This is a genomic window from Dermatophilaceae bacterium Sec6.4 (assembly GCA_039636865.1).
Lineage (GTDB): Bacteria > Actinomycetota > Actinomycetes > Actinomycetales > Dermatophilaceae > Allobranchiibius.
Map to the genome: position 1 here is coordinate 801,614 of CP144172.1, position 56,796 is coordinate 858,409.

Genomic DNA, 56,796 nt, shown 5'->3' on the forward strand with positions numbered 1-56,796 from the left:
ACTGCAACGGCAGGACCGAGAGCAGGGTTTTGCCGCCGAGGATTGCCAGCAGGCCCACGGCCCACAGTCCCAGCGTGGCTCCGACTGCCACCGAGACCGGATCGTCGTATTTCGCGGCGAGGTTGGCCGTCAGGATCTGGGTCAGGTCACCCCACTCGGCCACGAAAATGACGCCGTATCCCAGCGAAGCGACCCGCCAGAACCCGGCTGTTTCGGTAACACCGGAGATTTCTTCCTCGTCCTCTTCTTCCTTGGTGTCGTGGCCCTCGCGCCAGACGAGGAAGGCGCCGAGCAGGAAGAGTGCGGCTACGACGAGTTCGACGGGACGGCGGGGTAGCAGAGTCAGTAGCGATCCTGCGGCAACAGCGATCAGCACGTGGGTCAGAAAGGCCGCGGCCATCCCGGCGTAGACCCACCAGATGGGAAAACGGGTACCCAGGACGAGACCGGCGACGGCGGTCTTGTCGGGTAGTTCGGCGATGAAGATCAGTCCGAACACGATCGCGATGATCGAGATACTGAACATGGGTCCCTCCGGCGTTGCGGCCGGGGCCCAACGCTTCGAGAGAGATTCGTGAGGCGTCGGACCGCCAACCAATGGTTGATGATCCGAACGTCTCGTCCAGCCGGTCAACGCCGGCCCTGGACACCGGGCCGCGCGAGCGGCCGGTATGTCGACATCCAGTCTGGGGACTACTCCCGTTCGGCGACGAAGGTAGCCGATCGGACCGGCCGCTTCCAATTCGTGCACGGCGACGTGGAGGATTCCCGCACTGGTAGTTCAGTAAAAGACCGTCGGGGAAAACAGCGTGCTGGGGTGCTGCGGTCAGATTGGTTCGGTGTCCGAGGCGCCGAGGCGTAGGTGCTCGACGTGGTAGACCGCTTCGTCGAGCAGTGCCGCGACGTGCTGGTCGAAGAGGGTGTAGGTGATGTTGCGGCCGTTACGGGTGGCGGTCACCAACCCCATGATGCGCAGCAGCCGCAGCTGATGAGAGATGGCCGACTGCTCCAGGTGCAATGCAGTGGTCAACTCGCCCACCGTCGCCGGGCCCTGTCGAAGCTGGGACAGAATCAGCAACCGGCTCGGTGCGACCAGCGCCTGCAGGGTCTCAGCAACCGCAGCGGCACTGTCGCTGTCCAGGCGCGCCGGTGGCGTGTCCCCGTCGCGCGCTCCGTGACTCACCTGCTGATCGTACCGACTGACATACATGAACATCTATTCATGTATGTCTAGGATGATCTGGTGGCAACTTCGACCCTGACCTCTCCCGACTCCCTCCTGAATTCCCGCGTGCCCGCGCCGTGGTGGGCCCGACTCATCCCCGAAGTGCGCTGGGCGGCGCTCGCGGTGGTCTTGTTTGCTGTCGGTGGGGTGCTGCAACTGGCGGGGGCGCCGGCGGCGACGTGGTGGACGGCGTACCTGTTGTGTTACGCGGCCGGCGGGTGGGAACCGGGGTTGGCCGGGCTTCAGGCGTTGCGGGAGAAGACGCTGGATGTGGACCTGCTGATGATTGTGGCCGCTATCGTCGCGGCGGGTATCGGACAGATCCTGGACGGCGCGCTGTTGATCATCATCTTCGCTACCTCCGGGGCGTTGGAAGCAGTCGCCACCAAACGCACCCGCGATTCCGTGGGCGCCCTACTTGACCTGGCACCGGAACAAGCAACCCGCCTGGAGTCCACCGGGTTAGAGGTGGTCGTCCCCGCAGCCTCATTGATCGTCGGCGATGTGATCCGGGTCCGCCCTGGTGAGCGCATCGGTGCCGACGGCAGCGTGGCCGATGGAAGTTCCGACGTCGATCAGGCACCGATCACCGGAGAGTCGATGCCGGTGGTGAAACATGCGGGGTCCCCGGTGTACGCCGGGACGATGAACGGCACCGGTTCCCTGCTGGTCACGGTGACCAGCACAGCTGGTGAATCGGTCGTCGCGCGGATCGTGGCAATGGTCGATGAGGCATCACAGACCAAGGCCGCGACCCAGCTGTTCATCGAGAAAATCGAACAGCGGTACTCCGTGGGAATGGTCACCGCCACGTTGGCGCTATTTTTCATCCCATTGGCATTCGGTGCCGAGCTGGACGCCACCCTGCTGCGGGCGATCACCTTCATGATCGTCGCGTCACCCTGCGCGGTCGTACTGGCCACGATGCCACCGCTGCTGTCGTCCATCGCCAACGCCGGACGACACGGGGTGCTGGTCAAGTCCGCAGTCGTGATGGAACAACTGGGCCACACCGACACGGTCGCGTTCGACAAGACCGGCACCCTGACCCTGGGAACCCCACGAGTCACCACAATCGACCACGCCAGTACCAGCACCCTGACAGAGCGCGAGGTGTTGCGGATAGCGGCCGCAGCAGAACGACCCAGCCAGCACCCCCTCGCCGCGGCCATCGTCGAGGCTGCGAGCCGCATCGGGATCGACTCCATTCCAGGCGCGAGCAACTTCACCTCGACACCAGGTCGCGGTGTCAGCGCCATCGTCGAAGGCCACACCATCGAAGTCAGCACACCCGGCAGTTTCACCCCGACCGATTTCCACCCCGACCTGGGCGAGAAGGTACGTCAGCGGGAAGAGGAGGGACACACTGCGGTCATCTTCAGCATCGACGGGGTGGCGCATGCGGTGATCAGCCTGTCCGACGAATTACGCCCCGAAGCACCCGAAGCCGTCCGCGCCCTGGGCCGCCTGCTGACCCACCCGCCGGTCCTACTCACCGGTGACAACGCGTCCACCGCCGCGCAACTCGCGTCGCAAGTCGGCATCCACGACGTGCGCGCGGGGCTGCTACCGCAGGACAAAGTCACCGCTGTCGCGGACCTGCAGGCGACCGGACGAAAGGTGCTCCTTATCGGAGACGGCATCAACGATGCCCCCGCGATGGCTACCGCCCACCTCGGTATCGCGATGGGAGCCCACGGCTCAGACCTGGCCCTACAAACCGCTGATGCGGTCATTGTGCGCGATGACCTGAACACCATCGCCAACGTCATCGCACTGGCCCGCCGGGCCCGCCGCGTCGTGATCGCCAACCTCATCATCGCGGCCACCGTCATCACCGCACTCGTGGCCTGGGACCTGATCGGCACCCTGCCACTACCACTGGGGGTCGCTGGCCACGAAGGATCCACCGTCATCGTCGGACTTAATGGCCTGCGCCTGCTACGCCGAGGCGCCTGGAAGGGAGCACCGCGACAGCTGGGATGAATGAGTCGCCGCTGCTTTTGCGACAACCGGGCCATACTCGTCCAATAATTGCCACGGAGCCTGGTGCGCCTTCGCCTCGGCCGCGCCACGACTGTTCCATCACCAGCTCACCACCTGGAAGGGCCACTGATGAACTTCTCCGTCAACTCCGAGGTGGGGACCTTGCGCCAGGCGATCGTGCATCGTCCCGGCATCGAGCTGGACCGGCTGACTCCCCACACCGTCGACGACCTGCTTTTCGACGACGTGATGTGGGCCGCGCGCGCACGTGAGGAGCACGACCTGTTCCGCGGGCAGCTGCAGGCGCATGGTGTGGTGGTCCACGAGTTCGCCCAGTTGCTGAGCGAGGCCCTTGACGTGCCGGGCGCGCGGGCGTTCCTATTGGAGCGGCTGACCACAGTGATCCGCTTCGGTCCGGCCCTGGACCAGGCACTGGATCTGCTGATCAGCGCTACCCCGGCTGTCGAGCTAGCCCAGAATCTGATCGGCGGGCTGCTCAAGCGCGAGATCCAGTCGCTGGTGCACACCCCGAGTCTGCTCATGGATCATCTCGGTGCCAACGACTTCGTCCTCGCGCCCCTGCCCAATCATCTTTTTCAGCGCGACAACTCGGCCTGGGTCTACGACGGGCTGTCGATCAACCCGATGATGAAGCAGGCTCGCAAGCGAGAGACGGTCAACTCCCAGGTCATCTACAACTTCCACCCGATGTTCACCGGCTCGGTCGCGACATTTCTGTACGGGAACGAGTGCGTCAACTACGAACCGGCCACCATCGAGGGCGGCGACGTGACCGTCATCGGTAATGGGGCGGTGATGATCGGTATGGGGGAGCGCACCACAGCGGAGGGTGTCGAGTTCCTCACGCGACGACTTTTTCAGACCGGCACCGCATCCAGGGTCATCGTCGTGGAACTACCGAAGACCCGCTCGTGCATGCACCTGGACACGGTCATGACGATGCTGGACCAGGAGTCCTTCAGCGTCTACCCGCTGCTTCCCGATGAGATGCGTTCGTTCCTCCTTCGCCCCCTCGGAGACGGGGGTGACTACACCGTGCAGGAGAACGCGACACTCTTTCCTGTCGTCGCCGACGCGCTCGGAGTGGACAAGGTTCGGGTGTTGCGGACGCCGATCGACGAGATGGGCGCGCAGCGCGAGCAATGGGATGACGGCAACAATTTTCTTGCCATCTCCCCCGGTGTGGTCATGGGCTACGAACGCAACACCACCACCAACGAGTACCTCACCGATCAGGGCATCACCGTGATCCCGGTCGTCGGATCTGAGCTGGGCCGCGGCCGTGGTGGACCGCGGTGCATGACATGTCCGATCGACCGCGACGCGTCCTGACGGCACCGTCTGAACAGCTCGCCGTCTGCAACGTTGGCGGAACTGTCGGGGTGTACCTTGAGTCCGCTGAGTAGATCAGCCAGTTCGAGAATGGCCCACCCACAGCGCCTCCTCCGACACCATGCTGGAAGATCGCGGGTATGACCGATATCAAGCCTGATCCCACCGCAGCCGGGGAGCGTTTTCCCAGCTTCCGGACCGAGCTCGACGCGCGCCACCACCATGCTGTCGGGCCCGACTGGGCCGGTGGTGTGCCGCCGCAGTACGGGGTGGCACCCCGCATCCGAATCGGCCGGTCCAAGTGGTTCAACCTGCTCTGGCTGGTACCGATCGGACTGCTGTTCTTGGTGATCGGTATCGCCGTCGCGAAGGGTTTGCGGCAGAACTCCGGGGTGGCCAGCTTTATCCGGCGATACCCCGGGTTGTCCGAGCAGCCCGCGGACACCCCGGTGGGTTTCCCAGCGTGGTTGGCGTGGCAGCACTTCCTGAACCTGTTCTTCATGCTGTTCATCATCCGAGCCGGTGTCACGATCCTGTGTGACCACCCGCGGCTGTACTGGACCCGCAACTCCACCCCCGGCAAAGAGTGGTTCCGCATCCAGAAACCGGTGCCGACCGATCCGCTCTACACCGCGAAGCAGGACTCGATCACGCTTCCCGACGGTGTCGGCCTGCCCGGCCAGCGGCACTCCATCGGGCTCGCGCGATGGTGGCACCTCGGCACCGACGTCCTGTGGCTGATCAACGGGATCGTCTTCTACGTCCTGCTGTTCGTGACGGGGCAATGGCTGCGCGTCGTTCCTCTGCACTGGGACGTCTTCCCCAATGCCATCTCGGTCGCGATCCAGTACCTCTCACTCGACTGGCCCACCGAGTCAGGGTGGACGCAGTACAACGGGCTGCAGCTGCTCGCGTACTTCACCACCGTCTTCATTGCCGCCCCGCTGGCGCTGATTGCCGGGCTCGGCATGTCGCCGGCGTTGTCGACGCGGTTCCGACGAGTCAGCTCGCTGCTCAGTATCCAGTTCGCCCGGTCGGTGCACTTCCTGGTCTTCTGCTGGTTCATCTTTTTCATCGTCGTCCACGTCACCCTTGTCATCACAACCGGCGCGCAACAGAACCTGAACCACATGTTCGCTACGCGTAACGACGGTTCGTGGTGGGGCGTGGGAATCTTCTCGCTGGCCCTCGTCGTCCTGATCGTCGCCTGGGTGGCGGCGACCCCGTTCACCTACCGGCACCCGCGCATCGTGCAACGCATCGGCTTTGCGTTGGTCGGCCCGGCTCAGCGGCTCTTCGAACACGTCGATGCCAAACCGGGTCAGTACACAGAGAAGGACATCTCGCCCTACTTCTGGCACAACGGTGCGTATCCGGAAGGTGCGGCCTACCTGGCGCTGCAGGAGGATGACTTCCGCGACTACACCTTGCGCGTCAACGGTCTGGTCGCCAACCCGGTCGAGCTGGACCTGGCCGAGCTACGCGCTCTGGAGCATCATGAACAGATCACCCAGCATTTCTGTATTCAAGGTTGGTCAGGAGTCGCGAAATGGGGCGGGGTGTCGATGCAGACCCTGATCGACCTGGTACAGCCCGCGCCGGAGGCCAAGTGGGTGATCTTCTATTCGCACGCGCTCGGCCCGGACGGTGGTCTGTACTACGACGCGCAGCCGATCGAACAGATGAGCCATCACCTGACGATGCTGGCCTACGACATGAATGATGCGCCGCTCGACTTCGGTCATGGAGCACCGTTGCGGTTGCGCAACGAGATCCAGCTCGGCTTCAAGATGGTCAAATGGCTCAAAGGAGTCGAATTCGTCGAGCACTTCTCCGACGTCGGCGCCGGCCTGGGCGGATACAACAACGACCACGAGTTCTTCGGCTATCGGCAATCGATCTAATTTGCGACGGGATCATCATGACCACACTTCAACCCGCTGACCCTGCACCAGAAAACCCCGATGGCCGGCGCGTCGTCGTCGGTGTCGACGGCTCCGAATCGAGCAGGCATGCGCTTCGATGGGCTGCATACCTGGCGGATGCCACCGCTGGCACCGTCGAAGCCGTCATCGCCTGGGCGCCACACACCCGATTTGGCGTAATGAGCACGGGGCCAGGCGGTGCACCACCGACCGGGAACCCTGCCGCAGACGCTCAGCAGGTACTGGCCGCGACCATCGAAGAGGTCTTCGGTACGCACCGACCAGCCGGGCTGCTGCTGTCCGTGCGCCAGGGCAATCCCGCGCAGCTCCTGATCGAGGCCAGCAGAAGTGCCCAACTGCTGGTGGTGGGTAGTCGGGGTCATGGCGGTTTCGCCGGGCTCCTGCTCGGCTCGGTCAGCGCCGCATGCTCCGCGCACGCCAGATGCCCGGTTGTCGTGTTGCACGGTGACACTCCGCCGCCCACCCCGTCAGGGGCGTCCGCACTAGCGCAGTGAATCAGTCGTCCCCAGCGTAGAGATTGCCGCTATGACTCCGGCGGCGTTGTGCTCGAGGGGTTTTCGGTCTCGTCGGGATTGAGGTTCCTGGCCTGTAGTACCCCGATAGGTGCCTCGAGATGGCTAGGATACTGGCGACCTCTCCTGGAATGCCGCTGCCGTGCGGTACTTGATCACCTCAGGGTTCCAGTCCGACCGACGCCGCCTGAGAGAACCAACGACATGTGTTTCTCAATCCAAGCCGACCTCGTCTCCGGTGCCGCACTGCTGCCCGTGGGTGTCCTGACGCTGCGCGAGGTCCGACACAAACGGGAGCTCCCGTTCGCAGCGCTGCCGTTGCTCTTCGCCTTCCATCAGCTCATCGAAGCGCTGGTATGGGCGGGGGAGCAGGGGCATGTCTCGCCGTGCGTCCAGCAGGCGGCCGCGTTCTCCTATGTGCTGTTCGCCTTACCCGTGTTACCTACTCTGGTGCCGATCGCGGTGCTGATGCTGGAGCCTCGAGGTTCGCGATTACGGGTTGCCCCGTTCGCTGCCATCGGGATCGTGGTGTCGGCGGACCTGCTGCACTCCTTGCTACAAGGCCCGCTGACGATCGACGTCCATCGGCACGCGCTGGTCTACAACCTGCCGTTGAGCCACGGCATCATCGTGGCGGTGTTCTACGTGGTGGCTGTGGTGGGGCCCTCGGTGCTGTCGGGCTACCGATCCATCATCGTTTTCGGCGTGGCCAACCTGGTGGGGTTGATCGCGGTCGCGCTCCTGTACACGCGCTCGTTCGCCTCGTTGTGGTGCGTATACGCCGCGCTCACATCAGTCCTGATCTTCATCCACATGAGGCTGCGCCGCCGGTTCACCGACGCTCATCGGCTGCGCGGTGAGCCACTGATCACGGCGCATCCACCTGGTTGATGAGCGCTCACGCTGCCAGGGCGGCACGTAGCCTGAGATCGTGAAGTCGAACCGGAGCGACGCGCAGGCGTCTGAGCAGAACACTCAAGAGATCGATGAGTACGACGTGATCGTCGTCGGGGGTGGAGCTGTCGGTGAGAACGCGGCTCAGTACGCCATCGCCGGCAGCGAGATGTCGGCTGTGATCATTGAGCGCGAACTTGTCGGCGGCGAATGCTCGTACTGGGCATGTATGCCCAGTAAGGCCCTACTGACACCGGGTGACGTGCTGCATCACGCGCAGAACGTGCCCGGCGTGGCGTCGCTGCTGGACGCTAACAGCGTCGATGTCGACGCGACCCTGGCGCGCCGCGAGACATTCACCAATGGGCTGGACGACTCGAGTCAGGTCGACTGGGCGCAGGGCATCGGCATCGACGTCCTGCGGGGCCATGCGCGACTCACCGCAGAGCGGGAGGTCGAGGTCGACGGCCGGATCGTACGCGCGCGCCGGGCCGTGGTGCTCGCGACGGGCTCGCATGCCTCGATCGCACCGATCGAGGGTCTCGACGCCGCTCTGCCGTGGACGTCGCGGGACGCCACGAATGTCCATGAAGTGCCGCAGCGCCTGGCAATCATCGGCGGCGGTGTCGTGGCATGCGAAGCGGCGACGTGGTTCGCCTCCTTCGGTACGCAGGTGACGCTCCTGGTCCGTGACGACCGCCTGCTGCAGAACGTCGCGAAGTTCGCGGCCGAAGCGGTCCTCGACGGTCTGCGCTCGGCCGGGGTCGACGTGCAGCTCGGTACGTCTCCGTCGCGAGTCACCCGAGAGGCTCCGGAAAGCACCGGATACGGCCGGATACATGGTGGACCCGTGACGATCACCAGCACCCGGGGCACAGACGGCGGGTACGTCGTGGAGGTCGACGAAGTCCTTGCCGCGACCGGTCGTGCCGCCTCGACCGACGACCTCGGGCTCGGCGTTGTGGGGCTGACCGATCTGTCCTCATCGCACGGGTTCATCCCCGTCGACGATGCGATGCGCGTCCTCGGCGTGCAGGGTGACTGGCTCTTCGCTGTCGGCGATGTCAACGGCCGGGCACTACTCACCCACCAGGGCAAATACCAGGCACGGGTCTGTGGCGACGTCATCGCGGCAAGCGCTCTCGGAGAGTCCCTGCAAGGCGCGCGATACGTTGCGGCCGCCGATCACGACGCAGTGCCACAGGTCATCTTCACCCGGCCGGAGGTCGCCTCGGTCGGACGCTCCGAGGCCGCGTTGCACGAAGCGGGATACGACGTCCGATGCGTTCGGCTGTCGATGGCGGTGGCGGGCACCGCGGTACAGCGCGACGACGACGCGGGCACCGCTGAGCTGTTGGTGGATGAGCGCACCCGGGTCGTGCTGGCTGCGACTTTTGTGGGACCCGGCGCTGGCAACCAGTTGTATCCGGCGACCATTGCCGTAACGGCCGGCCTGACGGTGGAGCAACTCTGGCAAGCGGTTCCGGCATACCCCACTCCGAGCGAGGTCTGGCTGCGCTTGTGCGAGAAGGCGCGTACCTGACGTGTGGGTGGTAGCCAATCTCACGGGCGCCAAGGCGCCCGTCTCGATCAGGCCGGTCAACTGTGATCGGAGCTGTTCGTAGACCGGAACAGGGGAGGCCAGGTCTAAACGCAGACTGGTCGCCGAGGGCACTTCATTCTGGTCCAGAGCTCGATCATCGCGGCCGGCATGCTAGTTCCACAACGCGCTACCGGGTGTGTGGAGGCACACCGAGGTCGGGGATCCTGCTCCGGTATTCGATCGGTCATTGGCCGGACGTGCAGCAGCTCCTGCGCGCGTGGTCGTCGGCCAGCTGCACAACGTCGACGATCTGCCGCTGTGCCAAGGGCACTCGTCGTATCGCATGATCCGGCACCCATCGTTGTACGGGTGAGAGCGGTGCGGGTCGTTTGGGGGACTCACCCTGCGCGTCGAACTCGACCGCGACGACTGCCTCGACGTGTCCGTTCCGCAGTCGGCGCAGCACGCCCTCGATATCCGCGCCCTCGGTATCGTCGAGGACGGGCTTGATGACCGTTCCTGGAAGCGTTTGCTGCAGAGTGGCGATCGCCGCGAGAAAGAGCGATTCCCGAGCGGTTTACGCGATGGAATTCGAGCGATCAGTACGCCATCCTGGAGACCAGGCGTTTTAGCTCGGTCCTACCTGGGATGTGCGAGTTCAATGACACCAAGGAGACGTGAATCATGACTGAAGGACGACAAGCTGTGAGCGCGGCCGACGCCCCCCGCGCGGTGGGGCCGTACTCACACGCGGTCTGGGCTGGAGGGTTGGTGTACCTGTCGGGTCAGACGCCACTGGACCCGACTACCGGCACCCTCGTCGAAGGCGACGTCGCGACGCAGACGAGGCAGGTATTCACCAACCTCGCCGCAGTACTCACCGCAGCGGGACTCACTCTCGAACACGTCGTAAAGACGACCGTCTACCTGACTGACCTGGTGGACTTCACCGTGATGAACGAGGTTTACGCCCAGATGTTCTCCGAGCCCTACCCGGCCCGCACCACGATCGGGGTAGCCGGCCTACCTCTGGGTGCTCAGGTCGAGATCGAGCTCATCGCCCAGCCGTAACGAGCCACGATCAGCACCCAGCGCGCGACCACCAGGAGAAGAACAATGACCCAAAACGTGCACGCCACACTGCTGACGGCGGCTGCTGGCGAGGGGCCCGGTCTGCGGGCAGGGTTGTGGACGACCTTCCTGGGCGCCTATGGCCTTGAGGTAGCCGCGTCGAGTGGCGCCGACTGGCTTGGGTTCGATCTGCAGCACGGTGACCTGGAAGTCGCCGACGTCCCTGAGTTGTTGCGCGTAGCTGAGTGCGTCGGCCTTCCCGTGCTGACCCGCATGCCGTCCCAAGACCCCGCACTGATCGGACGTGTCCTGGACGCTGGCGTCAGCGGCGTCATAGTGCCCATGGTGAACTCCGCAGAGGAGGCTGCGGCCCTTGTATCGGCGTGCCGGACGCCTCCGAACGGGTTGCGCAGCACCGGGGGGTGCCGGCAAAGTCTCGGCCTGGCGGGTGGGGCAGTCCCTCAACTTCTGCTACCGATGGTGGAGACCGCAGCGGGCTTGGAACACGCTGCGGACATTCTTGCGGTTGCTGGCGTGGATGGGGTCTTCATCGGACCGTACGACCTGTCGATATCGGCGGGCTTTCCCAGCCCGTCATCGCCCCAGACCATCGCTGCTGTCCGGGAGGTCATCCGCCAGGCGCGGCAGGCAGGCAAGATCGTCGGATTCATGGCGGGTACGCCGCAGCTACTCGCTCTAGCGCCTGAAGCCGACCTCGTCGCGGTCGATACCGACGTCACAGCACTACGCCAAGGACTCGCCGCACTCTTCTCCCAGCCTTGCCACAACAACGCCGAGCGGTGATCGGGACCGATCTGTTGTCGAGATTTGGTTGGTCAACCGGCAGCTGCCTCGACCAAGCGAAACCACTGCACGACGACGGGCTCGGCGTCACGGAGCTGCCACGCAGGGTCGCCAGCGTCCAACCGGACCAAGTCGGTAACCTCCTTCCAGAACGCGAGGTGCGCGTCGCGCCAGTGCTGCGCGCTAGCGAATCCTTCACCTTCATCTCGGGCGACGTCTTCCCCGACGAGGTGGAGCGGAATGATCCTCACTCGGGTCGTCTCGACGACACCGTGCGGCCGGCCGTCGTGGTCCACCAGCGTCAGGCGCTCTCCAACACGCGGGAGTGGTTCGCCTGACAAGTACTCCACCGCTAGCGAGGACGTCGCGGTCTTCTCGCCACGCAGCACGGCCGCCAAGAGCCGGTCACCCAGACCTCGATCGCCGTCATACCCGAAGTTCAATGTCTCGCTCATGCCTGCAACCCTGACAGCAGCGCCCGTAATGCCATCGGCCCGCAGAGCTGTGCGGCGTGGGCGTGGGCGTGGGCGTGATTACTGTCTCTCCTGGTGTCCAGGGTGTCTGATCGGAGGGTCTCGCAATGGAAATGAGGTGGCCGTTGTGCGTCAAACCACTGACCGAACCAGCAGGATCGCATCGCTGCTAGCACGCGACTGCGCGTGCTGGTCGATCAACCGCACACCGGTGTCGTGCGCAGCACTGGTCATTTCCCAGTCGCGATCCGCAGCCCAATCTGCTGATGCCCACGGGTCGAGATCCACGCGAACAAGTAACACCTCACGACTTCAGTTGTCCTCCACGTACGCCAGGTGCTTCACCAGCCCGGCCCACGTCAGTGTCGACGGCGGATGAGCGGCACGCAGCTGCTCATCACGCAGACGCCCGACTTTCCGTGACAAGGTCTCGCGCAGGTAATCCGGAAGCCGAGCAAGGTCCGGAGCTCCCCGTCGCCTGCGGGGGTTCAGGACGGTCGTCTGTCACGTCGGGGGTCATGGTCATGACGGCGACCATAGAAAAACACCAGGGCACGACCGTGCAGCTGCCGATAAGCCAGCCAAGCTCAGGCACGGCTAGCGGGTATCCGACCGCTGCCGTACACGGATCTCTGGGTGGCTCACCTTGCTGGCATTGCTATCAGGAGGTGAGAGGCGATGGCAGCAATTAGTGTGCGCGACCTTGATGAAGATGTGGCGGCGAGGCTGAAGGTCAGGGCCGCTCTGCACGGACGGTCGATGGAAGCTGAAGTCCGATTTATTTTTACCGGCGCGGTTCTCGACACGGAGGATGAGGGACCCAACTTCGCGCAGGCGCTCCGAACTCGATTTGCGGCAGTCGATGGTGTCGAGCTGCTGGTCCCCGTCCGCAAGGACATGCCCCGAGCGGCCACTCTGTTGCACCTGCAGTGATCACCATCGACACCACTGTCGTTTCAGAGATGATTCGCCCTGAACCGGACATGACAGTCCTGGCGTGGGCCGATGCGGTAGGAATGCTGCACACCACGGCGATCACTGTCGCTGAGGTCACTTACGGCATCGCTCGGTTGCCAGATGGCCGCCGCAGGGACCGCTCGACGATGTTGGCGGCCGCAATGTTCGCCGATTTTGGCGAGGTGATCCTGCCGTTCGACACTGACGCAGCCCATCAGTACGCGGAGGTTGTGGCTGGTCGCGAGAGGGGCGGGCGTCCTATCGCAATGGTTGACGCGCAGATCGCAGCGATCCGCGCGTCTCGAGAGGCAACACTGGCGACCCGAAACACGCGCAACTTCGACGGAACGGGCATCAGCGTCGTCGATCCATGGCAGTGAACCGGTAGACGACGCGTTCTGGTCACCGATCGGCATTCGGAGCAAGGCGGCTATCCGACCTGCCTTGGATGCGACCGTTGCCGCGCGGTGGTCATTTCAGATATCTGCGGCGGCGTGTTCGCGTAGGTACTCCCGTAGGTAGGGCAGCGCGAAGTCGACGTATCCGCGGCGGGTGGGATAAATCAGTTCGGCGGCGATCAGGCGTAGCCGGTACTGGCTGGCGTAGTTGACATCGACGTCGAGGCGTTGCTGGATGTCGGCCATCTTGGAGGGTCCCTCGTCGTGGGCCATCGCCAACAGGAACGACTTGTCGATATCGGAGGCGGCGCTGAGCGCGGGCTCATGGATGAGGGCTCCGAGGCGGCGGCGTGCTCGTAGGACCCCGAGCCTCGCGTCCTCGGCGGTGATCTCGGGTTCAGCAGGGTGCAGCCGCCACGTTTGTGCGCCTACGAGTTGTAGCAGGAAGGGGTAGCCGGCTGCCCCGTCGACCATGACCTGCAGTGCGGTCTGCCCGATGCTTCGCCCGGCCATCTCAATGGGCTCCCGGAAGGCGCGTTCTACCTCAGAGCGTGGCACTGAGCCCAGCGTGTGGCGCTCGGCGCGGCGAAGGAAGGTCAGGACGTTGTCGTTGGTGACGTTGCTGATGCTGGCGGCCAGACCAGCGCCGGCAAAAGCGAGTTCGCGACCTTCGCGGAATGCGTGCTGGACCGTAGTGGCAATCTCGCGCAGCTCTTCGACTTGGTTTTGGTGAATCTCATCCAGAGTGATCAGAACACCGGTGCCATGTTCGAGCAGCAGGTCGGTCAGCAGTTCGATCTGATTGCGCAGGCCAGCCTGAATGACATGGGTCTCGATGGTGTCCCAGGCAATGGACCCGACACTGAGGGGAGCTGTCACACCGCTCATGCGCCGATGAACGGCCCTCGGATCGAAATCGCGCAGGAGTCGGGGCAGGTGCTGCTGGGTGATTCGTGCGACGAACCCCGGCGTGGCTGTCTCGCTGATGACCAGCCATCCTCGCTCCCTCGCGCGGTCCTCGACCGCGTTGAGCATGACGGTCTTTCCAGCCCCGCGTGCCCCGGTGTACAGCGTCGCGCGTCCGGATGCCCCCGGGCCGTCTTCAAGCGCCTCGACGAAGTCGTCCAGGGCGCTATTACGACCGACCAGCAACGGTGGGCTGACTCCAAAACTTGCATGGAACGGGTTCGGCATGGGAAGCACCGTAGCACTTTGTCTTTAGAGTCCTTTAGAGTATTTAGAGCGAGCTAGAGTCGTTCACCGGGACGGGACGGGATCGGCGGACGGAACGGGCGGGGTGTCCGTCCCGTAGACGACACCCATGTGGAACGGTCGCGGAGATGTCAGCTCCGAGCCCCGGTTTGCCGCAGTCCATCGCCGCTTCCGTTCCTTGAGTGAGACAGCCGGAGATACCTGCTTGAGTTCATATTTTCATGAATACATGATTCTGTGTACTATCTGACCATGTTGTTAGCGACGCCGACTGAGGCCCTTGCCCGCTTCGGGCACGCACTGTCGGACTCCACGCGTACCGGGGTGTTGCTCTCGCTGCGTGATGGTCCTGCCTACCCGGCCGATCTCTCCGAGGCGCTGGGCGTATCGCGGCAAGCGTTGTCGAATCACCTTGCGTGCTTACGCGGCTGCGGACTGGTAGTCGCACGGCCCGAAGGCAGGCGGTCGCGATACGAACTGGCCGACCCGCGAATAGCACGCGTCCTGCAGGACCTAGTGGACTTAACCCTCGTGGTTGATCCCGAATGCTGCGGTGCCGGTGACCTCGCCAACCCCCAATTGAGCGGACCCGGCGCATGACTGCCGTGTCCACCCATCGGCTGACACCGCAACGGCGCGCGGTCCTTTCTCGACGCATCCAGATCTTCGTGATCCTCACCATCAGCTACAACGTGGTCGAGGCGGTCATCGCGCTGGCAGCTGGTGCTGCAGCCTCATCCTCAGCGCTGCTGGGCTTTGGCCTCGATTCGATCATCGAGGTCTCCTCAGCAGCCGCCGTCGCCTGGCAGTTCGCAGGTCCTGACCCAGAAGCACGCGAACAGCGCACGCTGCGCGTCATCGCGTTCTCATTCTTCGGGCTGGCAGCACTCGTCACGATCGATGCTGTACGAAGTCTGATCGGTGGCGGCGAGGCCCAACACTCACCAGTGGGCATCGTGCTGGCCGCGCTCAGCCTGCTGATCATGCCCGTACTGTCCTGGGCCCAGCGCCGCACCGGGAGAGAGCTCAATTCGGCGACCGCCGTAGCTGATTCCAAGCAAACCCTGCTGTGCACCTACCTGTCCGCTGTCCTGCTGGTCGGCCTCCTCGTCAACGCCTGGTTCGGCTGGTCGTGGGCAGACCCCCTCGCGGGACTAACCATCGCCGCTATCGCACTTCGAGAAGGCTGGAACGCCTGGCACGGCGACACCTGCTGCGCCACACACCCAACCCCCACGAGCGAGCCTTCAAACACCTCCTGCGACTGCTGCCCCTAACCAATCTCCATGTACCGATTGAGGATCCGCATACGGGCGCCCGAGTAGGGGGAGATCAGCGTATGGCGTCGGCGTTGAGGTGGAGCTCAACGCGGTCAGTGGTCCATGTGGGCACATCGGCATGAATAAGTCTTGGTCCTCGGTCCAGATGGGGCAGCTGAGTGTCAACGCTGCAGCCAGGATCGGCCAGTCGCGGGCATCGCGTTGTTCGATGCGAGCCATGGCCTCATCACGGGCGCCTACGTAGGCCGACTCCTCGAGCGGGCGGATCAGTTGCTCGAAGTGATCCAAGACCTCAAGGGCCGGCACCGGATTTATCCCTCTTCGCGACAAAAGACTACGAGCCCACGTCCGGTCGCCATTGTTCAGTAGGCTCGGCGTGCGGCCTTGAAGTCAGCGACGACCTCGTCGGGAGATTCTTCGATGTAGCGCGGTTCGTTACAGCCTCAGCGGCAGGCATCGAGACAGCCCAGGAAGTTGGAGTGCATCACCGCAACGGAGATACGACCTGAGAGCGTGCTCCGGTCGTTCGCTGGTCCGTCCGATAGGCGAACGACGACCGGCGACAGCGGGCCGCAATACGAGCATCGCGCCGATGAGTCCCGAACGGGTGCTCCATACGGGACGCCGGGTGCCGTGATCGCGTCCGTAACGGGATCGGCGACCGGGACGAGGTGTCCCGCTCAGGACGCGGCGCCTTCGTCGCTAGCGAGTCCAAGTTGCGCGGCGACTGCCGAGAGTCGCTTGTCACGCGTCCACAGCTGGGCGTTTGTCGTGAGCATCGTTGCGGCCAGCAGGTGCACGTCGATGTATCCGATGCCTAAACCGAACAGTTGGTGACCGTCGATCAACGTGAGCACCTCGATGTCTGTCGCAGACCTCGCCTGCGGGAGGTTGCGGAGCAGACCAAGAATCTCGGTGCGCCGCGAGAGATGCCCAAGCGCGAGTTCACCGGTCACCCAGGGATGGGCGAGAACCTGCCCGACCTGCAGTATCGACGCGAGTTGCGCATCGCCGCCTCGCAGGTGGTCGATCCAGATCGAGGTGTCGACAAGGATCACGCAGGCGTCGTCTGTCGACGCGGAGTTGCTGTCGCGTCCGGCTCACTGCCTGCAAGCTGCGCGAGCCGCTGAGCGCTCTCACGCTCGATCAGTGCACTCAGTGCTTGTCGGACCAGCGCGCCCTTCTCCTTAATTCCCGTCAGCCGCTGAGCTTCCAGGACAAGGTCGTCGTCCAGTGCAAGGGTGGTTCTCATATCGCCTCCAGGCACGCTTGGCATCATCAAATGATGATTATAGGCGTGCTTCCCCCGTTCCGGTCAGGGATCGCGTTACGGGCATCCTGTCGCCACCTTCTCGGAGCATGAGTCTGCTCCGGCGGCGTGTACAGGTCGGCCTCGCTCGGGCTGATGCGTTTCATCCGAGCTCGCAAAATCGGGCACGTACTCGCCCTCCGCTGAGTGATCGCGGGGCGCCCCTGACCAGCCTGCTCGTTGATTGCCGCGCTCGTATACTGAGGGATGTTCGGACGAGGCAAGCAGGGATCTGCTCATGTGACTGTCAGGGGTGAAGCCTCCCGCCGGGACACTAATGTCGAGAACCGGGATAGATTCGTAGACCGGCAGACCCGGAAAGCCATGCAGTCTGCACCCAGCGCGCTGCGACTGGACATCGCACGAGCGGCGTTTGAGGAGGTAGTCCGAGAACTACCGATGGACAGCCCAGTGGTTCGCCAGTACCTGAGGTACTTCACGTCTGGGGAACCGGTACCCCAAAACGATGAGTTGGAAGCAGAAGTGGGCGATGATCCACTAGAAATTGTCTCAGTGCAGTTCTGGACGCAGTGGGTACAGACCGGGTCGGATAAAGATTATCGTCGGTATCAGGCAGTAGACGCCCTCACATGGGCGGTCATGTTGGCTGACGGTGACCCCGAGGTGTCCTATCGGGCGGCTGACGAAACCGTGTATCGGACTCTGCTGACGTTCGCCGAAGATCCCGAGCGTCGAGAAGCTGTCCTATCCATTGTCCAGAAGCGACTCGGTGTCATTTGACCCCCCTCGCTCACCTCTGTTTCAGCGACCACCGACGGGATATCTTCGTCGCATGAGGATCGGCCTACCGGCTCGTTCACCCGACGTCAGTAGTGGTCCCGAGCCTGCAAGACGACGATGTGGTCTTCGGTGACGTAGTACACGAGGCGGTTTGCTTCGTCGATCCTGCGTGACCACGCGCCGGCCAGCACGTGCTTGAGCGGTTCTGGTTTGCCAATGCCGATGAATGGGTCGCGAAGTACGTGGGCGATGAGTTGATTGTTGCGTTTGAGTGTTTTGCGGTCTTGGGTCTGCCAGTAGACGTAGTCCTCCCACCCATTCGGATCAAAGGCAAGCGTTCGGGTCACGAGTCCAGAAGGTCGTGTTTCTCGAACTCGCCACGCCGCGCGCGTTCGATCGCCCCGAGCAGTCGTTCGGCGTTTGCAGGATTGCGCAGGAGATAGGCGGTCTCTGCCATCGCGTCGTAGTCGTCTTTGGACATGATCACTGCGTTGCCGTGCCGGGATACGACCTCGACCGGGGTGTGGTCGTCGTTGACTTGTTGAATAAGCCCGAACAGGCCCTTGCGCGCGTCAGTTGCTGTGATTGCAGTCATAACCCCTCCTACCAATGGTACTAAATAGCGTACCACTGGCAGTCCGTGACGCGTCTACGCCACATCGAGTACGGGCTACCCAACCCGATCGGTCGCCAAGCGTCTGGCGACCGGTGAACGATCCACTTGCGGACGCGGTCACCTCGACCGGGTTCCGTAGAGAGCACCCGAGTGGGACGGCTCCAGCGATCTGAGCGCCGAGCACCCATTCGTCGCTGGCCGTCGCCGGTGACCGTTCGTCCTACGAGACGACTATTCGCCGCATTGACGCAACAACTCAGCCAGTGATCTCGCTCCCCGTTCAGGGTGCCGATACTGCGTGGGTGGTCTGCGGTGTGTCCTGCGCTGACAAGTGTCCCAGCAGCTCAAGGCCAAGAGTGTGAGTGGCACCTACGAGGTCGACCACTTGCGTGTGCACACCTAGTACGACTATCTGAGATAGTAATTTGAGCAGTTGCTCAATACGATTTGGAGCTCGACATGGCCGTCATCAACACCGCTGGTACGAACCCGGCTCAACACTCATTTCGGTTGTTTATCCTCGTCGCCTTCGCTGGCGGGCTCTGGCTGATGGCGGTCCTGGGGATGTTGACGATTGGCGTGTTCATTGCGCCAGTAGCGGTCGCTGCTACGGCGTGGCTGATCTTCGACATAGTCAAGGGCCGCTGGCACCCGGCATGTGCGCTAGGTCTTATCGCTAGTCCTGCAGCTGTACCCACCTACTTTGCGTGGTTGTCCGCGGGGCATCCCGGAGTCTCCAGCGATGTCTTCAGCTCAGATGGCCTCCCAAATCCCCTGGTCTTCGCAGCTATCGCCGTAGCGCTGTGTCTTACCGCTGTCAGCGCGTTCACGCTGACAGAGGGTCGTCGACGACAGGCTGGCTTTGCAGCGAACTAATCCGCCCTGTGCCGGACACCGATCCCGTTGCGACACGCCTGCCATTCGGGCGGCGGCTTCCAGTTCGGCGACATCAGCGCACTGAAAGGCTGGGTGCGCTTTGAGTGCCGGTGGAAACTCATCTTCCACCTCTCCCTGAATCTTTCTCTGGACAATCCGTCGACCGCACGGCAGGGGTGGGGTCTCTCAAAATCCTCACAGAGGAACTCATCTGCTCGATCGGGGGAGCCCCGCCGTCACCGTTCGCCTCCCCTGTCGGCACCCAGCCCCGCATGGCGTAAAACCGAATCGCCCGCTCGTTCGCCTCGAACACCCTCATCCACGCGGTCCGATAGCCGAGATACCGAGGTGCTCAAGACCCTCATGGTGTGCTCGTCCAGACAGGCTGGTCCCCCTGGTGTGAACGGACGTCCCGAAGTGCGGGAACTCGCCGCGCCTCGTTGCTGGGAAGCCGGCAATTTGTCCAGCAGTGCATCGAGGTCCTGCTCGGCCAATGGTTGGGGCACGGCCGGCAGACTACGAGGCTACTTTCGATTTCCCCCAGAGGAGATCGTCCATCGGAATCTGACCGTTTTTTAACGAGCGCCCAGCGGTCGAAGCGCAGCTGACACGGGCGACCACGACGGCCAGATCAGCGCACCTGTCATCGTCGGCTAGACGATCCCGAGACGGCATGGTGACAACTTCGTAACAGTCATCTGGTGTGAAGCTAATGGGGTGGCTACACCGGGTACGGTCGCTGAAAGGGTAGGGATCGAGGGCAGGGGAGCCCATGGAAACAGTCATATTAGCCACGATGTCGGTGCGCGAACTCATCGCGGAGCTGTCTGAGGTGGAAGCGGATCTGCGCCGGTGGCGCCGTCCTGGTGGCGCCGATGATTCGAGCCTCGAGGTGGGCGACCTGGTGCATCGTGAGCAGATCGTGGTGCATGAACTGCGTCGCCGTACGCGATCGCACCAACCCCGATCGCACCGAACAATCTGAGGGTCCCAACCGCGCACCGACACCTGAAGGCCTGGGTTATCTCGCGCGATCTAGCCGGTCTGTTGCCATTGGGAGATCCACGGTCCTGCGAGCAGCGCAGCCAGCACGACGCTGGATGCTGCCATGACCAGCAGTACCCCAATGCGGGTCCCACGCCCGGGTACTGATGCACCCGGGATGACCCGCCCGGTGACGATTTTGGTGGCGCTGACGGTGCGTGCCAGCACGTGCACCGTCATAACCACCACCCATGCGAAGAACGAGGCCTGGTGCAGAAACATCGCGCTGACGGGTAGCCCGAGGACACCACTGTCACCACGCGAGGGGCCCTCGATGGTCAACAGGATCCCGGTGGCCAGCAGCAGCAGGGTGAAGAGCACCACCAAGGGCCCGAGGACACGCAGTAGGACTTGCGGTGGCCCGGCCTGCCGGTAGGCGGTATCACCGGTGTAATACCGCACGATCCGCCACCCGGTGGTGCCTACTTTGAGAATGGCCGGTGGGACAAGCAGTAGTCCCACGATGAGGTGCCAGCTGATCAACCCGCCCACATCCAGCAGGGTCGCTCCTTCGATCGCCAGCAGGATCAGCAGCACCAACCCCGTCCACGCCGTCAACCGGGCGTTACCGGCGGGCCCACCAGTCCGGGCAAGGACAGGGTCACGCCGGTCGGCGCGGCCGGTGATCTCCCGCAGCGCAACATCGAATGCGTCGCGTCGAGGGTCGGTGCCGCCCGTGTTCATCGAGGCCATGCCCTGCAGTGTCGAGGGATGCCCTTGAGAAAGCTCTCAGCATTGTGATCGCAAGCCCGCGCATCGTCGGCGCATCGCTCTGCAGCGCGGTTGCGGCTAGGCGTGCTCGACGTCCTGGACGACCTCGTTGCGGCGCAGGAACCACGGCTTGAACGGCGGGTCGAAACGGGCGAAACGTGGCACACCTGTCGGCGCGAGTCCGGATGCGAGCACGGCATCCAACAGTTCGCGCAGGTGACGGTCGTAGGACGACTGCGTCCAGCGACCCGAATAGCGGGCGGCGGCAGCGGTCCGCTCGGGCACCTCGCGCACTACGACATCTGGATCTGTCGGGATCGGTGCTGTGTCTGCGGTCATCGACGCCGGCAGCACGAACGCAACGACGTATCCGCCGTCCGCACCCTCGGCCTGAACGACCGGGGCCGTCATCGCTACTTTCTCGGCCTGGGCGGCCTGCTGCACCACCGGCGCGGTCATGGCCACTGAGCATTGGGACCGGTTGTTGCCCGTGATGTATCCGAACAGGGCCCGGAACGCCCGGTTGCCGGCGTCCTCGAAAGACCCGTCCAGCACGACCTCAGCAACGACGTGGGCCGGGTAGCGCCGCAATTCGAAACCGTCACTCTGTTGCAGGACTTCATAGGGCTGCTGTTCGGTCATGATCCCGACGTTACGCCGCTGCTGCCCAGCCGTCCGCTCGCCGTTTCCTGATCGACCGCAGCGAAGCCAACGCTGGTCATCGGTGCTCGATGACCGGTTGCGCGGACCGGACGAAGGTTCGGCACCACCTCGATGGCTGAGCCCAATAGCTGGCAACTGGTCTGACCTCAGCTACCACCTGCAGGGCCAGGGAAGAGTGAGGCCCGGTACGCGGTACCCGGTTGCTGTCAGTCGTTCGTCAGCGAAGCCCAGAGGTTGATTCCGGCCTCGACGGCATCTTTGTCGATCGCGGCAAGTTCCGAGTCCGTCAGCGGCGGACCCTGCAGAGCATCGAGGTTGGTGTCGAGTTGCTCCACCGAGGAGGCTCCGATGACCGCCGATGTCACGCGCTTGTCGCGTAGTACCCACTGCAGCGCCATCTGCGCCAGCTTCTGCCCGCGCCCTGCTGCGATTTCGTTCAGCCGGCGCACGTGGGCCAGCGTCTTCTCATCCAGGTGGTCCCCGGCGATCGTGCTGCTGTCCCGGGCCGCGCGCGAGTCCTTCGGGATGCCGTGCAGGTAGCGGTCGGTGAGCAACCCCTGCGCGAGCGCCGTGAACACGATGCACCCCATGCCCTGTTCTTCGAGTTCGTCGAGCAGGCCCCCCTCGACCCACCGGTTCAGCATCGAATAGGACGGCTGGTGGATCAGCAGCGGGGTGCCGAGCTCGCGGGCAATAGTTGCGGCTTCCCTGGTCTTCGCCGCGGAGTAGGACGAGATGCCGGCATACAGCGCACGCCCGGAGCGCACTGCTGTGTCCAGCGCCATCATGGTCTCCTCGATGGGGGTTTCCTCATCGAAGCGGTGGCTGTAGAAGATGTCGACGTAGTCCAGGCCGAGCCTGGCCAGGGACTGGTCCAGGGAGGACAACACATACTTGCGCGAACCGCCGCCCTGCCCGTAGGGGCCGGGCCACATGTCCCACCCCGCTTTGGTGGAGATCACCAGTTCGTCGCGCAGGCCTGCGAAGTCGTCGCGCAGGTACGTGCCCATGTTCTCCTCGGCCCGACCGTACGGCGGGCCGTAGTTGTTCGCCAGGTCGAAGTGGGTCACTCCACGGTCGAATGCGCGGCGCAGGATCGCCCGGTGGGTCTGCTCGGGACGGTCGTTACCGAAGTTCTGCCACAGCCCCAGGGACAGCGCCGGCAGCTTGAGCCCGCTCTTACCGCAGAACCGGTATTCCATCGTCTCGTAGCGGTCTTCGGCCGGCTGGTAATCACTCACGGTGTCATTGTGCAACTCTGCGAAGGCGGCGCACAAACCGCAGTTGTGCGTTCTTCCCACCGCGTCGTTCGGCGGACGCAGAGCACCACGGTCTATTACCGGATCGCGAGACACGTTGTCAGAAAAGTTGGTTGGTGGCGCCGCATGGTCGATGTCCGATCGCGCCCCGCACCCCAGGCAGGTTTCGCGCCGATCGGTATTCGATGGTCGAGCTCTCAGTGAGATCCCGACGTAGCAGGCGCACCTGGCTGCTGATAGGTCCGCAGCCACCGTCGATCGATGGAGCGCTTGAGCCGCAGAGAGGCAGCACCACACCACCACAGACGACCCCACACCGACAGGCCGACGCCGTCACCGACGTCGAGGATCGACAGTGCGCGACGCTGTGGTTCGTACACCGGGAGAGCTTCTCCCCGAATCCGCGCGAGGAGACTCTGCAGCAGCACGGGCCCCTGGCGCACGCCGTGCACACCGATGCGCGGCAGTGGTCTGGGCAGGAAGTACGCGCAGTCGCCCACCGCGTAGATTTCGTCCCGGTCGACGTGCTGCAGGGTGGCCCGCACCGGCACTCCGCGCCCGTCACCGGACGCGAGCCCCAGATCGGCAAGCAGTGGCGGCGTCGTCAACCCGACGGCGAGCAGGGCGACGTCGTGAGACAACTCTGTGCCGTCGACGCAGACCAGGTCGCGCCCGCCGAGGTCGCGCACCGCGCATCCGGTGCGAATCTGCACGCCGCGTGCGGTCAGCAACGCCATGATCCGCCGGCGCGCGCCTGAGGGCAGGTCTGCGCCGATCATCCTCCCGGATTCCACCAATTGGATCTGCGCGACGTCTGGCCGTATCGCGAGGTGGGCAGCCAGCTCCAGGCCCGAGGCGCCGGCCCCGACGACCGTAACGGTTGCACCCTGGTGGCCCGAAGCTCGCGACCACAGATCGCGCAGCCGGGCATCCAGGTCCGCGAGATCGCTCAACGGTTTTACCCGCAGCACGGCGGGATCGACCTGCATACCGGTCGGAGCGACGACGCTGCCGATATTGATCGACAGCACGTTGTAGGACAAGCGAACACCGCGGGAAGTAGTCGCGATCCGCGCCGTCAGATCGCACGCGGCCAGGGTGTCTTCGTGAAACTGCACCCCACGTGCCTCGCTCAGCGACCGTACGTCGATCCGGCCGGTATCGGTCGGCAGTGCGCCGGCCGCCGCCGCCGAAGCGACCCCGCTGTAGTCGAAGAATCGCGGAGCGAGCAGGTGCACCTGGTATCCGGCGGCAACCAGGTCTGCAGCGTGCTGCACGACATAGAGGTGGGCGTGGCCGGCTCCGACCAGGAGCAGGACCGGCATTGGGAAACCTCGAGAACTGGAGCGGCAAACGGGAACGCAGCGAGGGTAAAGCGCCTGCCACACATCTGAGACTAGCCAGCGCTGCCAGCGCTGCCAGCGCTGCCAGCGCTGCTGCGTCTGTCGAGCTCCTGGCCTTGATTGGCCCGGTACCGCCGTGGCGCAACAGGATGAGCGCCGCTGGCGTTTATCGTCGGCTGCGCGCGTGCTGGTTCGCGTCGCCGGGGAAGCCGGCGTTTGGGGTCGGAGGGGTTGGTTGTTGATGGGTGATGTGAGTAGTTCGTGGCGGCGGCAGCGCAACCGGTGGGCGGGTACCGGTGCCGCGGTGATGGCGGTGAGTCTGTGTGCTGGTTGCAGCGGTGGGAGTGCAGCCGCCGGCCACTCGGGTGCGTCCTCGGTGCGATTGGTAAATTCTGCGGCCGCGGCTGTCGTCGTCACCGGCGCCACCCCCGAGGCAGAGTCGATTTCTCTCAGCAGGGTGCTGTTCGTGTCGGCGCCGGTCGTGGTGGTCGCCGGGTCCGGTGATGCGGCCGGAATCCACCGAGGCGCGGCTGCGGCCGTGCGCCTGGGCGTTCCGTTGCTGGTGATGAAGGAGAAAGAGGCATCCCAGTCGGCTCAGGTCGCCGCAGAGATCTCCCGGCTGCATGCGGGGTCGGTACTGGCGATGAGTTCGGCGGTGGCCGATGACCTGAAAGGTCACACGAAGGCCCGGATCACCACTGACACGACGGCGTTGCCGGCGGTTTCGCGTGCCGATCCGACGTCCCCGGTGGCGGTGCTGATGGGCGAGGGCGCGAGCCCCGAGCTTGGCGAGGCTGTGTCTGCGTCGGCCCGGGCCGCTGGCGCGACAGTCATACCGGTCAAGGGCGCAGACCTTCGGGATGACCCGGGTGTCATCAAGGCACTGGCCACGTTGGGCAGTGCCCGGGTGGTCGCCGTGGGCAAAAACTTTGGGTCGACCGGGCGGCTCACGCAGCGTGTCGCGGTCGCGCGGACCGGGGTCCAGTTGCCCGGTGGTGGCCAGGCGCTCTTCCCTGGCCATCGGCTGGTCGCCCTCTACGGGTATCCCGGTACTCCGGTTCTGGGGGTGCTCGGTGCGCAGGGCCTGGACGCGAGCATCGCCCGTGTCAAGAAGATGGCCGCGCGGTACCAGCGGCTCAGCACGGTCCCGGTGGTGCCCACCTTCGAGATCATTGCCACGATCGCCGACAGCACCCCAGGCCCGGACGGTAACTACTCCGATGAGTCCTCGGTGGCGTCGTTGCGGCCCTGGGTGGAAAAGGCCGGAAAGGCTGGCCTGTACGTGGTGCTGGATCTGCAGCCGGGCCGGGCGAACCTGCTGGATCAGGCCAAGCTCTACGCTCCGTTGCTGAAGTTGCCGTATGTGGGTCTGGCGTTGGATCCGGAGTGGAAGCTGACCAGGACGCAGCGCCCATTGCAGCAGATCGGCAGTGTCGACGCCTCAGCGGTCGATGCCGTCAGCGCCTGGCTCTCGCAGTTGACCACCACCGAGAAATTGCCGCAGAAGCTGCTGGTGCTGCACCAGTTCCAGTTGCAGATGATCCGCCACGAGAAGGAGCTGAATCTGAGCCACGACAACGTGCAGGTTCTGATCCATATGGACGGCCAAGGCACCCAGCCGATGAAGAAGGCGACCTGGAAAGCGGTGACCAACGCGGCCCCGAAGGGCATCCCGTTCGGGTGGAAGAACTTCTACACCAAGGATCACCCGATGCTCAGCCCTGAGCAGACCATGGCCGCCAGGCCCGCCCCCTCGATGATCTCCTACCAGTAGGGCAGGGCGATGGATATCCGAGTGAACGCTGCACCACCCAGGGGGTCTGGTGCCACGGCCGGTTGACAGCCACACCACCTACCGCCCCGGCCTGGACGGCGTCCGTGCGTTGGCCGTGGGGTTGGTCATCGTGTTCCACCTTGGACTGACCGGGTTCAAGGGCGGGTTGCTGGGTGTCGGCATCTTCTTCACCCTCAGCGGTTATCTGATCACCGGCCTGCTCATCAGCGGTTGGCAGCGACGGGGTGGTTGGGGCCTGCGCACCTTCTGGTTGCGGCGCGCCCGGCGACTGTTGCCTGCCGTGATCGTGGTGTTGGCCACCAGCATGGCCGTCGTGGCGATCACCGATCCCGCCGATCTGGCCCGTCGCGCGGTGGAAGCTCTGGCCGCACTGGTCTACGTCGCGAACTGGCACACCATCGCCACCGGTGGCTCCTACTTCGTCCAGGTTCATGGTTCCGGGCCATATGAGCACCTGTGGTCCCTGTCGGTGGAAGAGCAGTTCTACCTGATCTGGCCGTTGCTGCTGGTGTTGCTGGTCGCCCTCACCCGGGCCCGGCTGAAGCTGGTCGCCGCCATTACCGCAGTGCTCGCGGCAATCTCTTTCGTCGCGCTGGGCCTGCTCGCGCATCCGGGAGTCGACAACACCCGCGCGTACGAGGGCACCGACACGCGCGCCGGCGGGTTACTGATCGGTGCCTTCCTGGCCATCGCCCTGATGAACGCGGGCGGATCGATACGCCGCGAACGCCGCTACCGATCCGCTCTGGAGGCGGCCGGACTTAGCGGACTGGTCGGTATCGGGTGGTTGGTCGCGCAGACCGATCAGGCCACGATCGCTACCTACCGCTGGGGGCTGTTGCTGCTCAGCGTCTGCACCGCCGCGGTACTGGCTGCGGTCGCCCACCCCAATACCCTGCTGGGCAGGGCCTTCGGGATTGCGCCGCTGCGGTGGGTGGGCGAGCGGTCCTACGGCCTGTACCTGTGGCACCTACCGGTGATCGTCTTCACCCCGCAGGATGTACTCGCAACCCAACCGGTCGTGCGCGGCCTGGGGCAGGTGCTGGTCATGGTGGGCCTCGCCGCGGCTTCCTGGCATTTCATCGAAGACCCGATCCGCACGCACGGGCTGCTCGGCGCGCTACGAGCGGGGGGCGCGTTTGTGCAGCGCCCGGGGAGTGCACCCGACAGTCGTCGATCGCCCGGGCTGGTGCTGGGTGCGTCGGTCTTCCTACCGCTTGCGGTGCTTGCCATGCTGCTGCCCCGGGCGTTACCGCGCGAGTCCGCCTCGCAGATTGCCGCACCGCTGCCCACCCCGGTGACCGCCCCCGATACCTCCAGTACCCCCGGCTCGCCCACCACACCCGGCACGTCGGCACCGACGTCACCATCGCCCAGCGGGCCGACGCGTACCAAGTGCACCAGCGTGTTCCTGGTGGGCGATTCGACCTCCGAGGGGCTTTACGGGAAGGCCTCGGTGCTCTCGCCTGCACAGAATCTGAAGGGTCAGCTGCAGGACGTAGGGGTCCGCAGCTTCACTGCGGACATTTCAGGCGCTCGCAGCATCATCGAGTCCTATGAGAATGAGCCCTCGGGTGAGCAGGTGGTCAAGAAGCGAGTTGCGGCTGGGTATCACGGCTGCTGGATCATCTCGCTGGGCAATGTCGACGCCGCCACCGTCGCCAAGTACGCGCCGGACACCACCACCATCCCCGCCCGGATCAATACGATCATGAACACCATCGGTAAGGATCAGCCCGTGATGTGGCTGACCACCCGGACCGGACTGCAACGCGGCACATTTCAAGAGAGCTCGTACCCGCCGTGGAACAAGGGTCTGGTCACCGCCTGCAGCAGTTACCCCGACATGCGGGTGTTCGACTGGGCCAGCGCGTACAAAAATGCATGGATCGGTCCCGACGGTATCCACTCCACAAAGACCGGGTACCAGCACAAGGCCCAACTCATGGCGCAGGCAATGGCCATCGGTTTCCCCGCCTCCGCGACCCCGCCGACGAACTGCCTCATCAGCAACCGATGACACAGATACGGGGGGAAATGGCACCGGACGTGGTGCCTGGGGCGGACCAGTGATCGCGTGCGTCCCTCCTCCTCGAGTCCACCAGGGGTACCCACGTTCACTGCATCAGCTGTGTCCGGCAGTCATCCTCCAGGGACGCAAAATCGACAGAGTGACACGAAACCTTCGTTCCTACGGGTTTTGTAGGTTCTCGCCCAATCTGTCACTCGCGCACAGCTCGGACCTGCGCGTGACAAAAGACGGGCCACGCAGATTCTCACTATCTTGCCCAAATCCTCGGATCTCGGTGTTTCGTAGGACGCCCGTGTCCAAGAATGTCCATGCGGACTGGTGTTACGGGACCGGCATCACCCCGCCAGAGCAGGATCACCTCCTGACCTGCAGGTTCACCGTTGGTCCTCTGGCTCGCGCGACCGTTGGGCTGCGCAGAAGCCGGGGGCAGGTAAAGCCTGGGTGAGGGGTTGTTGCTGGTCGCTGAGCAATCATGTCGAAGACGTGCCAGTGCTTGGGGCCGCTGAAGGCCAGCCCGTCTTCGTCTTCGACGTGGAATTGAAGAATGTCTGGCCCGTTCAGGAGCTTCCGTGCTTCGACCTCGGACATGTACGTCTCGCGCTCTCGATTGGCCCTGAGTCACGATCACCGAACAGGTTCACGGCGAGAATCGCCTCGGGCATCAACGCACGCGTCATCGTGCTCCACGTGGTTTGAAAACGGTCCGGCCGCGCAAAGGAACATCCGGAGGCCGCATAGATGAGGTTTGCCCCCGGAAGTTCTGGCAGATCATTGAGGTCGACAACACACGTATTCAAGCGAGAGCTGGCGACTGGCGCGATGGTGTTCCTGAGTCGGTGGAGTAAAGACTTATCAGCGTCCAGGGCATGGACCCTCCAGCCGACGGCAATGAGTAGCCGGGTCTCGATCCCAGCACCGCAGCCCAGGTCAACGGCGAACCGCTCAAGGCCGGGACCCGCGTAATTCAGCGCGTCGATCAGTAGCGGCGGGCTCGCCTCGCACCCTGCTTGTCGTTATATGGCGCCCAATGTGTGGCGTTGTGCTCAGGCATGCCGACATTTTGCCGTCGCGCGCGGACAGGACAGGCATCGAGGCTCGGCCTCGCCGCCTATCGTGGAGCCCGGTAAATCTCAGATGTGGCGAGAGGGGGGGATTGGTATGGAGCACGACGCGTTGAATGTGCCGCATGTGGAGTGCTGGTGGTGTGGCGCAGAGCCGGTCGCGTACGTGGCGTCGCTCGAGGGCTCGCGGGGAATTGACCACTTCGCCCTGGCCTCGCCGGCCATGGTCTGCAGCACATGTCATGACTTGTTACTTGAAGGGCGTGATGTTGAACTTGCTGGACGCCTCACCGATGAGTACGACGACTGGGGCAGGGTTCAGGTAGTGGAGCAGCTGCATGCACGACTCACAGGTTTCACTGTCGCGGGCCACTAAGAACGCACGCTGGCTATTCCCCCACCAGCAACGGCCGCCGAAGCCAAAACTCCCCGCGGGTGTTCGGCGAACACGCCCGCGAGGGATCCCGTCCCGATGGCCAATCGTTCACTGGAACGGGCGAACAAAGGGCGGCCAGAATGCGTTCTGTGCTCCACTTGGGGCCATGGCGGTTAAGAACGATCGACACGGCGAACTGGACCTGATCGTGACTGTTGACGACCATCAATTCCAGGTACACCGCCTACCCGAGCTCCGGCCAACGTATGACTACACCTAACCCAGCGGCCCGCACCAGGATTACGGCTTCAGCACGACTTTGGGCGATGATCAGCCATGGTCCTCAGACGTAGAAGGCCATTAATGACGAATTCGCACCTTCCTGTCGGTGATTGATGCTGATACCGGGTTCGCCAGGGAAATCACCACGTCGGACGAATGACCATTCCGTCGGCGGCAGACTGCGTGAATTGTGAATGGCGGGCCAGTCGTCACCGTTCACCGATCGGTGACCGGAACAGGTTGGCGGGCCGTGAGGGCTAGGCATTCTGCCGGGAGCGAAGCGGGGGTGACATCCAGACCTGAATGGGCGAACGTGAGCGGATGCCAACAAGCCGGCTCTTCACAAACGAGGGTGTAGGTAGGGTCTGAATCCGCCGGATTCAAGTAGAGATCTGGTGATGTAGTTGGTCAGGTTGCGGAACCCGAGGGCGGAACCGCGGAGGTGTTCCAGGCGGCCGTTGATGGCCTCACTGGGTCCGTTGCTGGTGCCAGGGCGGTCAAAGTAGGCCAGGACATCGGCTGCCCTCTTCTTGAGGGTCCGCCCGAACGTGGCGATCTCGGTGAGCGCGGCGGGCACACCCTGGCTGAGGGACTCGATGACCGCGATCATGGCTCGTTTCCCGCGGGCCTTGTCGGGGTCGCGGTAGGCCTCGATCACGCGTTGATAGATGCCCCAGGTCAGCTCGACATCAATGTGAACATCCTCAGCGAACAAGGTGTCCAGTCGTGCGGCTTGCTTATCGGTGAGCAGGTCCGCGCCGGTGTGCAACGTGCGCCGGGCGGCGTACGACGGGTCGCCTTTGTGGCCGCGGTGCCCGCAGGTGACCAGTTGGGTACGGCGCCGGCACAGGTCCAATGCATCGCCCACGAGGCGCACGACGTGGAACGGGTCCATGACCGCGACCGCGTCGGGGAGTTCCTCAACCGCAGCGGTCTTAAAACCGGTGAACCCGTCCATCGCCACGATTTCCACACCGTCGCGCCAGGCCTGCGGGCGGGCAGCGAGCCATGCCTTGAATGCCTGCTTGGACCGGCCAGGCACCATATCCAACAACCGCGACGGGCCGGTCCCGGCCCGCACCGGTGTCAGGTCGATGATCACCGTCACGTACTTCTCCCCGCGCCTGGTGTGGCGCCAGACGTGTTCATCGACACCGATCGCGCTTACGCCATCGAACCGGCACGGGTCCCCGATCAGCACCCGCTGCCCCTCGGCCAGGACCGCGTCGTTCGCGGTGTTCCACGACACGCCAAGGCTTTCCGCGACGCGTGCAACGGTCAGGTGTTGGCACACGATCGCTTCCAGCGCCCACCCCAACGCGCGCTGGGAGAGCTTCGCCCGCGGCTGCGCAGCGGGCGTCGTGTCCTGGCGCCACACGTGCCCGCACTCAGCGCATCGGTATCGGCGCACGCTCACCAGCAGCGTCGTCGGTCGCCACCCCAGCGGTTCGTGGGCCAGCGTCCGGATCACGGTGTCGCGAGCCAGACCCTGGCAGCCGCACCGGTGACACCAGTCATCTGGCTCGAGTACCCGGCACGCGAGCACCGCCCGCCCGGGTTCTAATCGTTGACCGAAGACGGTCAGACCGAGCTCATCCAGGCGAGCGAACGTGGTCAGATCAGGAGTCGCGAAGGTAGCGTCAGGCACGTCGAGGTCTTCCAGATGGGGCGTGTGAGAACTCCCATCATCGGGAGGCCTCGACCCTCACCCCGCCAACGACGCGCCAGACCTACCTACACCCTCGTTTGTGAAGAGCCAACAAACCTGTCCGTAGATGTCGGAGGCGTCACCCTTGCGGTCCGGCTGTGGGCCGCCGAAGAATCGTCTGACTGCGTGCCGTTGGTGTTGCTGCCCGCCACCGCCGAGACGGCCGAGGATTGGGACCTTGTGGCGTCGACGCTGTGCCGGTCGCGTGCCGTGTATGCGGTCAACTTGAGAGGTCATGGCCCCAGCGACTGGCCAGGGACGTACTCAATCGGGCTGATGGCAGACGATGTGACGCACCTACTGGACTGGGGGCTAACCGGTGGTGCTGTTGACCTTGTCGGCCATTCCTTGGGCGGGCTGGTTGCCTGCCAGGTCGCCGCCGCTCGTCCGGAGTTGGTGCGCCGCCTTGTGCTCGAAGACGTTGGCCTGCTGCATCCCCGCTCAGCCGATCCTCCGCCGAAGCCCGCTGGCGTTCTGCTGTTCGACTGGGGCGTTGTCGAGCAGGTACGCCCAGAGATCGATAACTTCGACCCTGGGTGGGCCGATGTGATCGCTGCGATCCCAACTCCATCCCTCGTTGTGGCCGGCGGTCATCGCAGCCCCATTCCGCAAGAGCGGATAGACGACCTCGTCCGCCTCCTTCCGAATGGTCAGATGGTGACTATCGACGCTGGTCACCTCGTGCACGCCACCCAGCCCGACGCGTTCATTCACCATCTGGTGACGTTCCTGGGCAAGTAGCTCGTGACGGCCGAGGAAACTCTGTTCCTACCCGCTGAGAGTCGGTCGGCCGTCCCGATCGTCGATCGTCTACCGAGACGACCTCACGCGCTGGGAAGTTGGATGGACGTCGCCGGAGGTCGGTGCTTGGGCGGTGGTAGCTGCGCGGTCTGTTCGGGGTCCGGGCGGTTAGCTCGAGGACTCGCGCAGACCCCGCGGTTTGGCACCGCCAACGATCAATCGGGTGGTGATGGTTTCCGCCACAGCCTGGAGCTCTTCACTTGTTTGTGGGGGATGCTGCAGGACATTTGCCTCTTGCAGGCCTTCGGTGACTAGCTCGTTCAGTAATCCCCATGCCTGTTCGATGCCGGGCAGGATGATGTCCACACCCTCGAGGTCTTCGGTGCCCACATCGACTCTGGTGACCGCCTGATGCTTGCCGTTGCTGCCCCGGTAGCCGGCTCGAAACTCGTACGCGGCGTTCGGAGGGACATCATCACCCCAGTGGCCGTCGCTGGTTGTTGCAATACCCCGATCCCACAAGCCGATGTCGGGGGTGAGGGCTATTGCTCCGATGGGGCAATGAGCCACGGGATGCCCGGCCGAGTCCAAGACCCGGCCAGTGACCCTGACGTCGCCGACGCCTTGCGTGCGCACGAGTGAACTTTCCCACGACGGTCCCTGAAGCCGCAGCTCGATCGATCCAACGTGCGGGCCGCACATGCGTCTACTTCACCGGAATGCCGGTTGGTGGGTCCGCAGTCGACCAGCTTTGAACCACCAGCGGTTCCCATCTGAGACCCGCGACTTCTGGTCATGCCTTTAACTGGATCTAAGGGTTGTCTTCGCAAGAATCCACCAGGTCAGGGGCAGCGAATCCCGCTAGTCGCGCAGTACTTCTGGCTCATCGACCCACGGCGACTCGAACGGGGATTCGTACAGCCCTTGTGGGCTGGCACCACCAACCATCAGTGAGGTGGTGACCGTTCCCGCGACGGCCTGGAGTTGCTCAGAGGTCTGCGGGGGATGGTGCAGAATATTGGCCTCCCGCAGGCCTTGTTTCACCAGTTCATGCAGCAGTGCCCATGCTTGGTCGGCACCAGGCAGGATGATGTCCACGCCGTCCACGTCGGTGGCCCCAACATCAACGCGGGTAGCCGCCTGATGTTTGTCGTTGCTTCCCCGGTAGCTGGCTTGGAACTCATACGATGCGTTCGAGGGCACGGGACGACTCCAGTAGCCGTCGCTGTTGCTGCTGGCATCGAGTTCCCAGAGACCAATATTGGGCGTCAAGGCTTCGATTCCCACCGGACAGTCGGCCACGGGGTGTCCCGCTGAGTCCAAGACGTGGCCGCTGACGGTGACGCCGTCAAAGCTCTGCATCCGCATATGAGCACCTTCCCATGCCAGTTTCGCAAACCGCAGCTCAACTAACCCACGTTGTATCTCCACGTTCATAGGCTCCCCAATGGGCCGCTGGGTGTGTCCGCATCCGACCGTTCCCCGGTCAGCGATCACTGACCGGGGACGCTATCTCGATGAGCTACTCCGTGTTCCGGCTCCTCACAACGAGCCACCAGACCCGATAGCGCCGCACTAGAGCGACGACGCAACGCGAACTCGTGACCCCTAGGCCACGCACCAATAAACGAGCTGCATGCGGCGACAGATCGGCGCCGACGTAAGCGCCTATCGCGTCCGTCAGGCCATCGCCGTAACGGAATCCCTCATCAGCGACGAGTTTTGGGCTGCTCCGTATGGCACACCCCCCCCACCGGACGGAGGACGTCATCCGCCGGTCGCCGCCGCGATCGTTCGTCTCGTCACCGCTTACGACATGCCTGTTCGAGTTGACCCGGGGGGCTCTTGATGACCTACCCCGAAATTGCCGAACCGGATGCGCTTTACCGACTCGCGTGTCATGCCGTTGACTAAAGCTGTGAACCGTAAGGATCTGGCGCAGCAGGTGCCAGCGCTCATGAGCGCTCACCCACTCTTGGAATGGCGCGTTCACGACCTCTTGACAACAACAAACTTGATCGTTGACCTGTGGTTGCACCAAGACCCGAAGCGTCGCGGCCAGGTCATCTTCAACCCCAATTGGGAATTGATCACGTCGAACGTGCTCGGCCACGAGGACATCCATCCGGAGGAAACCAGCTCAGACGGGGTCACGGCGCTCCGATCGGCTATCGACCGCACGGGCCTGGCACTAATCGGACCCACTCAATTCACCCTGACCTACGCAGCCGGTGCCGTGGTTAGCTCATCAATGTCGGTCAACTTCAGCGACGATTTTACCTCGTCGAGCTCCCACCACCTCGGTCGTCGCATGCGGGGACTGCTGCGCGGGGACGTGCTCACCAAGACCGTGAATGAGTACTGGCCCAGGGTCGAACCGCCTACTCCGACCTAGCCCCGCTAAAAGATCACCGGTCCAGCATTCACGCCAGAGCACGGCACAGTCCAGACGCGATGAGTCGTTCCTCCTATACAAACGTCCGCAACTCGACATGAGACAGCCAACTGGAACTGCAGTACCGATCGCGGATCGCTGACCGGGCTGATTTGCAACACTGATTTGCGTGCCGAGCAGGCGATCATCAAAGCGGCAGAGCATGAGCTCATGAGGTCATCCACCAGAAGTACCAGCCCACGCGTGCAGGAACTGCTGCACAAGGGCTGCGTGAAACTTGGAAGGTCCGGCCGTCGTTGGACCCGGAGGAGTTCGTGAGCTCACTCGCTGAGGAACGCGACCACGTCGCCGTTGTCCGTCAGACTGGCCGATGTGGACGACCTGCAGATACCACCGGGACCGGGTGCACCCCGGGGATTGACCATTCCAGCCGGCGAGCTTCTCGAGCAGTTCTCGCACGCGTCCGGACCTGGTGGCCAAGGCGTCAACACTGCAGACTCACGCGTGCAACTCAGGTTCGACATCGCAACCACGACAGCGCTGACCGAGGCTCAGCGGGAACTCGCGCTCGAGCGACTCGTTACCCGGCTGTCCGGCACGGTGCTCACGATCAGCGCCGCCGAGCACCGCTCCCAGCGACGCAATCGAACCGCGGCAAGGGAGCGTCTCGCCATACTGCTTCGCGACGCCGTCGCGCCCTCGCCGACCCGCCGTCCAACCCGTCGCACCCGCGGCTCGCACCGTCGCCGGCTGGAGGCAAAGCGTGAGCGCTCCGAGATCAAGCAGAATCGTCAGCAGCCCCGCCCGGACTGATCCACTGCGCACCTTTTGTGGGCCTCGTCGACATACCCACCACGCGACTATCCCCTCTTGCGGGCGGCGGGTAACACGCCAGCCACCCCGCGATGCTCAGTGCATGACACCAAGTCTTCGATCACCGACCGACTGGTTCTTCGAGGACTTCTTCCGCGGGCAGGTCTTCCATACGCAGGGCCGCACCATCACTGAGGCGGACATCGTGTCGTTCGCCGGCTGGAGCCGGGACACCAACCCGGGTACACACCGACAAGGTGCACAGGTTGTTCTCCACCACGAGCCGTGTTCGGTGATCTCATCGCCGGAAATCTGCACGTCAAGCACAAACTGAAGTGCCGGCAGTGGGAGGAATAAGAAGCCATCCGATGACCATCCAGGCGAGCTACCCCAGACCCACCCGAAGTGATCAGCTTCAGCCGGGCGCCCGTCCCGTTCACCGATCGGTGAACGGGACGTCTGAAGGCTCGACGTTCATCACATGTGGCGGACGTGCTGACCTAGGCCGAAGAACCACGGGATTCCACTGGATGCAGGTAGCGCGGTCGGGGTTGAGCTTTACTTAACGCGTGGGCCACGCCATTTGAAGGTGCGCGCGACGACCACTAGTCCGCCCAGTGCCCACAACAGCAAAATGATGGCCGCTCGGTGCAGTTCCCAACTGTGGACCGGTTCCGCCATGACCAGCTGGGGTGGCAGGAAAACCGAGCGCAGACCTTGTGCCATCCACCGCAACGGGAAGATCGCGCCGAGCGTCAGCATCCAGGAGGGCAGCAGGCTAAGGGGGAAGAACACTCCAGAGATGAACTGCAGGGCGATGAACACCGGCGTGACTACGGCGGCCGCGGCGTTCTGAGACGGGATGATGGCGGTGTAGGCCAGGCCCATCAGCGCGCACGCTGCCGCGCCGAGTAGCACCACCCACACCAGTGTCAACCACCCGTTGGCCGAGCGGGGCAGGGGCAGGCCGTAGGCCAGCACTGAGATAGCTATCAGGATCGCGACCTCGATGACTGTGGTGACCAGAACTCGCACCACTTTCGCGATGAAGTAGGCGGCCTTGGGCATGGGCGAACTCGCGAGCCGCCGAATGAGGCCCGACTCCCGTTCCGAGACCACGTTGATGGCTAACCCCTGGAACGCGCAGCTGAGGACACCCGCCGCGATGATGCCCGCCATGAACAACTGCTTCTCAGGGATCGTCTTTCCACCACCGCTGATGGTGCCGTTGAAGATGGCCCCGAAGATGACCAGAAGCATGACGGGAAACGCCAACACAAAGACCAGCGACCGTTTGTCACGGAAGAAGGTCCGCAACTCGATACCAGACAGTGCCACCACCGCGGGCAACAGGTGCCCCGGCTTCGCGTGCGATTTCCGCGTGGGCAACCCCGGCCCGTGGGTCGCACGCGGTGTGTGCGCTGGAGACATGTCACTCACCTTCGGTGCTCGTGTGCTCGTCCTGATCGCGCACGAGCGCGAGGTAGGTGTCTTCCAACGTCGGTTGGACGACGCGGAATCCCGCAAGCTCCCGCACATGATGCTCGCGGGCCCACGACAACATCGCGAACGCGACCTGCGAGGGTTCCTTGGTAGGAATGCGCACCCGACCCTCGCGGTCAGGCCGGACAGCATCATGGCCCCGCAGGTGTGGCAGCGGGACACGGCGTAGCGGCTCAGGAAGGGTGAACGCCACGTGCGCCTCACGACTGCCCCGGTCAGTCAGTTCCGCAATGCTCCCCACCTCCACGATGCGTCCCTTCACGATGATGGCGGCACGCTGTGCGAGGGCTTCCACCTCATCCAGGTAGTGGGTAGTCAAGACCGTCGTCGTGCCACGGTCACCGAAATACCGCACCAGCTCCCACGCCTCCCGGCGCGCTTCGGGGTCTAGGCCGGTGGTCGGCTCGTCCAGGAACAACAGCTCCGGATCGCCGATCACCCCGATCGCCACATCGAGCCGCCGCTGCTGACCACCGGACAGGTTCTGTGTCTTCTCTCCGGCCTTAGCGGTGAGCCCGACCATCTCGATCACTTCATCCACCGGCAGCGGGTCCCGGTAGAACGACGCGAACTGCCGCAGCAACTCCCCGACGGTGACCTCGAAGAAGATGCCGGTGGATTGGGGTACGACACCGAGGCGCGCCCGCCATTTGCGGGCGTCTTTGGCGGGGTCCACGCCCAGCACGCTGACCTGGCCGGAGGTGCGCGGTCGACATCCTGTCAGGATGTCGACCGTCGTTGTCTTGCCGGCCCCGTTGGGACCCAGGAAGCCGAATACCTCACCGGCGCGTACCTCCAGGTCGACCCCGTCCACCACGTTCTTGCCGCCGTACGCCTTGCACAACCCCTGCACAGAAATCGGGTTGGTAGCTCGCCCGGAACGCTCTGCGGTGTCAGTCACACGAATTTCCCCCGTTTCGACAGTGCTTCCAAATCGAGTATCGCGCTTCGGTGGTCACCGGCACACGAATACCACCAAAGAGAAACACGGGCAGTGCGTTGCGCACACCGATACATTGACGTCACCAAGGGTTCACCAGTCCCAGAACCAGGGACCGGATCAACTCTTGCAGCGCTACACCATTGTTACCAGGAAGAGCGGGCGGGTCATGGCAGCAAATAGTCAGTTCGGTGGACGATTCGGCCCCATCAAGCGTTTCGCCGCGATCTTCTTCCTCATCTGCGCGGTCGTGGCCGCAGTCCTGGGCGCCCAAGGCGCCGGGACGATGAGGATCGTGTTGATCGCGGTAGCTGTAGTCCTCCTGCTGATCGGCATCGTGTTAGCGCGGACAAGTTTCGCCGCATTACAAAAGCGCGAATTCTGACCAAACTCGCCCGTAAGGGACCGCACCAACGGGCCCCTGATCAACTCGGGACGGCTACCTCCGTCAACGACGCCGATATCGAGCGGCCCTGCCGGCTCGTTGGGGACCACATCAACCTGCTCGACCGCGACCACTTCACCACCCCCCCCGCCAGACCGGCCCGTCTCACCCATCTCAGTTAATGAACGGCATGCGGCGACAGATCGGCGCACCCATGAGCGACTGTCACGGCCGGCTTACGATCGCCGTAACGGGATCGCTGACTGGCGACGATTTGGCGGGCGGTGTGTGCCATTCACAAAGCGACCCAGTAGTGGCGCGCGAGCCCGTGATCGTCTTCCAGGGCATGTTGGAGGACACCACCGCAGCGTTCAATCGTTGTGATCGACCCGAGGTTGTCGTCACGACAGACCAACCCACACCCTGGCATCGCAGCGTCACGGGCCCGATCCAGGACCTGCGTCAGAGCCCAAGTAGCAACGCCTCGTCCACGCGCGGAAGGGCGGATGCCGTACCCGATATGCCCGATCACACGGTGCCCGACCTCTCCGTAGGGACGCAGGGCAATACCGCCCAAGACCGCGTCGCCTTCAACAATCCACCAGAACGTTTCTGGCCCTGAACGCAACCATTCGACCCACCCGCCAAATACCGCTGCGCTCTCCAGATCATCACCAGCCTGCACTGCAAAACCGTCCTCGTGCAGGCCTGGCCCCCACTCACGATGCGACTCCAGCCACTCCTCGTGCCGGTCGCGGGCCGGGCTCACCAGTTCCAGCATGCCGTGACGCTACGCACCGCAGGAGGATCGCTGACTGGTGATTGGTGATTGGTCATCGACCGTCGGCTGTTTTGTGCTCAGGGGCGGGGTCGGTCCGCAGTCGTGAGTACATGTACATGTCACAACGCTGACCACCGACGGGCTGCCAACTTCGTAGGAGGCCTTCACGGGCAAAGCCAGCTCGTTCTGCGGCACGCCAGGAGCCTTCGTTCCACGGTTCCACATACAGTTCCAACCGGTGCACATCCGGCAAGGTCAGGGCCCAAGTCGACACCATCTGCAGCGCGTGGTGAGCAATCCCTCGACGACGAGCAGAAGCCGCAACCCAGTAGCCGACACTGGCTCGTCCTTGGTGATGCGGCCACACCCCAATCTGCCCCATACCGAGGTCTGTCCCGGCGTCGGCGATGACAAAGGAGTACCCCTGTCCGCTCTTGGCTCGATCTCGCTGTCGCTCAATGAAGGCCTGCACCGCGGCTATCGCGGCGGGACCGGTTGGCACCGTGGTGATCAGCGGTATCAAGGGATCAGTGCCGGCTTCAGCCACCAGCGCAGCGTCCGCGTCGGCGAAAGCACGCAGCAACAATGGCGCATCCAGCAGTCGTGGCACTTCGAGGTCGGTCAACACTGAGCCATCCTGGCATCGTCGACCATTCCGAAGCGGGATCAACTACCGCTGCACCCTCACGAGTCGGTCGGCTGGGCCTTGAGAAGTTGCATGGCGCCGCCTCGCGCTGCCCGCCGGTCGAAGGTCACTGTGTAGTTGCACCCTGCGGCGCGGCCGAGCTCGGCAACAACCGCATCCGCGAAGTCCAACCCATCAGGGCTAGCGCCCAGCGCAGCTCGCACCACGTCGTCTTGGTCAACTCGAAGTTCCCGCGCGTCCAGGAGACCTCCCACCAGTTCGGCGCAACGGTCGACGCTCACCATGTAGGCGCGTCGCAACACCCAATACAGCTCAACGACGGTCACCAGACTCAGATAGCCGGGTTCGGTCTCGGTCAGCCCCTCAATCAATGCGGACGCCGCGGCCGATTGGTCCGGATCGTCTTGCACCAGATACCGGACGACAACATTGGTGTCGAGCCCGATCACTGACTATCCGTACTAGCAGCCGTAGCGATGGCCTCGTTCATCTCGTCGATGCTGACTGGCCGGTGCGGCATCGGCACGCTGCCCTTGAGATCCCTGATCGACGCCGCCTGCGGGTGAATCTCGTACCCATCCGCAGTGGCCACGAAGGCAAGCCGTGATCCAGGCCGTAGACCGAGCCGAGCCCGCACGTCGGCCGGTATCGTGATCTGACCCTTGCTGGTGACTGTTGCAGACGCCATGATCCCCTCCTTACTACGTGTAAGGAAGTGTATTCAACCAGTTGGCATCTCGTCCACAAGCCGATTCTGAAACAGGGCGGACGAGCGACGGGGGAACTCCATCGTTTGATGATGGGCAGATGCGGTGTCGCTGATCGCACCGAGGTCACATCGATCGACCTAGGGTCGCGCGGAACCTATTCCCGAACCACCGGCCAGGGAGGCACACAATCTTCACCATGTCTGTGAGAGCCGTCCTCTGGGATGCCGACGGCGTCCTCCAATACACGCCTGACTGCTCCTGGGACCTGGCGGTCCAGGTCGTTGCGCAATTCCCTGACACGTTGATCGGCGCTGCAATCGACGAGGACCGAATCCGCGCAACGGTTCACCAACTCGGCCTGGGCGATCACGTCGAGGACATCCTTTCCGTGTGGTCCACTTTCGATCTGCTAGCGCCAAGTCTGGAGGTCGTGTCCCTGGTGCGAGCAGCGGGAACTGCGTGTTATCTCGCCACCAATCAGGACTCCTACCGGGCTGCGGGCATGCGTCAGAACACTGCGTACGACCAGATCCTCGACGGGTTGTACTTCTCGTGTGACATCGGCATTGCGAAGCCCTCGCGAGCCTTCTTCAAACACGTCGTCACCGACCTGGGCCTCGTGCCGGACCAACTGCTGTTCCTCGACGACCAGTCAAAGAACATCGCGGGTGCCCGATCAGCCGGACTCAACGCGGAGCAATGGGCACATGACGACGGAGTCGCACGGCTAACGGACATCCTGCACGCCCACGGTGTCCGGGTGGACCAGGCCCGCGACGAGTCTTGCCAGGACCCCTCAGATGCGGCCAACGATCAAGAGCACCGGTGTCGGCTTATCGGATGTCTTGGCGAGGTGGGCTCGTGCGGACGATTTGGAACGTCTGGTCGTTCTTTTCAGTGATGGGTCGGCGCACGAGGCGTGCCTCTTCGCAGAAGCCGGCCAGAGTTAGCTGACCCCAGACCTGCTCCGCAGTGCGGTTGAAGCGAGTGAGGCTCCCGTCATAACCAAGCTTGCGAAACCCGGCACCGACGTCTGAGACTCCCTCGCCTGCTTGGAATGCGACCAGCATGACTCCGCTGGGTCGCAGCACTCGACGAGCCTCTTCAAACACGGCGGGCAGGTCCGAATCGGCCACGTGAATGATCGAGTACCAGTAGACGACCCCATCTAAGCGGTCGTCAGGAGAGGGCAGGTGAATGATCGAGGCAACCTGGGTGGCGATGTCCGGGTGATCACGATGAGCCATCGCGATCATCCCCGGCGACAGATCCACGCCACGGACCACGCATCCCCGGTCCGCCAGATACTGCGAAATGCGACCGTTGCCGCACCCGGCGTCCAACACCTCGGGCCCGTCCCCGACCAGCAGCGAGATGAAATGGTCGATCATCGCCAGGTCCACCGCCTGCTCCGGCTCAGTACCGGCAAAGCGAGAGGCGTACTCCTGCGCCAACGCGTCGTATGCCGAACGAACCTCAACGGTCAGCGCATCACCATCCACAACAACAGTGTCTCCGCCAGCCGGCAACATCGCTGGATGCTGATCCGCACGCGGGGTAGCTGGCATTCTGGGACCATCCCTCGGGGCCGTCCCGGGCTGGTCCGTAGCAATCACTCGCCGGTTCACCGGGACACGATCCCTGACCGTTCGTCGTACCGCTTCGGGCTCACGTTTGGCGGTCGAGATGTGATGCTGACCGAGGCCGGCGGCTGTGCAGATACGCGCGCCCTAGATTGCTGGTGATGGACTACTTCGGCCAGGAAGACTTCCGTGTTCGACTGGATTGGGGACCTGCCGGTGGACGTCGACGTCGCAGCACAACTTGACGCCGCCACTGGCGTCCCGCTCCTTCGCGAGTCGGCATTCAGTATCTGAGCCAGTTCAACGACAACGCGTACCCCTTTGCCGCTGACCAGGCTCTTGGGTGCACTGCTCGTCGGTCATTCCAGGCGGCCGCCGCAGCGTCAACATCACCTCGCTGGCATCGTCGCTCAAGCAGGTCAAGTGGTGATCGCGCGGATGAGCAGGTGCTCGTTATCCCGCAGCCACTGCTCTCTGCGGTGGATCCGGTCCCCGATCCCGTCGCTCCACATTGTTGCCCACCCACCGCCCTGCGTGCGGGCACGGTTCTCCATCGAGTACCAGGTCCGCTGCGCCGTCGAGATCGCGACCGGCACCACCCATTGACGCAGCTGATCGTCCAAGCCGTACGCGTCTACGAGCAGGCGGCCCCGACTCGCTGGATCCAGGTCGCGTATCGCGTCCTCCCGATCTGCTGGCGGCGCCCAACCGCCCCACCACACCAATAAGTTAGTGACTTCATCGACCGTGGACGATGCCCGCACCAGGTCAAAATCAATCAAACTCACAGCCCGACCCGCACGGAAGACAACGTTTTCCGGCGCCACGTCACGATGCCCCAGAAACGACGGCGGTGGTCCGGGCCGATCCGGCACACCCGGCCAAGAGACCGGTTGTGAGGTCCCCGCCGGCAGACCAAGAGGTCGCATCGCATCGTCGAGGGCGCGCAGCAACCGTGCGACGGATGCCGCGCGGTCGTCGTCAGCCACCCACTGCGGCCACGGTTGACCCGCAACTTCACCCTCAACGAAGGTCAGCATCTCCCGGCCCTGCTCATCGACACCAAGGAATCTAGGTGCACCGGTAAAGCCGACCTGCTCCAAGTGCCTCAACACGGTGTGGACCAGATCCGAATGGTCACCCATGGGACGCCGCACGGTATTCCCCACCCGGACGACACCATCGGTCAACATCCCACCCGTCAGACGTGCTTCGACATCACCCACGCGAGCCACTGTTTCAGAAGTCGTCCACATGTCTTCATCGAACAAACTGAATCCGATCTGCGCCGTAACGGGATCGCTGACCTGGACGGCCTCGCTGGCCCGTCAGGGAGGGCAGCTTCACCTGGCCCGGTTCGTCCCAGGGCAGACCGCGACATGCTGGGGCTTTTCAGTGCGCTGACAGGAACAGGGTGGGCCGCTGCGGCCTATCTCGGGCTCTTGTCGCGGTCCAGATACGGGTCTGTGACGCTGGCCAGACCTCGAAACCATCGACAGCTCATCGGGACCAGGACGCACAGACCGATGATCACCAGTGCGAGCCAGACGATGTTGGCCGCGGTGGAATTGTGGAAAAATCGCCGCACCACCACCGGCCCAAAGAAAGTTACGACGAGGTTGATCGCGCAGATCGACAAGCGCCGTCCTCGATTGCTCCGAACAGCCGAATCCATCCGGTCGCGATACGAGCCATCTTGGTTCTCCGGCATGGCCGAAGCGTAGAGCCGAAAGTCAGTGGCTACCGTGTGGACTGCCCGCGTTCGACCGTAGGACGATCGGCAACCCGGTCGGCTGCGCGGGTATGTGGACCGCGGACGGGGTCACCCTCGGGCGCGTTGTTTGATCTGCGTGATTACCGCCGTCTTCGCGTCCGCGTAGGCGTTCATGTCGGCCCAGTCGCAGCGAATCAGTTCCCGTTTGGTGCGCTCATAGAGCACGCGGTCTGCGCTGTCTCGGCGGAGGTGGTCCCGGAACAGTAAGTAGTCAGACCCGGCAACGTCGCCTGATTCGAGGATGTGAATGTGCACGTCCAACGTGGGTGTCCGAACCAACCGGTGCCCAGGTTCGCGCACCCGAAGCTGATAGCCAGCACTCAGGAGGGGTTCGAGGTAGTACTCCTCTGCCGTGATGTCATCAACGAGCACGAGAATGTCGATGATCGGCTTGGCAGCCAGGCCTGGGACCGACGTCGACCCAATGTGCTCTATTTTGCGCGCCGTAGCACCGAGAGCGATGCGGACCCGGTTCTCGTGCTCAGCAAATCTTGGTAGCCATGAAGGGTCGGGGTCCGAGATGACCAACGCCCTCTTCTCGAGGCCACCGACGATCTCAACTTCAGTCACATCGGGACGGCAGCGTCCCGACCATTCAGTAGATGCCATCGACCCAACCTATCGCCGCCTCCCAACACGGCGTCCCGTCTGCTGATGACAGCGCGACCCCCCCAGGGACCGGATTCGACAACGTCTGCACGGGGCATGTGGGTTCGGTCGTGCTCGATATTGTCTCGGTCATGGGTAATTCTTCTGAGGTCGACATCAGTTGGGAGTCGGCGCGGGAGACGAACCGGGAAAACTGGGATGATCGTGCTGCGCTGCACGAGGTCGATTACGGCGTTGATCGTTATGTACAGGACAAGGGGTACATCTCGACGGTCGTCGCCGACGACCTACCCGTGCTCCGTGAGCACCTGCACCGTGGTGGCCTGGCGGGCGCGGACGTGATGCATCTGCAATGCCACATTGGTACCGACACAATCTCTTTGGCCCGGTGCGGCGCGAAGGTGACCGGTCTGGACTTTTCTTCCGCATCTCTTGCGGCCGCCCGCCGGTTGGCCGCAGCCACCGGCACGGACATCAAGTGGGTTCAGGGGGATGTGCTGGAAGCCAGCGCACTCATCGACGACGAGTTCGACGTGGTCTACACCAGTATCGGGACCATCTGCTGGCTGGCTGACCTGGGCAGGTGGGCCGGTCACATCAGTGCCCTGCTGAAGCCGGGTGGTGTCTTCTTCATTCGCGACGCTCACCCCGTGATGTACGCGTTGGATGAAAAAGCTCCGGACCTGCGGATGACGAACCGGTACTTCGCGTCGGAGCGAGCCCAAACTTTCCAGGACAACTCAACGTATGTCGGTACGGGCACGGTCGATCATGACCGCACGTACGAATGGATCCACCCACTATCCGAAATTGTCGGCTCATTGCTGAGCGCTGGCCTGGTCATCGAAAGGCTGGATGAGGGACGCACCCTGCCGTGGCAGTTCTCCCCTCGCATGGTGAGTGCTGAGGGTGAACGATTCAGCTGGCCGGGAGCGGAGCGTGAACAGGTTCCGTGCACCTTCACCATCGTCGCCAGAAAGGCAGACCAGCAAGCAGTAGCCAGCTCGCCCCAGGCAGCAGACGAAGAACGCTGACGATCCGTGGGCCGATCCCGTGTTCCCATCACCGATCGACAAGCGGGGTACTTGTCATTGACTGTGCAGCGCGCTTCACGGACCGGGTGTTGGCATGGTTGACGCCGGATGGTGACCGCACAGTCCATGATGGTTTCGTGTCCACGGTCGTGTGTCTGGACGACTTCGCTCGCCCGTCGGCGACGGGTTGGGATCGGTAACGGATGATCAGTCAGGTTCTTGACCCGCTTCGTGCGGGTCGGCCCGGGGCGGTATCAGCGGTGGGATCGGCCGACCGACGAAGGTGCCGAGTGGCACGACGTTTCGGTGGGTGGGGTTGCAGCTGAGCTGCCCGCAGAACGCTCGGACTTCATCGTCGACGGCTCGCAGTGGGGTGTAGCGTTGAAAGTGCTGATCAGATCAGCCAGTTCGGGAATGGTCCGGCCGTCCGCCGCCGCACCGCAGGGGTAGTCACTCCGCGCCCACACAACGGCAACACCACCGTTACGCAGGTTCCAATGTTCCCATCACAGCTCTCATGCCCTCACCTGGTGCCTCAGTCCGGTGACCTCCCTTCTGACGTGATCTCCCAATCGTTGCTGATCTGGGTCGGATTGAAAAGAACACAGCGATGACAGACACCCATATCGAAGAGCTCGTCCCAGATCGCGATGGCGATGAATTCACCGGTCAGCCGCGCCTGGCTCTACTGACTTTAGGAGCCGGGCTGCTCGCTCCGATAGCCCTGTTTTCCAGCACTTGGGTCGGGTTTGGGCTCGGGGTACTGGCGGTTCTTGCGGGGGTGGCCGCGTGGTCGCAGGTACGACGATCTGAGGTCAGCATCAGCCCCCTGGTGGCCGGACTGGTTTTCGGGGTCCTCGCGATCATCCTGGTGTGGGTGGGCCCAGGCATTCACACGGTGATCTGGGGATGACGAACCCAGCTCTGCGAATAAGGAGCACGTAGATGACTCATCTCAAGGCAGGCGCTACGACCGCAGGTAACGGCACCCCTGAGCGCCGGGCACGCAACGTTGTCCGCAACGGACCCGTGGGCGCGGTCGTCGCGCTGGTCGCCCTGCGCATCCTGACCTCATGGCCCTGGGTAAACGGCGCCTTCTTCGGCGCAGATTCCAAGGTAGGTAGCTATTTCCTATCCGGAGCCTTCCTGAAAGCCCGTATCAGCGGCCCGACGGGATTCGCCGCCCACTCGCTCTACCCACGGATCGGACATTTTGTCGCGACCACCATCTACGACAATGCGAGCTTCTGGGCGTGGATCATCTTTCTCGGGGAAGCTGCCGCCGGTATTTCCCTGCTTCTGGGCCTGCTCACCAGGATCGGAGGTCTCGTAGCCGCCCTATCGGCACTGGCGAATCTCCTAGCGGCAGCCGGCGGGGGAGCCGACTCGATCGGGCAGAACTACCTCCTGCTCATCCTCGGAGTCCTCTTCATCATCACTGCCCCCGGGCGCCGATTCGGCCTGGATGGCCTGCTTCTACGGCACTACCCCAACCTGCGCTGGCTCCGGCTCGTGATGTGAAACCCGAGACTTCGACCCCGGCACTCTGAGGGCGTCCGTCAGGTTCGACGACTGACTACGGCGACCGCGCGGCTCTCCTTCCGGTCACCGATCGTTTAGCAGCGGGTTCCTCAGTGAGCAGGGTAGGGAGCTGGAGGTGAAGCACGTCGCAACATCCGTGAGGATGCCTGGTCCTCGGTGAGGACGTGAGTCTCAGTGCCCCGAGGTGTCCAGCGTTCGTTGCCGATTCAACTCAACGGATGGGGGCTGGTGGCGTCGGTGGGCCTTTCCGGTCGGGCCCAATGTTGACGTCCACGCCGGCAACCCAGAACGTCCGCGCACGCACCGAGATGATCTCAACGGGTTTCTGAGTAGCGTTTTTAACCATGGGATCAGACAGGCCGACCTCGACGACCATGTCATCGACTCAAGCCTGACGTCCTTGCTTCATTTGTTCTCAATCCTCGAATGACGGCACTTCTTGGGCATCTGAAGTCATCATTGTTGCCGCAGAGATTCCTCTAAAGATCTTTGTCGATCAAATATTGGCGAACTCGACCGGACACCCCCATCGTGATCGACGTGTCAGACCCGTCGTAGGGCTCCACTCGCAACGATGCGCGAGTGTCGGGAACAACCTGCCCCCAACCGAGGTTGAGCCTAGTGAGCGCAACTTCGATGAGCACCAGTTTGACAAACCGGGGCGAAAGAGAGTTGAGTCTAGATCAGTCAACCTGAGTAGGCAGTACCCGACAGGGCGCTCCAAACAAGGGTTGCGGCCAGCAGCAGAAGGCCCATCGGGTCCGAAACGACTCGGCGAATACAACGAACGCGACGCCCACAGCGAGCGGCGCACCTAGAACGAAGGAGCATCACCCATGGCACGTGCGGTAGGCATCGACCTCGGCACCACCAACTCCGCGGTCGCCGTCCTGGAGGGCAACGACCCGGAAATCATCGCCAACGCAGAGGGCGGCCGTACGACGCCGTCCGTCGTCGCGTTCGCCAAGAACGGTGACGTGCTGGTGGGCGAGATCGCCAAGCGCCAGGCCGTCACCAACGTCGACCGGACCATCCGATCCGTCAAGCGCCACATGGGCACCGACTGGTCGCAGGAGATCGACGGCAAGAAGTACACGCCCCAGGAGATCTCGGCGCGCATCCTGCAGAAGTTGAAGCGCGACGCAGAGGCCTACCTCGGCGAGGACGTCACTGACGCGGTCATCACCGTGCCGGCGTACTTCGACGACGCCGAGCGTCAGGCCACCAAAGAGGCCGGTGAGATCGCGGGCCTCAACGTGCTGCGGATCGTCAACGAGCCCACTGCCGCCGCACTCGCGTACGGCTTGGACAAGGGCAAGGAAGACGAGCTCATCCTGGTCTTCGACCTCGGTGGCGGCACCTTCGACGTGTCCCTGCTGGAGGTCGGCAAGGACCCCGAGGACGGTTTCTCCACCATCCAGGTCCGCGCGACCAGCGGTGACAACAAGCTCGGTGGCGATGACTGGGACCAGCGCATCGTCGAGCACCTGCTGACCACGGTCAAGAACACGACCGGTGTCGACCTGGCCAAGGACAAGATCGCCATGCAGCGTCTGCGTGACGGTGCGGAGCAGGCGAAAAAGGAACTGTCCTCCTCCACGAGCAGCAACGTCTCCCTGCAGTACCTGAGCATGGGCGAGAACGGTCCGATCCACCTGGACGAGACCATCACCCGTGCGCAGTTCGAGCAGATGACCAAGGACCTCCTGGAGCGCACCAAGACGCCTTTCCAGAACGTGATCAAGGACGCCGGCGTCAAGATCGCCGACATCGACCACGTCGTCATGGTCGGCGGTTCGACCCGTATGCCGTCCGTCGCCGCGGTGGTGAAGGAACTGACCGGTGGCAAGGAGCCCAACAAGACCGTCAACCCCGACGAGGTCGTCGCGGTCGGCGCGGCCTTGCAGGCCGGTGTGTTGAAGGGCGAGCGCAAGGATGTCCTGCTGATCGACGTCACGCCGTTGAGCCTGGGTATCGAGACCAAGGGTGGGCTGTTCACCAAGCTCATCGAGCGCAACACCGCGATCCCGACCAAGCGTTCGGAGGTCTTCAGCACCGCTGAGGACAACCAGCCTTCGGTGGAGATCCAGGTCTACCAGGGTGAGCGCGAGATCGCGAAGGCCAACAAGCCGCTCGGCAACTTCGAACTCTCCGGTCTGGCTCCCGCCCCGCGCGGCGTGCCGCAGATCGAGGTCACCTTCGACATCGACGCCAACGGCATCGTGCACGTGTCGGCCAAGGACCGGGGTACCAACAAGGAGCAGTCGATGACGATCTCCGGTGGCTCCGCGCTGCCGAAGGAAGACATCGAGCGGATGGTCAAGGAGGCCGAGGAGCACGCAGCCGAGGACGCCAAGCGCCGCGAGGAGACCGAAGCCCGCAACACGGCTGAGGGGCTCGTCTACTCCACCGAGAAGTTCCTTGCCGACAACGACGACAAGATCCCGGCGGACACCAAGACCGAGGTCACTGAGGCCAACAACGACCTCAAGTCTGCGCTCAAGGACGAGTACGCGACCGCAGACGACATCACGGCCAAGACTGCCAAGGTGTCGGAGGTGTCCCAGAAGATGGGGGCCGCGATGTACGCCGCAAGCCAGGAGAACCCGGCCGAGGCAGATGCCACGGGTGGCGCCACCCCCACCGGGGACGCGAAGTCCGCCGACGACGATGTCGTTGACGCCGAAGTCGTCGATGATGAAGAGGCAGACGCCAAGGACACCAAGTGACCGACGCCCGTTCCGGAGCGTCTTCCGATCAGGAAGGCGCTCCGGCGGAGCCGGTAGTCATACGTGACAAGCGCCGCTTCGACCCGGTGACCGGGGAGGTGCGCAACAAGCGAGGAGCTCCAGTGAACGCTGAAAACAATCCCGAGAAGCCCGCCACGAACGACTCGCAGGAGTCTGCCGGGAGCGACAGCGCCTTCGGCGGCGCCGTAGGCGATGACTTGCCCGGTGGCGAGCAGCCCTCGTCGTCGACCCGCGCCGACGTACCGCCGGACGGTTTCGATGCCGAACGGTTCGAAGCGCAGTTCGACACCGCCGCACAGGCCGGCAACGAGCACCCCGACACGGTCCTTGCTCGCGAGCGCCTGGAAGACGTTCGTCGCGTACAGGCGGAATACGTCAACTACAAGCGTCGTGTCGACCGCGACCGAGAGGTGCAGCGCGATCTGACCACCAGTTCGATGGTCGAGTCGCTCCTACCGGTGTTGGACGATTTCCACCTCACCCGGGAGCACGGAGATCTCGAAGGCACCCCGTTCGAGAAGATCGCCGACAAGTTGGAGTCGACACTCGGCAAATACGGTGTCGAGCGCTTCGGCGCGGTAGGCGACGCGTTCGATCCCGCTCAGCACGAAGCATTGATGAACGTGGAGGCGGAACTGCCATCGGGCACTACTGTCACGACGGTCGTCCAGGTGATGCAGCCCGGCTACCGAATCGGCGAGCGCATCGTCCGGCCGGCCAGGGTCGCAGTTGCCGACCCCACGTAACAAGCCACACCCCCCTCGTCGAGCGGCGGGGTCCACCGTCGGGTGGCGTGCATATAACGCCGCCACCGGATGCGGGACTCCGCCGCTCGGTGGAGTCACTACGAAAGGAGCGCGCTGAGGATGGCAAGTCAGGACTGGCTGGACAAGGATTTCTACGCGATTCTCGGCGTCTCCAAAGACGCATCGAACGCGGAGATCAAGAAGGCATACCGCAAGCTCGCTCGCAAGTGGCACCCGGATCAGAACTCCGGGGATGTCGCAGCCGAGCAGAAGTTCAAGGACATCGGCGAAGCGAATTCGGTCCTGTCCGACACCGAACGCCGCAAAGAGTACGACCAGCTGCGTCAGATGGTCGGCGGCGGCGCACGTTTCCAGGCCGGTGGCCCGGGCGGTATGCCCGGAAGTGGAGCGGGCGGCGGCGCGGGCGGTTTCGAAGATCTCTTCTCCCAGTTCGGGGGAGCGCGAACCGCGTCCGGCGGCGGTGGGCAGCAGTTCAACCTCGATGACATCCTGGGCCGGTTCGGCGGCGGCGGCGGTTCCCCGTTCGGCGGTGCGGGCGGGGCCGGCGGCTACTCAGGTGGCGGTTTCGGCGCACCCAGCAAGGGCGCCGACCTGGAAGCTCGCACGACCCTGGCCTTCCGTGCCGCGTTCGAGGGTCAGACGATGACGTTACGGGCCGCCGACGGCGCCAGCGTCAAGGTCAAGATCCCGGCAGGCGTCAAAGACGGACAGACGATCCGGGTAAGGGGCAAAGGCCAGCGTGGCGAGGCCGGACCCGGCGATCTGCTCCTGCGTGTCACCGTCCAACCGCACGAGGTCTTCGGCAGGGACGCCAACAACCTCACGGTCGACCTGCCCGTCACTTTCGCCGAAGCGGCACTCGGTGCGACGGTTTCGGTGCCCACCATGGACGGTTCGCAGGTCAAGGTGAAGGTCGCACCCGGCACGCCGTCGGGTCGCAAACTGCGCCTGAAAGGACGCGGGGTGAAGACGTCCTCGAGCACCGGCGATCTGATCGCGACGATCGAGGTCATCGTGCCGACCGAGCTCACCGATGAGATTCGCGCTGCTGTCGAGACACTCGCTCAGCACACCGAGGCCGACCCCCGCGCGGAGTTGTTCGCGAAAGCCCGCGGGTAGTAGCCGTGGCATCCATCCGTCCGGGTGACGACGACCCGGTCTACGTCATCTCGGTCGCGGCCGAGCTGGCCGGGATGCACGCGCAGACGCTGCGCCAGTACGACCGGCTCGGGCTCGTCACCCCATCCCGCACCGGAGGTGGTGGCCGGCGCTATTCCGGGCGTGACGTGCAGTTGCTGCGGGAGGTGCAGCGGCTGTCCCAGGAAGAGGGCGTCAGCCTCGCGGGTATCGCTCGCATCCTGTCGTTGCAGGACGAGGTGGAGACGCTGCAGTCGCAGGTGCGGCAGTTGCAACAGGGGCTCGAACAGGCCCGCCTCGTGGCACAGGCGCGGGTGTTCGCGGCCGGTTCGGACGGTCAGATCGTCGCGCTGCGCCCCGGGCAACGCGCTGATCGACCTCGGTCAGGCACCTCACTGGTGCTCTGGGGTCAACGCATCTAGATCTGCCGGCGGTCATCGCCTGCGTACCGGTCTCAAGATTCTGTGATGGGATCCAACGGTGGCAGATGTGATTGTGCTCGGTTCGCTGAACATTGATCTCGTGGCTCGGGTCGGCCATTTGCCGAGCCCCGGCGAGTCGGTGACAGCGGTTGATTTCCTGCAACGTCCCGGCGGCAAGGGCGCCAACCAGGCAGCTGCGGCAGCACGCGCCGGCGCGAGCACCCGGCTGATCGGGTGTGTGGGCGCCGACGACGAGGGCACCATGTACCGGAACGCGTTGAAAACACACTCCGTCGACGTCTGCGGTGTGCGGGCGGTGTCTGGCGAGGTCACCGGACGTGCGTTGATCGTCGTTGACTGCGCCGGGGAGAACCACATCGTCGTGGTCCCCGGCGCGAATGGTTTCACAGGTGAGCCGGAGGTCAGAGCACTCCACCTCAGGCCCGACGACGTGCTGTTGCTGCAACACGAGGTGCCTGCGCCGACCGTACGGGCGGCCGCGCGGGCTGCTCGCGAAGCCGGCTGCACGGTGCTTCTGAATCCTTCCCCCTGGCGAGGCCTTGATCGCGTTTTGTTCGATGACTGCGATGCGTTGATCGTCAGTGTCGGCGAGGCCGAGAGATTGCGCGACGAGGGATACGACACGTCGCGCGCCATCATCACCGCGGGGGGCGAGGGGGCCAGCTGGGGCGACCTGCACGTCGACGCGGCACATGTTGCGGTTCTCGACACCACCGGTGCCGGCGATGCCTTCGCGGGCACGCTGGCCGCAGCGCTGGCCCAGGGTAGGGACCGGGACGCGGCGCTGCACGCTGGCGTCGCAGCAGGCGGGAGGGCGGTCATGCACGAAGGTGCGCAGCCGTGGTCTTTCTGATCTCCTGGCTGGCCGCTCGGCGCAAGGTCGTCATCGCGGTGGTGCTGACCGGGTTGTCCGCCGGTCTCGGCGGTATTGCACTGACCTGGGTCCTGCACCTGACTCAGCACCTGGCCTTCGGGTATGTCGAGGAAAGCTTCCTGCCCGGGGTGGAGCAGGCGTCCCCGGCGCATCGGATCGCCGCGTTGGTGGTCGGTGGGCTCCTGGTCGGCCTCGGCTGGTGGGCACTGGAGCGGTGGGCCCGTAGTGAGGACGTGTCGGTCAAGGCCGCACTCGCGGGCGATACGCCGAGGCTCCGCGTGCGGGCATCGGTGTTCGACGCCGTCCTGCAGGTGGTGGGAGTCGGCGCGGGAGCATCGCTGGGCCGCGAAGGTGCCCCCCGGCAGGTAGGCGCGGCGCTGGCCGGCTGGCTCGGTGAGCGCCTGGATCTGGATGAGGGAACCCGTCGTACGTTGATGGCTGCGGGCGCGGGGGCAGGACTGGCAGCGGTCTACAACGTGCCCATCAGCGGGGTGATCTTCACTCTGGAGGTGCTCCTCGCATCGTGGGCCTGGCGAAACGTCCTGCTTGCCGCTGCTACGTCGCTGATCGCCACAGTCATCACGTGGCCGATTCTGGGCACTCATTCGGCGTACGACGTGCAGGGCCTTCACCTGGATCTCTCGGTGCTCGTCTGGGTGCTGCTCGCCGGGCCGGTGCTGGGTGCTGGTGGAGTCGTCTTCACCGCATTGATGCGAGTCGCCCGCGGCCGGATTCCAAGTGGCCGCGCCAGGGTGGTGACCACGGTGGGCGCGTTCCTTCTGCTGGGTGGGCTCGCTGCGTTCTATCCGCAAGTTCTGGGCAATGGCAAGGGCCCCACCCAGGTCGCCTTCACCGGCAGCGTTTCGTTGATGCTCGCCATTGTCCTGGTCGTGCTCAAACCCGTCGCGACCGCGCTCTGCCTGGCGGGGGGAGCGCGCGGTGGATTGCTGACTCCCTCGCTGTCCACCGGTGCGCTGCTCGGGGTGGCGACCGGGGTGATCTGGCAGCACCTTTGGCCGGGTGCTCCAGTAGTGGATTTCGCGGTCATCGGCGCTGCGTCCATGCTCGCTGTCACCCAGCGAGCGCCGGTACTCGGTACCGTACTGACCCTGGAATTCATCGGCGGGGGCCTCACTTTGCTGCCCGCCCTGCTCATCTGCGTGATGTTGGCGACCCTCACCGCCCGAGCCCTGGATGGGCGCTCACCGCGTGTTGCCGGAATCAGTGGACTACGCGTTTGACAGGATGTCACCGTGCTGGAATACCTGCTGATCTTTCCCGAGCGTGAGGACGCGGAGGACGTCGCCGAGGAGTTACGGGAGGAAGAGACCTTCACCTCGGTGCGGGTGGTCCAGGAGGCGCTCGCCGGAGAAGACGATGCGGAATCGCACGAGTGGGCGGTGTACGTCAGCCTGGACACCATCGATGACATCACGAGCGCCCCCGCGCAGGCATTGCTGGAGCGCTTCACCGGGCTGGCGCAGGACCACGAAGGGTGGCTCGACGAGCGCGTCTGAAGCTTGCTGCTCTAACTGCTGGTCGACGGTGACGGGGGGGTCACCTGAGGGCAGGCGGGCGATGGCGGTGTGGCCGGCGCGACATCCCCGTCCAACCCTGCACCTTCGGCGCGCGTCAGCAAGTTCATGACGCCTTCTCCGAACGGCGAACTGAACGATCGTTGTGCCTTGCAGCCACCTTGATCGCGGCCCCCGATGACACCGATGACCCGTTCCACGTCATTGGTGCCGTACACCGTCCAAGGGCTGCCGCTGGACCCGTCGACATACCCGTCGCATCGGAACGTGGGGTTGCCTCGATTGTTGGTGGTGATGAGCGTCGTGCAGGCCAGCGATCGGTCATTGTGGCCGCTGTTGAAGCCTTGGACAGTCATCGCCGTGGGTTGAGTGGGGGTCGTTCCGAGAGAAACGGCGCCTGTCACGTTCTGCAACTTCTGCATCTGCCCGCCCACGATCTGCGGAGCGACCCGCATGATCGCGAAGTCGTCAGCTTCGGACTGGGTCGAGGACCACGCCCGGTCCACGAACACCGCGACCACAGACCAGGTGCCGTAAGGCCTTTTCCCCGAGTCGTATCCGGGAACGACGGTCATACCCGTTCCATCGCCGTTGAGGCAGTGCGCCGCCGTGATGAGCAGATCGTGGGTAGAACTGGCGATCACGCCTGCGCTGCACGAGTGGTCTGTCGCGTTGGGGTAGAAGACTGCGGCGACGGTCGATGGTGCGGTGGCAGGGTGAGCCTCGGCCGGCGGACCTGACGCGCTCGCCCTATGCGCGTTCGCTACCGATCCCGTGGCGGAGACCGAAGCCTTGGAGTTGGCTGCTGTGGCGGACGGCGCGCCGGTGGAGGCCTCCCAGACACCAGCGCCTGTCAGCACCGACACGACTGTGACGGCAGCTGCTATGACGGCTGGTCTCTTTGGCACCACACTGCCAAACTACCGCCTGACCCTGGGAGAGCGCAGGCGGTAGTTGATGATTCAGCTGCTCAGCCGAATCAGTTTCGAATATCAGTGGTGCTTGACGTCCGACACTGCTGAGGCGAGGTTCGCGAGCGAATTCTCCAGGTCCTTCTGCGGGATCAGCGGGAAGGTGATCTTGGAAAGCAGATCCTTGTCAGTCACCTTGCTCCAGTCGTAGGTCAGGGTCACCTCGGTCGAGTCCGGGCCCTGCTGCTGCAGGTCATAGACCCACTCCCATCCGGGAGGCTCGGTGCCGGCGGGAGCGGTCTTCCAGGCGATCAGCTTGTCATCGGCGAAACCGGTGACGTGGTTGTCGACCTGGTACTCACCACCCATGTGGTCACCCTCCATGTCCATGGTGAACACGTCGCCGACCTTGGTGATGCGCTGCGGATTGTCTGCCCCGCGCACGAAGCCGGAACCATCCAGTTCCTTGTGTCGGCTCGGGTCGGTCAGCACGTTGAAGATGACCTGGGCAGGCTCATCAATCTGTCGTTGGACCACGATCTTCTTGTCATCAGTCATACCTCCACCATGAACTGCCGGGGGTGGTCGGCGCAACGTGGGGTCCGCCAGCAACCCGGCACTCGACGGGCGAGTCGTCATCAGAAGCCCCCATTTCGCCCGGGAACCCGACTCTGGACCGGCATGTCGACATAAGACGCGTGCGTCCGGACGTTCGACAGACGTCAGTGGGATCTCTCGGCCTCGGCAATTGCCTTGATGGCTGCCAACGTCACCGGTATACCCGCCACGGCCCACTGTCGTCGTACCTCGATCTGGTGGTCGGCATCGGAGCCGCGGGTCTCTGCAAACATCTCCAGACCGGCCGGCAGGAATTCCCAGCTCTCGGTGATTTTCGTGCTGGCGCTGTCCACCGGTTCCAACAGATAGCCCCACCGAACGGCGCTGTCGCCGACCAGCCAGGCGAACTCCCGGTTGGGGTCGGCCACGGCAACGCGGGATGTGGTCTCCCAGACGCGCCCGTCTGCTTCGTTGCGTCCGGCGAACGACCCGCCGACTCGCAGTGCCTGGCCATCCTGCCACCAGCACTCCTGGCAGATCGGGCTCCATTCACCGGTACGGCCGATATCGGTGATCAGTTCGTAGACCGCCTCGGGGGGTGCGTCGACGACGATTGACTCAGAATGCTGGAAAGGATTCATCCTTCCACGCTAACCAACGCCGCTGCTGGCACTGCCTGAAGGAGCGAGCATTGCGCAGGCCGCGTATCGGTTCCTTTCCGACGTCCGATCCTTGCGCCAGAGTCACTGTTGGCTCAGCGGATGCGTGCAGCGGCCGCTCGGTCCAACGCGCGTAGACCGGCCAGGCCGGCGGCCTGCTGCGCGGTGTCCTCAGAGCGAAGTTGTTGCAGATATCTCTTCAGATCGGCGGTCGGCACGCCCGCCTGCTGCGCTGC

60 protein-coding genes (2 of these 60 only partly in view) are annotated in these 56,796 nt (G+C 63.9%); 31 read left to right on the forward strand and 29 right to left on the reverse strand.

All coding sequences use genetic code 11. From position 1 onward, the window contains the following. Together V3G39_03930 and V3G39_03935 are read right to left on the reverse strand one after the other, a co-directional pair. Nucleotides 1–526: the 5' portion of a TMEM165/GDT1 family protein gene (locus V3G39_03930; protein ID XAS77203.1), read on the reverse strand. 74 nt of this gene lie to the left of the window's left edge; only the first 526 of its 600 coding nucleotides appear in the window; it begins with the start codon at nt 524–526; its stop codon lies beyond the left edge, outside the window. A 300-nt stretch (nt 527–826) separates the two neighbouring features. Beyond that, nucleotides 827–1,183 carry a metalloregulator ArsR/SmtB family transcription factor gene (locus V3G39_03935; GenBank protein ID XAS77204.1) on the reverse strand — a complete coding sequence of 119 codons (357 nt, stop codon included), beginning with the start codon at nt 1,181–1,183 and terminating at the stop codon, nt 827–829. A 60-nt stretch (nt 1,184–1,243) separates the two neighbouring features. Here V3G39_03935 and V3G39_03940 point away from each other — a divergent pair, with 60 nt between their 5' ends. The 8 genes from V3G39_03940 (at nt 1,244) to V3G39_03975 (ending at nt 11,334) form a co-directional block, all read left to right on the forward strand. Further along, nucleotides 1,244–3,211: a heavy metal translocating P-type ATPase gene (locus V3G39_03940; protein ID XAS77205.1), complete on the forward strand. Its 1,968-nt coding sequence runs from the start codon at nt 1,244–1,246 to the stop codon at nt 3,209–3,211. A gap of 129 nt (nt 3,212–3,340) precedes the next feature. Then, nucleotides 3,341–4,564, forward strand: a complete 1,224-nt coding sequence (locus V3G39_03945) for an arginine deiminase (GenBank protein ID XAS77206.1) — start codon at nt 3,341–3,343, stop codon at nt 4,562–4,564. A 140-nt stretch (nt 4,565–4,704) separates the two neighbouring features. Then, the gene (locus tag V3G39_03950) at nt 4,705–6,468 is read left to right on the forward strand and encodes a molybdopterin-dependent oxidoreductase (protein ID XAS77207.1); all 1,764 of its coding nucleotides are present in this window, start codon (nt 4,705–4,707) and stop codon (nt 6,466–6,468) included. Nucleotides 6,469–6,485: 17 nt separating this feature from the next. After that, nucleotides 6,486–7,004 (forward strand): universal stress protein, encoded by a 519-nt coding sequence (locus tag V3G39_03955; GenBank protein XAS77208.1) that lies wholly within the window; start codon nt 6,486–6,488, stop codon nt 7,002–7,004. Between the two features lie 222 nt (nt 7,005–7,226). Next, on the forward strand, nt 7,227–7,913 hold the full coding sequence (locus tag V3G39_03960) for a DUF6629 family protein (GenBank protein XAS77209.1): 687 nt from the start codon (nt 7,227–7,229) through the stop codon (nt 7,911–7,913). A gap of 40 nt (nt 7,914–7,953) precedes the next feature. Then, the gene (locus V3G39_03965; protein XAS77210.1) at nt 7,954–9,459 is read left to right on the forward strand and encodes an NAD(P)/FAD-dependent oxidoreductase; all 1,506 of its coding nucleotides are present in this window, start codon (nt 7,954–7,956) and stop codon (nt 9,457–9,459) included. Between the two features lie 684 nt (nt 9,460–10,143). Then, the gene (locus V3G39_03970; protein ID XAS77211.1) at nt 10,144–10,530 is read left to right on the forward strand and encodes a RidA family protein; all 387 of its coding nucleotides are present in this window, start codon (nt 10,144–10,146) and stop codon (nt 10,528–10,530) included. 45 nt (nt 10,531–10,575) lie between these two features. Further along, on the forward strand, nt 10,576–11,334 hold the full coding sequence (locus V3G39_03975) for an aldolase/citrate lyase family protein (protein XAS77212.1): 759 nt from the start codon (nt 10,576–10,578) through the stop codon (nt 11,332–11,334). 32 nt (nt 11,335–11,366) lie between these two features. On the opposite strand, the gene V3G39_03980 is transcribed toward V3G39_03975, so the two are convergent. Beyond that, entirely contained in the window at nt 11,367–11,789 is a 423-nt protein-coding gene (locus V3G39_03980) for an ASCH domain-containing protein (GenBank protein XAS77213.1), read from the reverse strand. 696 nt (nt 11,790–12,485) lie between these two features. On the opposite strand from V3G39_03980, the gene V3G39_03985 reads away from it, so the two are divergent. Together V3G39_03985 and V3G39_03990 are read left to right on the forward strand one after the other, a co-directional pair. Next, the gene (locus tag V3G39_03985) at nt 12,486–12,740 is read left to right on the forward strand and encodes a toxin-antitoxin system (protein ID XAS77214.1); all 255 of its coding nucleotides are present in this window, start codon (nt 12,486–12,488) and stop codon (nt 12,738–12,740) included. After that, the gene (locus tag V3G39_03990) at nt 12,737–13,144 is read left to right on the forward strand and encodes a type II toxin-antitoxin system VapC family toxin (protein ID XAS77215.1); all 408 of its coding nucleotides are present in this window, start codon (nt 12,737–12,739) and stop codon (nt 13,142–13,144) included. Before V3G39_03985 ends, V3G39_03990 begins: the two co-directional genes overlap by 4 nt. A 96-nt stretch (nt 13,145–13,240) precedes the next feature. Here the strand turns inward: V3G39_03990 and V3G39_03995 are convergent, their stop codons facing one another. Next, nucleotides 13,241–14,356, reverse strand: a complete 1,116-nt coding sequence (locus V3G39_03995) for an ATP-binding protein (GenBank protein XAS77216.1) — start codon at nt 14,354–14,356, stop codon at nt 13,241–13,243. Between the two features lie 270 nt (nt 14,357–14,626). On the opposite strand from V3G39_03995, the gene V3G39_04000 reads away from it, so the two are divergent. After that, a complete protein-coding gene (locus V3G39_04000) occupies nt 14,627–14,974 on the forward strand; it encodes a metalloregulator ArsR/SmtB family transcription factor (protein XAS77217.1) in 348 nt (115 codons plus the stop codon). Further along, nucleotides 14,971–15,651, forward strand: coding sequence for a cation transporter (locus V3G39_04005; GenBank protein XAS77218.1), 681 nt, complete (start codon nt 14,971–14,973; stop codon nt 15,649–15,651). Before V3G39_04000 ends, V3G39_04005 begins: the two co-directional genes overlap by 4 nt. Nucleotides 15,652–16,334: 683 nt before the next feature. Here the strand turns inward: V3G39_04005 and V3G39_04010 are convergent. From V3G39_04010 to V3G39_04025, 4 genes are all read right to left on the reverse strand, one after another. Further along, entirely contained in the window at nt 16,335–16,712 is a 378-nt protein-coding gene (locus tag V3G39_04010) for a type II toxin-antitoxin system VapC family toxin (GenBank protein ID XAS77219.1), read from the reverse strand. Continuing rightward, a complete protein-coding gene (locus V3G39_04015; protein ID XAS77220.1) occupies nt 16,709–16,906 on the reverse strand; it encodes a type II toxin-antitoxin system VapB family antitoxin in 198 nt (65 codons plus the stop codon). The genes V3G39_04010 and V3G39_04015 overlap by 4 nt, the downstream gene beginning before the upstream one ends. A gap of 884 nt (nt 16,907–17,790) precedes the next feature. After that, entirely contained in the window at nt 17,791–18,051 is a 261-nt protein-coding gene (locus V3G39_04020; protein ID XAS77221.1) for a Txe/YoeB family addiction module toxin, read from the reverse strand. Next, entirely contained in the window at nt 18,048–18,299 is a 252-nt protein-coding gene (locus V3G39_04025; GenBank protein ID XAS77222.1) for a type II toxin-antitoxin system prevent-host-death family antitoxin, read from the reverse strand. Before V3G39_04025 ends, V3G39_04020 begins: the two co-directional genes overlap by 4 nt. A gap of 1,693 nt (nt 18,300–19,992) precedes the next feature. Here V3G39_04025 and V3G39_04030 point away from each other — a divergent pair. Then, a complete protein-coding gene (locus V3G39_04030; protein XAS77223.1) occupies nt 19,993–20,181 on the forward strand; it encodes a hypothetical protein in 189 nt (62 codons plus the stop codon). Nucleotides 20,182–20,231: 50 nt separating this feature from the next. On the opposite strand, the gene V3G39_04035 is transcribed toward V3G39_04030, so the two are convergent. From V3G39_04035 to V3G39_04050, 4 genes are all read right to left on the reverse strand, one after another. Continuing rightward, nucleotides 20,232–20,933: a hypothetical protein gene (locus V3G39_04035; GenBank protein XAS77224.1), complete on the reverse strand. Its 702-nt coding sequence runs from the start codon at nt 20,931–20,933 to the stop codon at nt 20,232–20,234. Between the two features lie 96 nt (nt 20,934–21,029). Continuing rightward, complete coding sequence (locus V3G39_04040) at nt 21,030–21,593, reverse strand: heme-binding protein (GenBank protein XAS77225.1); 564 nt, start codon at nt 21,591–21,593, stop codon at nt 21,030–21,032. A gap of 227 nt (nt 21,594–21,820) precedes the next feature. Further along, nucleotides 21,821–22,855 carry an L-glyceraldehyde 3-phosphate reductase gene (gene mgrA, locus V3G39_04045; protein ID XAS77226.1) on the reverse strand — a complete coding sequence of 345 codons (1,035 nt, stop codon included), beginning with the start codon at nt 22,853–22,855 and terminating at the stop codon, nt 21,821–21,823. Nucleotides 22,856–23,070: 215 nt separating this feature from the next. Beyond that, nucleotides 23,071–24,198: an FAD-dependent oxidoreductase gene (locus V3G39_04050; GenBank protein XAS77227.1), complete on the reverse strand. Its 1,128-nt coding sequence runs from the start codon at nt 24,196–24,198 to the stop codon at nt 23,071–23,073. Nucleotides 24,199–24,457: 259 nt separating this feature from the next. On the opposite strand from V3G39_04050, the gene V3G39_04055 reads away from it, so the two are divergent. Next, on the forward strand, nt 24,458–25,990 hold the full coding sequence (locus V3G39_04055) for a hypothetical protein (protein ID XAS77228.1): 1,533 nt from the start codon (nt 24,458–24,460) through the stop codon (nt 25,988–25,990). 49 nt (nt 25,991–26,039) lie between these two features. Next, nucleotides 26,040–28,031, forward strand: coding sequence for an acyltransferase family protein (locus tag V3G39_04060; protein XAS77229.1), 1,992 nt, complete (start codon nt 26,040–26,042; stop codon nt 28,029–28,031). A gap of 2,071 nt (nt 28,032–30,102) precedes the next feature. Here V3G39_04060 and V3G39_04065 read toward each other — a convergent pair. After that, on the reverse strand, nt 30,103–31,410 hold the full coding sequence (locus V3G39_04065) for an ISL3 family transposase (protein ID XAS77230.1): 1,308 nt from the start codon (nt 31,408–31,410) through the stop codon (nt 30,103–30,105). A 186-nt stretch (nt 31,411–31,596) separates the two neighbouring features. Here V3G39_04065 and V3G39_04070 point away from each other — a divergent pair, with 186 nt between their 5' ends. After that, complete coding sequence (locus tag V3G39_04070; GenBank protein XAS77231.1) at nt 31,597–32,211, forward strand: alpha/beta hydrolase; 615 nt, start codon at nt 31,597–31,599, stop codon at nt 32,209–32,211. Nucleotides 32,212–32,379: 168 nt separating this feature from the next. Here the strand turns inward: V3G39_04070 and V3G39_04075 are convergent, their stop codons facing one another. Together V3G39_04075 and V3G39_04080 are read right to left on the reverse strand one after the other, a co-directional pair. Further along, entirely contained in the window at nt 32,380–32,847 is a 468-nt protein-coding gene (locus V3G39_04075) for a hypothetical protein (protein ID XAS77232.1), read from the reverse strand. 225 nt (nt 32,848–33,072) lie between these two features. Continuing rightward, the gene (locus V3G39_04080) at nt 33,073–33,579 is read right to left on the reverse strand and encodes a carboxypeptidase-like regulatory domain-containing protein (GenBank protein XAS77233.1); all 507 of its coding nucleotides are present in this window, start codon (nt 33,577–33,579) and stop codon (nt 33,073–33,075) included. A 589-nt stretch (nt 33,580–34,168) separates the two neighbouring features. Here V3G39_04080 and V3G39_04085 point away from each other — a divergent pair. Then, nucleotides 34,169–34,606, forward strand: a complete 438-nt coding sequence (locus V3G39_04085) for a hypothetical protein (protein ID XAS77234.1) — start codon at nt 34,169–34,171, stop codon at nt 34,604–34,606. Nucleotides 34,607–34,978: 372 nt separating this feature from the next. Next, nucleotides 34,979–35,419, forward strand: coding sequence for an alternative ribosome rescue aminoacyl-tRNA hydrolase ArfB (arfB, locus tag V3G39_04090; GenBank protein ID XAS77235.1), 441 nt, complete (start codon nt 34,979–34,981; stop codon nt 35,417–35,419). Nucleotides 35,420–35,977: 558 nt separating this feature from the next. Here the strand turns inward: arfB and V3G39_04095 are convergent. Then, on the reverse strand, nt 35,978–36,850 hold the full coding sequence (locus tag V3G39_04095) for an ABC transporter permease (GenBank protein ID XAS77236.1): 873 nt from the start codon (nt 36,848–36,850) through the stop codon (nt 35,978–35,980). A gap of 1 nt (nt 36,851) precedes the next feature. Next, entirely contained in the window at nt 36,852–37,823 is a 972-nt protein-coding gene (locus tag V3G39_04100; protein ID XAS77237.1) for an ABC transporter ATP-binding protein, read from the reverse strand. Nucleotides 37,824–38,031: 208 nt separating this feature from the next. Here V3G39_04100 and V3G39_04105 point away from each other — a divergent pair, with 208 nt between their 5' ends. Next, entirely contained in the window at nt 38,032–38,247 is a 216-nt protein-coding gene (locus V3G39_04105; protein ID XAS77238.1) for a hypothetical protein, read from the forward strand. A gap of 295 nt (nt 38,248–38,542) precedes the next feature. On the opposite strand, the gene V3G39_04110 is transcribed toward V3G39_04105, so the two are convergent. Genes V3G39_04110 through V3G39_04125 form a run of 4 tightly spaced genes read right to left on the reverse strand, consistent with a single transcriptional unit; the run spans nt 38,543 to nt 40,362 of the window. Then, complete coding sequence (locus V3G39_04110) at nt 38,543–39,028, reverse strand: GNAT family N-acetyltransferase (GenBank protein XAS77239.1); 486 nt, start codon at nt 39,026–39,028, stop codon at nt 38,543–38,545. A gap of 52 nt (nt 39,029–39,080) precedes the next feature. Continuing rightward, nucleotides 39,081–39,656: a GNAT family protein gene (locus tag V3G39_04115; protein XAS77240.1), complete on the reverse strand. Its 576-nt coding sequence runs from the start codon at nt 39,654–39,656 to the stop codon at nt 39,081–39,083. Nucleotides 39,657–39,712: 56 nt separating this feature from the next. Next, a complete protein-coding gene (locus V3G39_04120) occupies nt 39,713–40,123 on the reverse strand; it encodes a type II toxin-antitoxin system VapC family toxin (GenBank protein XAS77241.1) in 411 nt (136 codons plus the stop codon). After that, nucleotides 40,120–40,362: an AbrB/MazE/SpoVT family DNA-binding domain-containing protein gene (locus tag V3G39_04125; GenBank protein XAS77242.1), complete on the reverse strand. Its 243-nt coding sequence runs from the start codon at nt 40,360–40,362 to the stop codon at nt 40,120–40,122. The genes V3G39_04120 and V3G39_04125 overlap by 4 nt, the downstream gene beginning before the upstream one ends. Nucleotides 40,363–40,580: 218 nt before the next feature. Between V3G39_04125 and V3G39_04130 the strand changes: the two genes are divergently transcribed. Next, nucleotides 40,581–41,285: an HAD-IA family hydrolase gene (locus V3G39_04130; protein ID XAS77243.1), complete on the forward strand. Its 705-nt coding sequence runs from the start codon at nt 40,581–40,583 to the stop codon at nt 41,283–41,285. Here V3G39_04130 and V3G39_04135 read toward each other — a convergent pair. The 4 genes from V3G39_04135 to V3G39_04150 all read right to left on the reverse strand — a co-directional run bounded on the left by V3G39_04135 (nt 41,218) and on the right by V3G39_04150 (nt 44,311). Beyond that, the gene (locus V3G39_04135) at nt 41,218–41,916 is read right to left on the reverse strand and encodes a methyltransferase domain-containing protein (protein XAS77244.1); all 699 of its coding nucleotides are present in this window, start codon (nt 41,914–41,916) and stop codon (nt 41,218–41,220) included. The two genes, V3G39_04130 and V3G39_04135, sit on opposite strands and share 68 nt — an antisense overlap. Nucleotides 41,917–42,386: 470 nt before the next feature. Next, nucleotides 42,387–43,193: a phosphotransferase gene (locus V3G39_04140; GenBank protein ID XAS77245.1), complete on the reverse strand. Its 807-nt coding sequence runs from the start codon at nt 43,191–43,193 to the stop codon at nt 42,387–42,389. Between the two features lie 203 nt (nt 43,194–43,396). Further along, the gene (locus tag V3G39_04145; protein XAS77246.1) at nt 43,397–43,678 is read right to left on the reverse strand and encodes a hypothetical protein; all 282 of its coding nucleotides are present in this window, start codon (nt 43,676–43,678) and stop codon (nt 43,397–43,399) included. A gap of 111 nt (nt 43,679–43,789) precedes the next feature. Then, nucleotides 43,790–44,311: a GrpB family protein gene (locus tag V3G39_04150; GenBank protein XAS77247.1), complete on the reverse strand. Its 522-nt coding sequence runs from the start codon at nt 44,309–44,311 to the stop codon at nt 43,790–43,792. A gap of 170 nt (nt 44,312–44,481) precedes the next feature. On the opposite strand from V3G39_04150, the gene V3G39_04155 reads away from it, so the two are divergent. The 11 genes from V3G39_04155 (at nt 44,482) to V3G39_04205 (ending at nt 54,414) form a co-directional block, all read left to right on the forward strand. Then, nucleotides 44,482–45,384, forward strand: coding sequence for a class I SAM-dependent methyltransferase (locus tag V3G39_04155; protein ID XAS77248.1), 903 nt, complete (start codon nt 44,482–44,484; stop codon nt 45,382–45,384). Nucleotides 45,385–45,603: 219 nt separating this feature from the next. Then, nucleotides 45,604–45,834, forward strand: coding sequence for a hypothetical protein (locus V3G39_04160; GenBank protein ID XAS77249.1), 231 nt, complete (start codon nt 45,604–45,606; stop codon nt 45,832–45,834). Between the two features lie 160 nt (nt 45,835–45,994). Next, nucleotides 45,995–46,297, forward strand: a complete 303-nt coding sequence (locus V3G39_04165; GenBank protein XAS77250.1) for a hypothetical protein — start codon at nt 45,995–45,997, stop codon at nt 46,295–46,297. 32 nt (nt 46,298–46,329) lie between these two features. After that, on the forward strand, nt 46,330–46,905 hold the full coding sequence (locus V3G39_04170; GenBank protein XAS77251.1) for a TQO small subunit DoxD: 576 nt from the start codon (nt 46,330–46,332) through the stop codon (nt 46,903–46,905). Nucleotides 46,906–47,762: 857 nt separating this feature from the next. After that, nucleotides 47,763–49,655 carry a molecular chaperone DnaK gene (dnaK, locus tag V3G39_04175; protein XAS77252.1) on the forward strand — a complete coding sequence of 631 codons (1,893 nt, stop codon included), beginning with the start codon at nt 47,763–47,765 and terminating at the stop codon, nt 49,653–49,655. A 122-nt stretch (nt 49,656–49,777) separates the two neighbouring features. Then, the gene (grpE, locus tag V3G39_04180) at nt 49,778–50,422 is read left to right on the forward strand and encodes a nucleotide exchange factor GrpE (GenBank protein ID XAS77253.1); all 645 of its coding nucleotides are present in this window, start codon (nt 49,778–49,780) and stop codon (nt 50,420–50,422) included. A gap of 120 nt (nt 50,423–50,542) precedes the next feature. Further along, nucleotides 50,543–51,562, forward strand: coding sequence for a DnaJ C-terminal domain-containing protein (locus tag V3G39_04185; GenBank protein XAS77254.1), 1,020 nt, complete (start codon nt 50,543–50,545; stop codon nt 51,560–51,562). A gap of 5 nt (nt 51,563–51,567) precedes the next feature. Next, nucleotides 51,568–52,002 (forward strand): MerR family transcriptional regulator, encoded by a 435-nt coding sequence (locus V3G39_04190; protein ID XAS77255.1) that lies wholly within the window; start codon nt 51,568–51,570, stop codon nt 52,000–52,002. 58 nt (nt 52,003–52,060) lie between these two features. Beyond that, nucleotides 52,061–52,876 carry a PfkB family carbohydrate kinase gene (locus tag V3G39_04195; GenBank protein ID XAS77256.1) on the forward strand — a complete coding sequence of 272 codons (816 nt, stop codon included), beginning with the start codon at nt 52,061–52,063 and terminating at the stop codon, nt 52,874–52,876. Continuing rightward, a complete protein-coding gene (locus tag V3G39_04200) occupies nt 52,864–54,138 on the forward strand; it encodes a chloride channel protein (GenBank protein ID XAS77257.1) in 1,275 nt (424 codons plus the stop codon). Before V3G39_04195 ends, V3G39_04200 begins: the two co-directional genes overlap by 13 nt. Nucleotides 54,139–54,150: 12 nt before the next feature. Beyond that, complete coding sequence (locus tag V3G39_04205) at nt 54,151–54,414, forward strand: hypothetical protein (GenBank protein ID XAS77258.1); 264 nt, start codon at nt 54,151–54,153, stop codon at nt 54,412–54,414. 11 nt (nt 54,415–54,425) lie between these two features. Here the strand turns inward: V3G39_04205 and V3G39_04210 are convergent, their stop codons facing one another. The 4 genes from V3G39_04210 to V3G39_04225 all read right to left on the reverse strand — a co-directional run. Continuing rightward, nucleotides 54,426–55,292: a hypothetical protein gene (locus tag V3G39_04210; GenBank protein XAS77259.1), complete on the reverse strand. Its 867-nt coding sequence runs from the start codon at nt 55,290–55,292 to the stop codon at nt 54,426–54,428. A gap of 132 nt (nt 55,293–55,424) precedes the next feature. Further along, entirely contained in the window at nt 55,425–55,901 is a 477-nt protein-coding gene (locus tag V3G39_04215) for an SRPBCC family protein (GenBank protein XAS77260.1), read from the reverse strand. A 164-nt stretch (nt 55,902–56,065) separates the two neighbouring features. Beyond that, nucleotides 56,066–56,542 (reverse strand): SRPBCC family protein, encoded by a 477-nt coding sequence (locus V3G39_04220; GenBank protein ID XAS77261.1) that lies wholly within the window; start codon nt 56,540–56,542, stop codon nt 56,066–56,068. A 113-nt stretch (nt 56,543–56,655) separates the two neighbouring features. Further along, nucleotides 56,656–56,796 carry the 3' portion of an SGNH/GDSL hydrolase family protein gene (locus V3G39_04225; protein XAS77262.1) on the reverse strand. It continues 1,005 nt past the right edge of the window, so only the last 141 of its 1,146 coding nucleotides appear in the window; the start codon falls outside the window, past its right edge; it ends in the stop codon at nt 56,656–56,658.

What these genes read in the sequence shown, in the direction of transcription:
- V3G39_03945 (XAS77206.1), top strand. Translation starts at nt 3,341, where the DNA reads ATGAACTTCTCCGTCAACTCCGAGGTGGGGACCTTGCGCCAGGCGATC.
- V3G39_03950 (XAS77207.1), top strand. Translation starts at nt 4,705, where the DNA reads ATGACCGATATCAAGCCTGATCCCACCGCAGCCGGGGAGCGTTTTCCC.
- V3G39_03955 (XAS77208.1), top strand. Translation starts at nt 6,486, where the DNA reads ATGACCACACTTCAACCCGCTGACCCTGCACCAGAAAACCCCGATGGC.
- V3G39_03960 (XAS77209.1), top strand. Translation starts at nt 7,227, where the DNA reads ATGTGTTTCTCAATCCAAGCCGACCTCGTCTCCGGTGCCGCACTGCTG.
- V3G39_03970 (XAS77211.1), top strand. Translation starts at nt 10,144, where the DNA reads ATGACTGAAGGACGACAAGCTGTGAGCGCGGCCGACGCCCCCCGCGCG.
- V3G39_03975 (XAS77212.1), top strand. Translation starts at nt 10,576, where the DNA reads ATGACCCAAAACGTGCACGCCACACTGCTGACGGCGGCTGCTGGCGAG.
- V3G39_03980 (XAS77213.1), bottom strand. Translation starts at nt 11,789, where the DNA reads ATGAGCGAGACATTGAACTTCGGGTATGACGGCGATCGAGGTCTGGGT.
- V3G39_03985 (XAS77214.1), top strand. Translation starts at nt 12,486, where the DNA reads ATGGCAGCAATTAGTGTGCGCGACCTTGATGAAGATGTGGCGGCGAGG.
- V3G39_03995 (XAS77216.1), bottom strand. Translation starts at nt 14,356, where the DNA reads ATGCCGAACCCGTTCCATGCAAGTTTTGGAGTCAGCCCACCGTTGCTG.
- V3G39_04000 (XAS77217.1), top strand. Translation starts at nt 14,627, where the DNA reads ATGTTGTTAGCGACGCCGACTGAGGCCCTTGCCCGCTTCGGGCACGCA.
- V3G39_04005 (XAS77218.1), top strand. Translation starts at nt 14,971, where the DNA reads ATGACTGCCGTGTCCACCCATCGGCTGACACCGCAACGGCGCGCGGTC.
- V3G39_04015 (XAS77220.1), bottom strand. Translation starts at nt 16,906, where the DNA reads ATGAGAACCACCCTTGCACTGGACGACGACCTTGTCCTGGAAGCTCAG.
- V3G39_04025 (XAS77222.1), bottom strand. Translation starts at nt 18,299, where the DNA reads ATGACTGCAATCACAGCAACTGACGCGCGCAAGGGCCTGTTCGGGCTT.
- V3G39_04030 (XAS77223.1), top strand. Translation starts at nt 19,993, where the DNA reads ATGTCGGTGCGCGAACTCATCGCGGAGCTGTCTGAGGTGGAAGCGGAT.
- V3G39_04035 (XAS77224.1), bottom strand. Translation starts at nt 20,933, where the DNA reads ATGGCCTCGATGAACACGGGCGGCACCGACCCTCGACGCGACGCATTC.
- V3G39_04040 (XAS77225.1), bottom strand. Translation starts at nt 21,593, where the DNA reads ATGACCGAACAGCAGCCCTATGAAGTCCTGCAACAGAGTGACGGTTTC.
- V3G39_04050 (XAS77227.1), bottom strand. Translation starts at nt 24,198, where the DNA reads ATGCCGGTCCTGCTCCTGGTCGGAGCCGGCCACGCCCACCTCTATGTC.
- V3G39_04055 (XAS77228.1), top strand. Translation starts at nt 24,458, where the DNA reads ATGGGTGATGTGAGTAGTTCGTGGCGGCGGCAGCGCAACCGGTGGGCG.
- V3G39_04080 (XAS77233.1), bottom strand. Translation starts at nt 33,579, where the DNA reads ATGCGGATGCAGAGCTTTGACGGCGTCACCGTCAGCGGCCACGTCTTG.
- V3G39_04085 (XAS77234.1), top strand. Translation starts at nt 34,169, where the DNA reads ATGAGCGCTCACCCACTCTTGGAATGGCGCGTTCACGACCTCTTGACA.
- V3G39_04095 (XAS77236.1), bottom strand. Translation starts at nt 36,850, where the DNA reads ATGTCTCCAGCGCACACACCGCGTGCGACCCACGGGCCGGGGTTGCCC.
- V3G39_04105 (XAS77238.1), top strand. Translation starts at nt 38,032, where the DNA reads ATGGCAGCAAATAGTCAGTTCGGTGGACGATTCGGCCCCATCAAGCGT.
- V3G39_04110 (XAS77239.1), bottom strand. Translation starts at nt 39,028, where the DNA reads ATGCTGGAACTGGTGAGCCCGGCCCGCGACCGGCACGAGGAGTGGCTG.
- V3G39_04125 (XAS77242.1), bottom strand. Translation starts at nt 40,362, where the DNA reads ATGGCGTCTGCAACAGTCACCAGCAAGGGTCAGATCACGATACCGGCC.
- V3G39_04130 (XAS77243.1), top strand. Translation starts at nt 40,581, where the DNA reads ATGTCTGTGAGAGCCGTCCTCTGGGATGCCGACGGCGTCCTCCAATAC.
- V3G39_04135 (XAS77244.1), bottom strand. Translation starts at nt 41,916, where the DNA reads ATGTTGCCGGCTGGCGGAGACACTGTTGTTGTGGATGGTGATGCGCTG.
- V3G39_04145 (XAS77246.1), bottom strand. Translation starts at nt 43,678, where the DNA reads ATGCCGGAGAACCAAGATGGCTCGTATCGCGACCGGATGGATTCGGCT.
- V3G39_04155 (XAS77248.1), top strand. Translation starts at nt 44,482, where the DNA reads ATGGGTAATTCTTCTGAGGTCGACATCAGTTGGGAGTCGGCGCGGGAG.
- V3G39_04165 (XAS77250.1), top strand. Translation starts at nt 45,995, where the DNA reads ATGACAGACACCCATATCGAAGAGCTCGTCCCAGATCGCGATGGCGAT.
- V3G39_04170 (XAS77251.1), top strand. Translation starts at nt 46,330, where the DNA reads ATGACTCATCTCAAGGCAGGCGCTACGACCGCAGGTAACGGCACCCCT.
- dnaK (XAS77252.1), top strand. Translation starts at nt 47,763, where the DNA reads ATGGCACGTGCGGTAGGCATCGACCTCGGCACCACCAACTCCGCGGTC.
- V3G39_04185 (XAS77254.1), top strand. Translation starts at nt 50,543, where the DNA reads ATGGCAAGTCAGGACTGGCTGGACAAGGATTTCTACGCGATTCTCGGC.
- V3G39_04215 (XAS77260.1), bottom strand. Translation starts at nt 55,901, where the DNA reads ATGACTGATGACAAGAAGATCGTGGTCCAACGACAGATTGATGAGCCT.
- V3G39_04220 (XAS77261.1), bottom strand. Translation starts at nt 56,542, where the DNA reads ATGAATCCTTTCCAGCATTCTGAGTCAATCGTCGTCGACGCACCCCCC.